Source organism: Vogesella sp. AC12 (genome assembly GCF_024437575.1).
Lineage (GTDB): Bacteria > Pseudomonadota > Gammaproteobacteria > Burkholderiales > Chromobacteriaceae > Vogesella > Vogesella indigofera.
In genome coordinates this window covers 605095-661796 of record NZ_JANFNU010000001.1, presented here as the reverse complement: position 1 = coordinate 661796, position 56702 = coordinate 605095, and the positions used below count along the sequence as shown (strand labels likewise).

Below are 56702 nucleotides of genomic sequence, written 5' to 3'. Positions count from 1 at the left end.
AGCCGCATGCCGTTGTAGCGCAGCACGGTTTCGTCGTAGATGAACTGCCGCAGCTTGAGCATGTCTTGCTGGCTGCTGCTGGCGAGGGCGAAAGCCGTGCGATAGGCGCTATAGGCCAGCTCGGCATTGGCGCGCATCGTGATGTGTTCGCTCGCGGGGAGCGTGGCAGCCATGATCTCCAGACGGTTCTGGAAGGCTTGTTCGGACAGGGTGGATGTCGGCAGCGCCGGCAGACCCGGCGGCAGGCTGACTGTCTGTGATGGGCGACGCGTCCACTGCTGCAAGGCTTTCAGCACCGCGGCCCGACTTTGATCGGCTGCGTATTGACTACGCTGCCACTGCTGCATGGCGCTCACCTTCAACAGCTGCTCCCTGGCATCCTGCAGCTTGCTCCAGTTGCCGGTCCGCGCCATGCGGGCACCCAGCTCCGCCGCCGCCTCTGCCGCCTGTAGCGCTTGCTGCTGGTAGGGCAGTGCCTGCTCAAGCGCCATCGCGGCCAACAGCGTTTTGCGGGTGCCATGCGCGACTTCGATGAGCTCTGCGGCGTCTTCGATCCTGCGCAGCTTGACGGCGGACAAGGCCTGCCACTGGCCGCTGGCCAGCAAGCCAGCCTCCTCCGCGCCCAGTTGGGCCAGGGGCTTGGCCAGCTCCGGATGGGCTTGCCAGGCCAGCTGCACACCGTCGGCAAGCGTACTCAGCACCAGCGTGGCAGGTTTGGCAGAATCGGGAGTGGCGGCGGCGAGATGCGCCTGCTCCCACTTCAATACATCAGCGTGGCCGCGCGGAAACTCGGCGACCTGCCGGTTGGCCTGCCGCCATTCGCTCTCTGGGGGCTGCTGTGCCTGTGCCACACCGACCAGCAGTGGCAAGGCGGCAAGCAGCATTCTTGGTTTGTTCATGCTCCGGTCTCCTTCCCGGCCAACACGCGGTAAATCTGGCAGCATGGCGGGAATACAGGTTCTGACTTTGGTGCAAGCAGTGTGGCGGGCTTAGTCCAACAGCAAACTGACGAGCAGATTACAAATCTGTCATCTGGCGCATCGATGGGCTGACAGTGGCAAACTGTCAGGACTGCTACAGGAAAATGGCGATGAAGATTCTGATTGTCGAAGACGAGATCAAGACCGGCGAGTACCTGCGCCAGGGCTTGCGGGAGGCGGGCTTTACCGTGGATCTGGCGCATGACGGCCAGGAAGGGCTGCATCTGGCGCTGGAAGGGGAGCACGATCTGCTGATTCTGGACGTGATGTTGCCGGGCATGAACGGCTGGCAGGTGCTTACCCAACTGCGGCTGCGACACAAGACCATGCCGGTGCTGTTCCTGACCGCCCGCGACCAGGTGGAAGACCGGGTCAAGGGGCTGGAGCTGGGCGCGGACGACTACTTGGTAAAGCCGTTTTCCTTTGCCGAGCTGCTGGCGCGGGTGCGCACCATCCTGCGCCGTGGCCGTGGCACGGTAGAGGCCACCACCCTGCAGATCGCCGGCCTGGAGCTGGACCTGCTGCGCCGCCGCGTCAGCCGCGATGGTAAGCGCATCACCCTCACCGCCAAGGAATTCGGCCTGCTGGAGCTACTGATGCGCCGCCATGGCGAGGTATTGCCGCGCAGCCTGATTGCCTCGCAGGTGTGGGACATGAATTTCGACAGCGATACCAATGTGATCGACGTAGCTGTGCGCCGGCTGCGGGCAAAAGTGGATGACGGCTTCGAGCCGCGGCTGATCCACACCGTGCGCGGCATGGGCTACGTGCTGGAAGTACCGGAGCCGGACGCATGAGGCAGCGCCTTTCCCTGACGGCACGACTGACCCTGCTCTACGCGCTGGTTTCCGTGCTACTGCTGACCGGGCTGGGCGTGCTGGTCGGCGTGATGATGGACCGCCACTTTGCCGAGCAGGATGCCGACGACCTGCGCGACAAGCTGGGGCTGATCCGCGAGGTGATGAGCACTTCGCCCGATATCGCCACGCTGGCCGACCGGCTGGACGACGTGGTACACAACCACCGCGACCTGTACGTGCAATTGCAGCGGCTGGGCTACCCGGTGTATGCCTCCCAATCCCCGGCGGCGTTCCACTTCCCCGCCGTCGATGCGGCCGCGAACCGGCAGATGGTGAGCTGGCAGTACGGCAACGCCAACTATCATGGCATGTGTAGTAGCGGCAGACTGGCCGACGGTGGTCGCACCGAGCTGACCATCTGTGCAGCGATCGACACCGGACGGCATGAGCATTTCATGCAGATGATAGGCCGGTCACTGGCGGTCTACATCCTGCTGTCGGCACTGCTGGGCGGCGTGCTGGCCTGGTGGGTGGCGCACAACGGTCTGGCGCCGCTGCGCGCCATGAAGGCCAGGGCGCAAGCCATTACCGGACAGCAACTGGATACCCAGATGCCGGTGGCGTCGGTACCGCCGGAAATGGCCGACCTGGCCGAATCGCTGAACGCCATGCTGCGCAGGCTGCAGGAGGATTTTCGCAAGCTGTCGGAGTTTTCCTCCGACCTCGCACATGAGTTGCGCACCCCGATCAGCAACCTGCTCACCGAGACCCAGGTCGCCATTGCCCAGCCGCGCAGCGCCGACGAATACCGCGACATTCTGGCCTCCAATGCCGAGGAGTTTCAGCGACTGGCGCGCACGGTGTCGGATATGCTGTTCCTGGCCAAGGCCGAGCACGGACTGGTGCTACCCAGCCGGGAGCGGATTGCCATCGAGGACGAAGTAGCTGCGCTGCTGGAGTTCTACGATGCGCTGGCGGAAGAAAAAGCCATCCGTCTGCAGCAAAGCGGCAGCGGCCAGTTGCTGGGAGATCGGCTGATGCTGCGCCGTGCGCTGAGCAACCTGCTCTCCAATGCGCTGCGTCATGCCCCGGCCGGCAGCGTGGTGACCATCGACATCGCGCAGCAGGATGATGGCAGCACGGTACGGGTGTGCAATGCCGGCAGCGGCATACCACCGGAGCAACTGCCACGGCTGTTCGACCGCTTCTTCCGCGCCGATCCTGCCCGCGTGGCCGGTGAATCCGATGGCGCCGGGCTGGGGCTGGCCATCACCCGCTCGATTGCAGAAGTGCACGGTGGCCGCGTCAGCGTTACCTCGACCGACAACAGCACCTGCTTCACGCTGTGGTTTCCCGCTCAGTCGCCGGTTGCGGGGTGAGCCGTATCCGCATGGTGAGCACACTGCCCGCCATGCCCCTCGGCCAGCCCCTGCAGGATGGGGCAATCCGGCCGACTGTCGCCGGAGCAGGCATCGGCCAAGGTCTGCAGGGTATTGCGCATGTCGCTGAGCGCCCGGATGCGTTCATCCAGCTCGGTAATATGGCTTGCGGCCAACCTTTTGACATCGCCGCTGGCGCGGCCGGTGTCCTGCCATAGCGACAGCAGCACGCGTATCTGCTCCAGCGGAAAGCCCAGGTTGCGTGCCTGGCGGATGAAACGCAGCAGGTGCACCTCGCGCTCGCTGTACTGGCGGTAACCGGACTGGGTACGCTGCCCCGGCGCAATCAGGCCGATGCTTTCGTAGTGGCGGACCATCTTGGCGGAAACGCCGCTGGCAGCAGCGGCCTGGCCGATATTCATGCTTCGCTCCTCTTTTTTATGACCAAGGGTATGACACAGGCGGGCCATGCGGCCCGCCTTGGTTTAATGCTGCTTGGCCGGCCGCCAGCGACGCAGTAGCAGCGCATTGGATACCACGCTGACGCTGGACAGCGCCATGGCGGCCCCGGCGACGATGGGGCTGAGCATGCCCAGCGCCGCCAGCGGAATGCCTACTAGGTTAAAGATAAATGCCCAGAACAGGTTCTGCCGGATCTTGCCGTAGGTCAGACGGGAGATGGCAACCGCCTGCGCCACCAGCGTGGGGTCGCCACGCATCAGCGTTACCCCCGCCGCCTGCATGGCCACATCGGTACCGGTGCCCATGGCCATGCCGACATCGGCCGCCGCCAGCGCCGGCGCATCGTTGACTCCGTCGCCCACCATGGCGACGCGACTGCCATCCTGGCGCAGGCGGGCGATATGGCCGGCCTTGTCGCCCGGCAATACCTCGGCAATCACCTCGTCGATGCTCAATGCGTCCGCCACCTGGCGGGCTGCCGCCCGGTTGTCGCCGGAGATCATCACGCTGCGGATACCCAGTGCGCGCAACTGGCTGATGGCGGCGGCGGCTGCCGGCTTGATGCTGTCGCCAAACGACAGCATGCCCAGCAGCTTGCCGTCGCCGGCACGGGCCAGCCAGGACACGGTACGGCCCAGCAGCTCCTCCTCCTGCTGGAAGCTGTGCATCGACGACAGGCTGATGCCGTGCTCCTGCATCAGCCGCTGATTGCCGAGCAGATATTCCACGCCATCTACCTGCCCGCGCAGTCCGCGCCCCGGCAGCGCCTGCAACTGCGCCACCTTGCTGGCGGGTGCCTCCGGCAGTGCCTGCAGCACGGCCTTGGCCAGCGGGTGCTCGCTGCCTTGCTGCAGGCTGGCAGCCAGCTGCAGCAGGCACTGTTTGTCACCGCTGGCCGCAACGGTATGCATCAGCTTGGGCTTGCCCTCGGTCAGGGTGCCGGTCTTGTCGAAGGCGACGACCTGTACGCTATGTGCCAGCTCCAGCGCCTCGGCGTCCTTGATCAGGATGCCGTGCCGGGCGGCCACGCCAGTACCGGCCATGATGGCTGTCGGCGTGGCCAGACCCAGCGCACAGGGACAGGCAATCACCAGCACGGCAACGGCATTGAGAATCGCCTGCTCGATATCGCCGCTGAACCACCACCAGCCGACCAGCGTCAGCACGGCGATCAGCAGCACCACCGGCACGAACACCGCGCTCACCCGGTCCACCAGCCGCTGCACCGGCGCCTTGCCGGCCTGGGCATCCTCCACCATGCGGATGATGCGGGCCAGGGTGCTGTCCTCACCCAGCGCACGGGTTTCCACCAGCAGCAGGCCGTCGTGGTTGATGGCACCGCCGGTCACGCTATCGCCGGCCTGCTTGCTGACCGGCAGGCTCTCGCCGGTGAGCATGGATTCATCCAGCTGGCTGCGCCCCTCGACGATCACGCCATCCACCGCCACCCGCTCACCCGGACGTACCACCACCAGGTCGCCCAGCAGCACCTGCGCCAGCGGCAGGTCCAGGTCCACGCCATGCCGGCGCACCCGGGCCGTGGCCGGACGCAGTGCCTGCAATGCACGAATCGCCGCCGTGGTTTGCTGCTTGGCGCGCGCTTCCAGCCATTTTCCCAGCAGCACCAGGGTGATGACCACCGCCGACGCCTCGAAATACAGATGCCCGCCGCCATGGTCGGCATGCAGCCACCACTGGTACAGCGACAGTCCGTAGGCCGCGCTGGTGCCGATGGCTACCAGCAAGTCCATATTGCCGCTGCGCGCCTGCAGCGCCTTCCAGCCGGCGCGATAGAAGCGCGCGCCCAGCCAGAATTGCACCGGGGTCGCCAGCACAAACTGCAGCCAGGCCGGCAGCATCCAGTGCTCGCCGAACAGCTCGCCCAGCATCGGCAGCACCAGCGGCAGAGACAACAGGGCCGCTACCGCCACCGGCCACCATGGTGTCGCATGGTGAGCTGGCGCGGAGGCGGCATTCTCGCTGATGGTTGCCTGGTAGCCGGCTTTGGCTACCGCCGCCAGCAGCAGCGCCTTGTCGCCACCTGCCGGCCAGCTGACGCGGGCGGTTTCCGTGGCGAGGTTGACACTGGCGGCAGTGACGCCGGGAACGGCCAGCAGGGCTTTTTCCACCCGGCTGACGCAGCTGGCGCAGGTCATGCCGCGGATTTCCAGCTGCACCGTGTCACTGCCAGCCTGATAGCCGGCGCGCGCGATGGCGGCATGGGCCGCCGCCAGCTCGAAATGTGGCTCGGTATGCAGGGTAACGGACTCGGTGGCAAGGTTGACGCTGGCCGCCTGAATGCCCGGCACTTGGTGCAGGGCATTCTCCACGCGGGAAACGCAGCTGGCGCAAGTCATGCCCAGCACGGGAAAGCGCAGGGTCTGGCTGGCAGCGACAGAAGTAGGATGGGACATGATACTGACTCCTTTATCGGGGTTGTGAATTCAGCATCGGCCTTCCCATCATGGGAAGGTCAAGTCCTATTTTTGGAAAATCGAATCAATGGCGGCAGCGCTCAAAAAGCAACATGCCCCTGTGGAGGCAGGGGCATGCGGGGGCGGGAGCGCTTACGCCGGCCGGGCCGGATAGCCCATCTCGGTCAGCAGCTCGCAGACGGTCTGCAGCGCTTCGTCGGTACGGATACTGGCGCGGCCACTGGTGCGGTCGATATCCACCGATGCCTGGTTATCCAGATCCTTCAGCGCCTGGTTGATCTTGGCGACACAGCTGCCGCAACCGATATTGTCTACTTGCAGGGTATACATGGCATGTCCTTCGCAATGATGCGGCCAACCTTGGCCGTACATGCAGTCTGGAGCTTGCCACGATGGCAAGGTCAATAGGCCATGTCCGGATTTGTTGCTGACACAAACGGGGGCTACATGCGTGACTGGTTGATTGAACTGAACTGCCCGGGAGCCGGGGCCGGCTATCAGTCTTTTCTGATGTGTTGCGCTAGGTAGTCGATCAGCAGGCGCACCGCCGGCAGCTGCCCGCGTCGTGACGGGAACACGGCATGAATGATGCCGCCGCTGGGCGCCCAGCCCGGCATGATGTCCACCAGCGTGCCCTGCCGCAGATCCTCTTCCACTACCATGCAGGGCAGCTGCACCATACCGACACCGGATAGCGCTGCCTGTCGCAGGGCGGTCATGTCGTCAGTGATGTAGCGCGGCTGGTGCCTGATCCGGGCCTCCTGCCCCTCGGGCCCCTGCAAGTGCCAGACATGATCGCGCGGCGGCCCCCAGTCCAGGCTGGGCAGCCCGGCAAGGTCGGCGGGATGCTTCGGTAGCTCTCGTTCCAGGAGAAAGCCAGGGCAGGCCACCAGCCGCTGCGGGCTTTCCGCCAGTACCCGCATCACCAGGTCGCTGTTATCCAGTGGCGGGAAGCGCACCCTCAGCGCGATGTCCAGTCTTTCGCCCAGCAGATCCACGCGGCGGTTACTTGCTTCCAGGTGAATCTGCACTTTGGGGTGTGCCGCCATGAAGCGGCAGACCAGCTCGCTTATGCGATATTCCAGCAGAGCGGTCGGACAGCTCATGCGCACAATGCCCTGCGGTTCAGCGTGCTGGCGCAGCATGACTTCGCGTGCTGCCTCCGCCTCTACCAGCACCGCTACACAATGCTGGTAAAACTCCTTCCCCGTTTCCGTTACCGAGAAGTGCCGAGTAGAGCGCTGCAGCAGCCTTACGCCGTATTTCTCCTCCAGCGCCGAGATGCGCCGGCTCAGCTTGGATTTCGGCATCTGCAAGGCACGCCCTGCAGGGGAGAAGCCGCCGTGCTCTACCACTTTCACAAAGTAATAGAGGTCGTTCAGGTCATCCATAGTCGTTCCTTTGGTAGAACAATGTCGGCATTTTACGGCTCTACCGGACTGTTTGTTGTGCCGATAAGCTGAAAAAAACAGTCAGGAGGTAGGGCATGAAACCCGTACTTGGTATCTACAGTGCACCGCAGACCCACTGGGTGGGTGATGGCTTCCCGGTGCGTACCCTGTTTTCCTATCAATCACTGGGGCAGCACCTCAGCCCGTTCTTGTTGCTCGACCTGGCCGGACCGGCAGTGTTTTCGCCATCCGAACGACGCCGGGGCGTGGGGCAGCATCCGCACCGCGGCTTCGAGACGGTGACCATCGTCTACCAGGGTGAACTGGAGCATCGCGACTCCGTCGGCGGTGGCGGCTTGATCGGGCCGGGTGATGTGCAGTGGATGACGGCAGGGGCTGGCATCCTGCATGAGGAGTTCCACTCGGCGGCCTTCACGCAGGGTGGTGGCACGCTGGAAATGGTGCAGCTGTGGGTGAATCTGCCCGCCCGCCACAAGATGGTACCCCCGGCTTACCAGACTATCCTGAATCAGGACATTCCAACGCTACCCCTACCGCAGGAGGCTGGCAGCGTGCGACTGATCGCCGGCGGGTTCGCTGGTCATGCCGGGCCGGCACGCACTTTCAGCGCGGTGGATGTATGGGATGTGAGCCTGCGCAAGAACAGGCAGGCCAGCTTGCCGCTGCACAACGGCCGCAGCGCCGCCATTGTCGTGCTGCGAGGTGCGGTGCGCTTGGGCGGCAGTGTCGTCGGAGACGGGCAATGGGCGCTGCTCGGACCGAATGGCGACGATGTGCAGATCGAGGCAGATGCTGACAGCAGCCTGCTGCTGCTGAGTGGCGAACCGTTGAATGAACCGATTGCCGGCAACGGTCCCTTCGTGATGAACAGCGATGAAGAAATCCGGCAGGCCTTCCTGGACTTGCACCTAGGCGTGTTCGGCCAGATTGCTGGACCAAGCTGAAACTGTTGCCTAGCGTGTTTACCCCGTGTGCTGGCAGCAGCCGGTGCATTTTGTTAGCTAAAGGAGCATGTGATGACTACCCCCTATACCCGTCTTGATAAGAACAATGCTGCCGTACTGCTGGTGGATCACCAAGCCGGCCTGTTGTCGCTTGTGCGCGATATCGATCCGGACAAGTTCAAGAACAATGTGCTGGCACTGGGCGATCTGGCCAAGTACTTCAATCTACCCACCATCCTGACTACCAGTTTCGAAAGCGGACCGAACGGCCCGTTGGTGCCGGAGCTGAAAGAGCAGTTCCCGGAGGCCCCCTACATCGCCCGCCCAGGACAGATCAATGCTTGGGACAACGAGGATTTCGTGAAGGCGGTGAAGGCTACTGGCAAGAAGCAGCTCATCATCGCCGGTGTGGTTACTGAGGTGTGCGTGGCATTCCCGGCGTTGTCGGCGCTGGCCGAGGGCTTCGAGGTATTTATCGTCACTGATGCCTCCGGGACCTTCAACGAAATCACCCGCCATGCTGCCTGGGAGCGTATGGCGGGTGCCGGTGCCCAGTTGATGACCTGGTTTGGCGTGGCGTGCGAGCTGCATCGCGATTGGCGCAATGATGTGGAAGGCCTGGGTGCGCTGTTTTCCAACCACATTCCGGATTACCGCAATCTGATTACCAGCTACACCACGCTGACCGCGGCCAGATAAGGCGAGGCTGGTAGCAACCCGTGGCCGGGGCTAGAACGTATTCTCACGCTAGCCCTAGTTTGGTTGCGCCTTACACTTACTGGAGCGCGTTGATCTGATTGTGCTGTACGAATCTGGGCAGTCCAGACGCCTTAAGTTAGTGATCACAGGGAACAGACCAGACTGCCGCTTGGGAAAGTTGAGCAACCGATTGCAGACGGTCACAGTTGGCTGATGGTTTCTGGGCGTGGTCGATACACTGAGCAATCGTAGTCAGGATTTTGCGAGTCGTATCACGCATAGAGCTTCCCATGGACAGAGGAAGACAGATGAACGAACTTCGGATAACGGCGTACGCGGCACGATTAGGCAAGGTACTCGACTATATCGAGGCACACCTGGGCGAAGCGCTGACCGTGGAACGACTTAGCCGGGTCGCCAACTTCTCCAAGTTCCATTTTCACCGGCAATTCGCCGACTACATCGGCACCAGCGTAGCTCGATACGTCCTGCTGCTTCACAACAGCTCGCCTTCGACCGTGGCGCCAAGATCATCCACATCGCCCTGGAAGCCGGTTTCGAGAACCCGGAATCGTTTAGCCGCGCTTTCAGGTACACCTTCAGCCAGTCGCTCTCCCAATTCAGGAGGCAACCGGACTGGGAGTCTTGGCACGAGCGCTACCGGTTCCGAGTACAAGAAAGGAATTAATCCGTGCAGGTCGAGATCGTCAATTTCGAAACTACCCGTGTCGCCGCGCTAGAACATCGCGGTTCCACCCAGAGGGTCAACGACTCTGTTGCCCAATTCATTGCTTGGCGCAAGGAAATCGGCCTTTCACCCAGACAGAGCCGCCGTAGCTTCGGCATCGCCTACGACAACCCGGATACCACCGAGCCCGCACAATTCCGCTTCGACATCTGTGGCGAGGTGACAGCCGAGGTCCCGTCCAACCCCCAGGGGGTGGTGTTGAAGACCATACCCGGCGGTCGTTGCGCCCGGGTGCGGCATCACGGCTCCCACACCCGGATTGGCGAGAGCATCTACCCGCTCTATCGGAATTGGCTGCCCGAAAGCGGCGAAGAATTGCGCGACTTTCCGCTCTATTTCCATTACCTGAACTTGATGCCGGAAACGCCGGAGAATGAGCTGGTAACGGATATCTACTTGCCATTGAAATAACGGATAAAACGTTTTCCGAAGCTATGATGGAATCGGACAACAGGGCTGCCATGGCTAAGATGTCCTGTTGAAAGTCTCTGAGCGACCCGTATGAATACTTTCAGAAAGGTCGCTCAGTACGACTCACTGGCCACGGACCGCTAAGCGATACATTACTGACTGAAATGCCTCACTGATCGAACGGCGGCAAAGGCCGATCCGCAGCTTCCTCCTCGCCGTATTGCGTAGCCACCAATAATCAGACTCCTTTCCACTGAAAAGGAGTCTGTCATGGACACAACACCAAAACGTGAGGCATGGAACAAAGGCAAGCTGATTGGCCAAAAGCCACCGCTAAAGCCCAAAGACATCTGGGCGATCCGGATCCACCTCCAGAATAAGCACGCGGTACGAGACCTGGCCATGTTCAATTTGGCAATCGACAGCAAACTACGTGGTTGTGACTTGGTCTGCTTACGAGTGCGTGATGTTACCCATGGAAGCCAGATTCTACCCCGTGCCATTGTTGTCCAACGCAAGACACAGCGCCCGGTACAGTTTGAGCTGACAGAGCCGACCAGATTGGCAGTTGCAGCGTGGCTAGAGAAAGCACATTTGCGCAGTGATCAATATCTCTTCCCTAGCCGGCTGGAGGCTTCTCCACATTTATCGACACGTCAATATGCACGGATTGTGCACATGTGGGTCGAAACCGCCGGGCTGGACTCATCAATCTACGGTACTCACTCGTTGCGGCGTACCAAAGCAACATTGATCTACAAGAAGACAAAGAACCTGCGTGCGGTGCAAATCTTGCTTGGTCATACCAAGTTAGAAAGCACGGTGCGGTATCTCGGGATCGAAGTCGATGATGCTTTGGAAATTTCAGAGCAGATCGAAATTTAGGCAGCCGTTACGACGACACTTTTCAACCAGGGTGGCGGCTATCCAGTACCGCCACCGAGCTTTTCGGCCATAGCAGTCCTGCATGCCAGATAAAAGATGGCTGCTTTCAAGTTGGAAGCAGCCATAAAAGTATCTATTAATCGCGCTACGATTCAGTTTATTCCAGACAAACTTCACGAACTATCGAACGTAGCCACTTATGTGCTGGGTCGGCGTCGAGTCTAGGATGCCACAGCATGGATAGGGTGATTTCCGCTATGGCTACCGGCAATGGAAAAGTGACCATATCGCTGCGTAAATAGCGTGTATGGCACTCCGGAACGGTCGCCACCAGCTCGGTATTGCGGGCCAATGCCAGTGCTGAGGCAAAGCCAGCCACCGAAGTCACAATATGGCGCTGCATACCCAATGCGTTCAATGCAACGTCTACGGGGTCATTGCCAATGCCGTGCCGCGAGTCGGCCACATGCCCGCAGTTGGCATAGCGCGCTAGCGTGATGTCGCCCTCCAGCAGCGGGTGTCCCTGGCGAACCACGCCCACGAAATGATCACGGAACAGTGCGCGGGTGTGCAGCTCCTGCGCCGTGCCTTTACCTATCACGCCCGTTTCCAGATCGGCGGTGCCATCCCGTAGGTAGCTACCGTCACGCCTGACCTTGGACAGGAAGCTCAGGCGAATGCCAGGTGCCTCTCTGCCGACTTTCGTCAGCAGGCTCGGCCCGAAGTTTTCTACAAAGCCGTCACTACACAGCAGGGTAAAGGTGCGGTTCACCTTGCTTGGGTCAAGCGAGGGACTGGGGCTCAGCACCTGCAGCACTTGCTGCACCAACTCGCCCACCTGCTCGCGCAATTCCACCGCGCGTGGTGTCGGCACCATGCCGCGGCCCGAGCGCACCAGCAGCGGATCGCCGGTACTGTCACGCAGTCGCTGCAAAGCACGGCTCATCGCCGACGGACTCAGGCCCAGGCGACGGGCTGCCAGGGCAACACTGCCCTCGCTGAGCAAAACGTCTAGCGTAAGCAGCAGATTCAAATCCGGTGTGTTCATGTGGCTTCCCTGAAACGGCATCAATCATTGCGTTTCATGCATGTATTAAGTGCAAATCGTGCGTCTTCCGCCATGCTATCACTGGGCATAAGCTACTGAATACCTACTTCAGGAGCCAACGATATGAACACCCGACATGACAGCCAAGTACCGGACAGCCCGCAGCGCATTATCACGCCTAGTGAACCCTGGCGCATGCAGGCGGAAGACTGGAATCAGCGCTATGCCACCGATGAATTCATCTGGAGCGTCAACCCCAACTGTTTTCTGCAGCAACATGCCGAGGAACTGACGCCGGGCCGAGCACTCGACATGGCGGCGGGCGAGTGCCGCAATGCCGTCTGGTTAGCCAGCCAGGGGTGGTCCGTAGAGGCTGTCGATTTTGCTCAGCAGGCACTGCAGAAGGGCTGGCGTCTGGCGCAATCGAACGGGGTGGCAGAGCGTATCCGTTTGCTAGCTGCGGATCTCAATGACTTCATCCCCACTGAACAGGGTTTTGATCTGGTCACCCTGATCTACCTGCAACTGCCGTGGGATGAGCTGGCCCCCATCATCCAGCGCGCAGCACGAGCCGTGGCGCCGGGAGGCACCCTGCTGCTGATTGCCCACCACACGCTGAACCTGACACATGGTTACGGCGGGCCACGACATGCCGAAGTGCTCTATAGCGCGGAGCAGGTCGTCACCCTACTGGCGCCTGAACTGCTGATCGAGCGGGCCGAACAACTGCAGCGCCCGGTGATCACCGTCGATGGCACACGGCACGCCATCGACTGCCTCGTACGTGCCAAGCGCATCTAAGTTGGTCAGGCACCAGTTTGCGGCCAACGTTGGCCGCAAACCGGCACCTACCATTACACCTGATCCAAAGGAGCCATCATGCACACCTCTGACCAATCCGTGCCGGCGGCCATCCCCGGCGAGCGCCAAGCGCTGCTGAGCCTGTCACTGACCATGCTGCTATCGTCGTTGGGCACCAGCATCGCCAATGTGGCATTGCCAACCCTGATGGACGTGTTTTCGGCCTCGTTCCAGCAGGTGCAATGGGTCGTACTGTCCTACTTGCTGGCCATTACCACTCTGATCGTCAGCGCCGGCAGACTGGGAGACATGTTCGGCCGCCGCCCGCTGCTGCTAGGCGGGGTCGCGTTGTTCACGCTTGCGTCGCTGCTGAGCACCTATCCCTCGCTGCCCGTGTTGATCGCTACCCGTGCGCTACAGGGTCTCGGTGCAGCGCTGATGATGGCATTAAGCATGGCCTATGTCGCTGATATCGTACCCAAGGAAAGAACCGGCCGCGCAATGGGCCTGCTCGGTACCGCCTCCGCCATTGGCACCGCCATGGGGCCATCGCTGGGTGGACTGCTTATCGGTAGCTTGTGCTGGCAAGCGGTATTTGCGGCCAATGTACCGCTTGGCATCGCGGCTCTGTTGCTGTTGCAACGCAATCTTCCCGCTGTTACCAAACCAAGGCCGACAGCACGCCCCAGCTACGACTATACCGGCACCATGTTGCTGGGCATCACCCTGGCCGCCTACGCGTTGGCCATGACTCTCGGGCGTGGCAATTGGGGACTGCTCAATAGTGCCTTGCTGGGACTGACCCTGCTTACCGCCGCATTGTTCGTCATCAGTCAGAAACGGGCGAGCGCACCACTGATCAAATTGTCGCTGCTGGAGCGGCCAGTCTTGGGCGCTGGCCTGGTGATGAGCGCACTGGTGACCTCGGTGGTGATGGCTAGCCTGGTGGTAGGCCCGTTCTATCTGACGTATGCACTGGGGCTTTCCACTGCCCAGTTGGGGCTGGTGATGACGGCTGGCCCACTGGTAGCTGCCTTCAGCGGCGTACCAGCTGGTCACCTGGTTGATCGCTATGGCCCACGCTCCATGACATTGCTGGGTTTGATGCTGATGCTGGCCGGCAGCACCGGGCTGGCGCTGCAGCCCGTCACCGCAGGCGTACCGGGCTACGTACTGGCCATCAGTATCACCACCGCTGGCTATGCATTATTCCAGGCCGCCAACAATACCCAGGTAATGACCGGGATGCCCCCCGAACAGCGAGGCCTCGTATCCGGACTGCTCAATCTGGCGCGCAACCTGGGTTTGATTACCGGCACCGCCGTCATGGGTGCCGTATTCGTCGCGGCAAGCAAGGCAGCAACGTTAGCAGCGGGTAATACACAGGCTACTGCCAGCGGCATGCACATCACCTTTGCCGTGGCAGCCGTCCTGATCGTACTGGCCCTGCTGGTGGGGGTGCGCAGCCGCGCCCCGCAGATACAAACCGTGTCGCCATCCTAAAAGCGGCCTCTCGCTTATTCCGCCAGTTCACTGGCACATCCGCCCTGAAAGGAATCGCAATGCAAGCTCGTCTTAACTTTTTCAAAGCCAACCCCAAGGCCATGAACGCACTGGTTGGTCTGGAACCGCAAATCTCCGGCAGCGGGCTGGAGAAAAGCCTGATCGAACTGGTGCGCCTACGCGCCTCGCAACTCAATGGTTGTGCCTACTGCATCGATGTACACACCGCTGACGCCAGAAAAGCAGGAGAAACCGATCGTCGCCTGGCACTGCTACCGGTATGGCGTGAAGCGGATGTCTACAGCGACAGGGAGCAGGCTGCCTTTGCCTGGACCGAGGCCCTCACCTTGGTTGCAGACAGCCATGTACCGGATGAACTCTGGGAGAAAACAAGACAACAGTTCGAAGAAGCTGAACTGGTAGACCTGACACTATTGGTCACCACCATCAACACCTGGAATCGCTTTGCGATTGCATTCCGTAAACTACCGACCTAGTTGCCCGCTCATGACTCCGATCTTGGTTAGCAGGTAATTGCTGTGTAATGGCCGGGGTCAAGATGGCTGCTTCAAAATGAGAGGCACCCATCTCCTGCTCTAGTGAATCGCCACTAGTTTTTTAGATGCTTTAGCGGCTGTTTCTAATGCAAAAGCAGTCACCGTTTCTCCTGCTTGCGAAGGACCACTTTGGCCGACAACCTGTTATTAACGATAGATTGGGCTCTAAAGCTAGGTGCTGCTCAAGATGGGGTGGACGTCGCCGGAACACCTACTTCGGTGGAGACTCACACGGCTACACTGACTACTTGGCGCTGAGTCAGGCACTGCCCGCCTAAGCGATTGCCGAGGAGCAAATATGGAAAACCTGAATCATCAAAGCACCGAGGTCCTGGATTTTTGGTTCAGGGAGCTAACCCCGCGCCAATGGTTTCGCGGCGGGGCCGAACTTGATGAGCTCGTCACCCACCGCTTTGCTCCGCTTCTTGGTACGGCCATTCGGAATGGGTGCGATGAGTGGGCGGCAACGCCCCGTGGTCGCCTCGCGCTGATCATCCTGCTTGACCAGTTCTCCCGGCATGTTTTTCGGGATACGGCTCAGTCCTTCGCGCAGGACGTCAAAGCTCAGCAACTGTGCATCGAAGGGATTGAAAGCGGGATGGATGCCGCCCTGACTTCAGCGGAGCGGCATTTTTTCTACATGCCGTTGATGCACGCCGAGGACAGGAAGCTTCAGGCACTCAGTATCGAGAAATTTACGGCACTGAGAAATGAGGCGGAGGCCATTCTCGGCTTTGCGAAGGGCCATGCCTTGATGGTCGAGCGCTTTGGGCGTTTCCCGCATCGCAATGAATCGTTGCAGCGAGTTTCTACGCCTGAGGAAGAGCAATTTCTCGGGTCTGGTGAAAATATCTTCGGGAAGAAATAGCACCCAGCCACCTGCGTAGAATGGAGCGTGCCGGCGTCACACTGACCAGCACCAACCAGTTGATTGCAGAACTTGCAGGAAGTTGGGGCACGCCAGAAGGTGGTCAGTTGATTCAGGTATTGATGCCATCCCTGAAGGCTTGACCTTTTCCGACCCCTCTTAGCTCCACTTAAGAGGGCCACTAATTTTCCCTTGTAAATCGTTCATAGATTTCCAGGCTCCTGAATGGCTGCTCACTGAGAAGTGAGCAGCCATTTTTCATCAGAAATTTAATAGCAGTTTTACCCAATGATCTGCCCGTAGTTCGGCCAAAGCCGCCGTAGGTTTGGCAGCTACTTCTTTGTCATGCTTTATCCCTGGCGTTGTGCTCAAACCTTGTGCGTGGATAACAGGATGCTAGTTTCGGTGGCGGCAATGCCGGGTATCAGCCGGATGCGGCCCAGCACGCGATCGAACTGCTCCAGCGTGTCGGCGCGCAGCTCGGTGACGATGTCCCAGCGGCCGTTGGTTGAGTGCAGCGCGTAGACATGCGGCTCGCCACGCAGCGCCTGCAGCACTACCTGCGCCTTGTTGCCCTCCACCGCGATATTCATCCACGCGCGGATGCGATGTCCCTCCGCCTCCGGCTTCAGCCGCACGGTGTAGCCGATGATCACCCCAGACTGTTCCAGCTTGTCGATACGGTTCTGCACCGTGGCGCGCGATACCCGCAGCCGCTGCGCCAGATCGGTCACTGACATACGCGCATTGTCGCGCAACAGCGCGATCAGCTGGCGATCTGTATCACTAATTGACATAACGCTACCCAAATCTATCAATTTGAAAAAAATTCACCGAAAAAGTGACAGATTGTCAACTTCTTATTGGCAAATACAAAGTAGAAAATAACGGCAAATCAGAAATAAACCGCACCAGACAAATTACCAGAAAGGTAACGCCCATGACCCGCTACATCGACACCCAGGATATCCGCAAACTCGTTCAGGAAATCGGCACCGCCGATTTTATTGCCGAATTGGCCAGATATATTGAATCAGATTATAGCCGCTGGGAAGAGTTCGAGAAATGCGCCCGCGTTGCCAATCATTCGGAAGAAGGCGTCATCGAATTAATGCCGACCTCGGATGCGCAATATTATGGTTTCAAATATGTCAACGGTCATCCGAAAAACACCAAGGACAATATGCTGACGGTGATGGCGTTCGGCGCACTGGCCGAAGTCGGCACCGGTTATCCGCTGCTGCTCAGCGAGCTTACCATCACCACCGCGCTGCGCACCGCCGCCACCTCGGCGCTGTTCGCCAGCAAGCTGGCGCGCAAGGACGCCCGTAGCATGGCGGTGATCGGCAACGGCGCGCAGAGCGAATTCCAGATCCTCGCCTTCCACAAGGTGCTGAACCTGCGCGACTTCTACGTCTACGACATCGATGCCGCCGCCACCCGCAAGCTGCAAGACAACCTCGCCGGCTACCCCGGCATCCGCATCCTGCCGGCAGTGTCGGCCGCCGACGCCTGCCGCGACGCGGACATCATCACCACCGTCACCGCCGACAAGAACTACGCCACCATCCTGACCCCGGACATGGTGCGCCCCGGCGTGCACCTCAACGCCGTCGGTGGCGACTGCCCCGGCAAAACCGAGCTCCATGCCGGCATTCTGGAAATGGCCAAGGTATTCGTCGAATTCGAACCGCAGACGCGCATCGAGGGCGATATTCAGCAAATGGCAGCCGATTTCCCGGTCACCGAATTCTGGCAGGTATTAAACGGCGATAAACCAGGCCGCGAACAGGATAGCGATATTACGGTATTTGATTCGGTCGGTTTTGCACTAGAAGATTTTTCGGCACTGCGTTATGTGCTGGATAAAGCCACCATTCTTAATATTGGCAAGACCATTAATCTGATTCCGGCGCCGATTAATCCGAAAAATCTTTATTCCCTTATTGCCTGATTACGACTGCGAGTAGCGAGATGAAACAGACCACTCACAACATTGTCATGGTGCGCCCCGCCAACTTCTTTTCCAATCCGGAAACCAGCGAGTCGAACCGCTTCCAAAAGCCGGGCCAGGACGACGCGGCGGCACAGGACAGCGCGCGGGCGGAGTTTGACGGCTATGTAGCGGCATTGCGCGCCGCCGGTGTCAACGTGCTGGTGATCGACGACGAACAGCAGGGCAACACCCCAGACTCCATCTTCCCCAACAACTGGATCAGCATGCACCCCGACGGCCGCGTGTTCCTGTATCCGATGGAGGCGCCCAACCGCCGCCGCGAACGCCGCGACAGCGTGATCGAGCGCATCCGCGCGCAGTACCAGGTCGGCACGCTGAGCGACCTCAGCACGTTCGAGGTAGAGGGCAAATTTCTGGAGGGCACCGGTTCGATGGTGTTCGACCACGCCAATCGCCTCGCCTATGTCTGCCTGTCCTCGCGCAGCCACCCCGAGGTGCTGACCGCGTTGCTGATGCAGCTGGACTACCAGGCTCTGGTGTTCGACGCCGTCGACCGTGGCGGCGCCGCCATCTACCACACCAACGTGATGATGGCGGTCGGCAGCAAGCTGGCGGTGGTGTGTCTGGAATCGATCCAGCCGGCCAGCGCCCGCCAGCGGGTGAACGATCAGCTGCAGCGCCACGGCAAGCAGATCATCGAGATCGACTACACGCAGATGGAAAACTTCTGCGGCAACGTGATCGAGCTGGCCGACGGCGCCGGCAACGCGGTGTTCGCGATGTCGTCGCGCGCCTGGCAGGCATTCACCCCACAGCAACAGGCAACGTTGGCCGCAAACGGCACGGTGGCGCATGCGCCGCTGGACACCATCGAGAACCTCGGCGGCGGCGGCGCGCGCTGCATGGTGGCCGAGAACTTCCTTCCGCAAAAGCAATAAGCCGGCCACTTCAGGCCAGCCTGTCCCAGGAGAAAAGAGAAATGAAAAAAGCACTGTTTGCCCTCGCCGTGGCCTGCGCCGCCGGCAGCGTCGTGGCCAAGCCCGGTGACGTGATCCGCTTCGGCACCAGCCCCGCCTACGCGCCGTTCGAGTACAAGACCGCCACCGGCATCGCCGGCTTCGACATCGACCTCGGCAACGAGATCTGCCGCCGGCTGCAGGCGAAGTGCGTGTGGGTGGAGAACGACTTCGACGGCCTGATCCCGGCGCTGAAGGCACGCAAGTTCGACGCCATCCTCGCCTCGATGAACATCACCGAGGCGCGCAAGAAACAGATCGCGTTCAGCGACAAGATCTACAACTCACCGACGCGGATGGTGGCGCGCAAGGGCAGCAAGCTGCAGCCGACCGCCGCGGCGCTGAAGGGGCTGCGCGTCGGCGTGCAGCAGGGCACGGTGCAGGAGAGCTACGCCAAGAAACGCTGGGAGGCGGCCGGCGTCAACGTCGTCGCCTACCAGAACCAGGAACAGGTGTACCAGGACCTGACCTCCGGCCGCATCCAGGCCAGCCTGCAGGACGCGGTGGAGGCGGAATACGGCCTGCTGAAGAGCAGCAAGGGCGCCAATTTCGAATTCGCCGGCGCCACGCTGAAGGACCCGGAGATCTTCGGTATCGGCGCCGGCATCGGCCTGCGCCAGGAGGATGAGGCGCTGCGCAAGGACATCAACCGCGCACTGGCGGAGATGCTGAAGGACGGTGGCTACCAGAAGATCGCCGGCAAGTACTTCTCCTTCGACATTTACAACAACTGACACCCGTTTACTCCCAGGCAACAAGGTTAGTTGCAGTTTCCGCCATTGGTTTCTCTGTTGCCAATGGCGGTTTTTTTGAAAGGAGCTCCCATGCTGTTCCATGGCTATGAGACGCAGATCCTCGACGGCACCTGGATGTCGATCAAGCTGTCGCTGCTGTCGCTGGCGCTGGCGATCGCCTTCGGCCTGCTCGGCGCGCTGTGCAAGCTGTCGCGCAATCCGCTGCTGTACCGCAGCGCGCAGTGCTACTCCACGCTGATCCGCAGCGTGCCCGACCTGGTGATGATGCTGCTGATGTTCTACAGCCTGCAGATCGGCCTCAACCACGTGACCGACCGGCTGGCGCTGCCGCAGATCGACATCGACCCGTTCAGCGCCGGGGTGGTCACCATCGGGTTCATCTACGGCGCCTACTTTACCGAGACCTTCCGCGGCGCCTTTCTGGCGGTGCCGCGCGGCCAGATCGAGGCCGGCACCGCCTACGGCATGAGCCGGCTGCTGGTGTTCCGCCGCATCCTGTTCCCGCAGATGATGCGCTTCGCGCTGCCCGGCCTTGGCAACAACTGGCAGGTGCTGGTCAAAGCCTCGGCGCTGGTGTCCATCATCGGCCTCGCCGACATCATCAAGGTCACCCAGGATGCCGGACGCAGCACCATGCAGCTGTTTTACTTCAGCTGGCTGGCGGCGTTCATATTCCTGGCGATTACTACGGTATCCAGTTTGGTGCTGCATCGACTGGAGCGTCGCTACAACACCGGCGTGAAGGAGAGCAGATTGTGATCGAAATCATCCAAGAATACTGGCTGGCCTACCTGTGGAGCGACGGCCAGCGCCTGTCCGGCCTGGCGATGACCATGGTGCTGCTGCTGGCCACCATCGGCATCGGCCTGCCGCTGTCCATTCTGCTGGCCATCGCCCGCGTGTCGCGCCAGCGCGCGCTGCGCTTGCCGGTGTACCTGTACACCTATTTCTTTCGCGGCACGCCGCTGTACATCCAGCTGCTGATCATCTACTCCGGCGTCTACAGCCTAGAGCTGGTGCAGCAACAGCCCAGTCTAAACCAGTTCTTCCAGGACGGTTTCAACTGCGCGCTGCTGGCCTTCGTGCTCAACACCAGTGCCTACACCGTGGAGATCCTCGCCGGCGCCATCCGCGCCATTCCGCACGGCGAGATCGAGGCCGCCGAGGCCTACGGCATGTCGCGCTGGACCATGTATCGCCAGATCATCATCCCATCGGCGCTGCGCCGCGCACTGCCCAACTACAGCAACGAGGTGATCCTGATCTTGCATGCCACGCCGATCGCCTTCACCGCCACCGTGCCGGAGCTGCTGAAGGTAGCGCGCGACGTCAATGCCGCCACCTACGCCTCGTTCGAGGCTTTCGGCACCGCAGCGCTGATCTACGCCGTCGTATCGTTCCTGATCGTCGGCCTGTTCCGGCAGCTGGAAAAGAAATGGCTGGCGTTCCAGGCGCCGGAAAGCCACGCCTGACACGGCGGCCACACAACAAGAGGAGAACAGCATGTACACACTGATCGTGGACGACATCCACAAGAAATTCGGCGCACACGAGGTACTGAAGGGCATCTCTCTGCGGGCCAGAAAGGGCGACGTGATCAGCATCATCGGCTCGTCCGGCTCCGGCAAAAGCACCTTCCTGCGCTGCATCAACTTCCTGGAAATGCCCTGTGCCGGCAGCGTCACCCTCGGCGAGCACGTGCTGCAGGCACCGCCGCCGGGGCAGCGCATCGCCAACCCGCGCGAGCTGACCGCGGCACGTACTCGGCTGGCGATGGTGTTCCAGCACTTCAACCTGTGGTCGCACATGACGGTGCTGGAAAACATCATCCAGGCGCCGGTCGCGGTGCTCGGCATCAGCCGCGACGAGGCACTGGCGCGCGCGCGCAAGTATCTGGCCAAGGTCGGCCTGCCGCCGGCGGTGGAAGACAAGTACCCGGCGCACCTGTCCGGCGGCCAGCAGCAGCGCGTCGCCATTGCCCGCGCACTGGCGATGGAACCGGAGGTGATGCTATTTGATGAACCGACCTCAGCGCTGGACCCGGAGCTGGTCGGCGAGGTGCTGAAGGTGATGCAGACGCTGGCCGAGGAAGGGCGCACCATGATCGTGGTTACCCACGAAATGGGCTTCGCGCGTGAGGTGTCCAGCCACGTGGTGTTTCTGCACCAAGGCCGCATCGAGGAACAGGGGCCACCGCAGCGACTATTCGGGCAACCATCCAGTGAGCGCCTGCAGCAGTTTCTACGCGGGAGCCTAAAGTAAGTGGGCAGGCGTGGCAGGCAAGCCTGCCACGCTACCGTCGGCCAGCTTGGTGTCTACCAAGTTTTCGACTCAGCCCCGCCACTCTCTGGCTACGAATTGCATACACTTGCACTACAATTGCCGCGACTTGCCACCTAGTCCGCTTGCCCTAAGCGCTCCCGCTTTTCCAGCCACTGGTTGAGGCTGACCAAGAACAGCGTTTCGGCCTGACTGTACTTGCGCTCGCGGCTCCACAGCAGATGGATGTCGACATCGGCGACACCCTCGCCCGGCGGTAGCCGTTGCAGCCGCTGCTGTGCCACATCCGGCTGCGCCACATGCTCTGGCAGGCAGCCGATGCCGAAGCCGGCGAAGATCAGCCGCCGCACCTCGTGCACGCTGGACGAGGACGCGACCACCCGGCCCTTGAAGCCCTTCTCGTCGCGGAAGATGGTCAGCGGCGACAGGTTGTCGCCAATCTGGTCACCAGTAAACGAGACAAAGTTCTCGCTCAGCAAGTCCTCTGTCGTCAGCGCTGGCTGCCCGAACAGGCGGTGGTGGCGGCCACAGAAGATGGCGTAGCGCTGGCGCATGAACAGTCGCCGCTCCAGCTTCTTCACCGGCACCCGGCTCGGGCTCAGCCCCGCTGTTGCCGTCTTCTGTAGCAGGGTGCTAATCACCTCGGAGCTGCGCATCACTTCCACTTGCAGGTCGATGCGCGGATTGGCGCGGTGAAAGCCTGCCAGGAAATCATCGTATGGCTGTAGGTAGACGCCGCTGACACTAAGCAGCCGCACCGAGCCGGACACGCTATCACCCAGTTCGCCTAGCTCGCTGCTCAGCCGGGAAATATTGCCGTAAATCTCCTCCGCAATCCGTCTCACCTCTTCGCCAGCCCTAGTGATCTCAAAGCGCGGCCCACGCCGTTCGATCAGCCGTTGTCCGAGCGACTCCTCCAGTCGCCGCAGCGACTGGCTGATTGCCGGCTGCGTCAGGTGCAGCCGTTCGGCTGCGCGGCTGATGCTGTGTTCCTCGACGATAGCAAGAAAGGTGCGCAGCAGGTTCCAGTCCAGCCTGTCGTTGAGGAATGAGCCCTTGGTTTCGATCTGCATCCGGCCTCCCTGGCGGCATCAATTATTATTTGAAATTATAATTGAAATAATAATTAGAAATTTGACTGATATTAGGCGCGGCGCGATAAATGACACACCGCCATACGGATGGCGATGTCTTGACTGCCCGGTCTGTGGCCAACCCGGGGACGGTCATGATCCTTGATCACAGGGGTATCCCAGAGGAGAAACACGATGAAGCTAGCGCAATTTGTAGCAGTGGCGGTTGCCGGGGTGATGTCGGTATCGGTTCAGGCCAAGGAATGGAAAACCATCCGTTTCGGCGTCGCTCCGGCCTATGCTCCGTTCGAGTACCTGGCACCTAACGGCAAGGTGCAGGGTTTTGACATCGATCTTGGCAACGCACTGTGTGCCCAGCTGAAGGCCAAGTGCGTGTGGGTGGAAAACGACTTCGACGGCATGATCCCGGCGCTTACCGCGCGTAAGTTCGACGCCATCAACTCGGCGATGAACATCACCGCCAAGCGCAAGGAAAAGGTGTCCTTCACCGAGCCGCTGTACCAGGTGCCGATCATGCTGGTGGCCAAGGCCGGCAGCGGCCTGCTGCCGACCGCGGCGGCGCTGAAGGGCAAGAGCATCGGCACCCAGCAGGGTACTACCCAGGAAGCCTATGCCAACAAGCACCTGGCGCCGGCGGGGGTGAGGGTGGTGTCCTACCAGACACAGGAGCTGGTCTATGCCGACATGGTCTCCGGCCGCCTCGATGGCACCCTGCTCGATGGCCCGGTTGCCAGCGAGAGCTTCCTCAAACGGCCACAGGGCAAGGGCTTCGCCTTTGCCGGTGGCCCGCTGCGTGACGTGGAGGTGCTGGGGGTCGGCTCCGGTATCGCGGTACGCAAAGAGGACAACGAGCTACGCGAGGCGCTGAACAGCGCCTTCAAGGCGCTGAAAGCCAACGGCACCTTCGATCGGCTAGTGAAGAAGTACTTCGAAATGGACATTGCGGCCAACTAGGTCGCCCCACTCTCTCTCCTCGGCCTTGCCACACGGGTCAGCATCTGCTCGCGCGTGTGGCTTTTTTGCGGGCACCCGCTGCCTGCCACTTGATAAGGAAACCACTCCATGCACCACGAAGTCGCCGTGTTTGATGCCGCGCGGGTTGCCGGCCTGATTGGCCAGATTGATGTCCAGGCCGTGTTGCGCCGCATGTTCTTGGCGCTAGCACAGGGTAGCGCGGTGCAGCCGCCGCAACTGCGCAACCTGTTCCCCGACGCGCAGGGCAACTTTATCAGTTATCTCGGCATCCACGGCAGCGAGCGCCTGTTCGGCGCCAAGCTGTCGCCGTATATCCCACGGCCGCAGGGTGCGCTGGTTACCGCCTGGACGCTGCTGCTGTCGATGGACGACGGCCAGCCGCGGCTGCTGTGCGACGCAGGCCAGCTTACGGTGGAGCGCACTGCCGGTGCCACGGCACTGGCGGTGGATTTGCTGGCACCAGCCGGTGTCAGCAAGCTGGCGGTGATCGGCAGCGGCAGGCTTGGGCTGGCACACCTGCGCCATGTGCTGCCGCTGCGTGACTGGCAAGAGATCCGCCTCCACTCCCTCGGCATCGCCGAGTTGCCGGCGGTGCAACGGCAAGCGCTGCTAGACATTGACCCGCACGTTGGCATCCATGCGCAGCTGGCCAGCGCCGTCGCTGATGCCGACGTGATCATGCTGTGCACCTCGGCCGGGGTGTCGGTGCTGGATCCGGCGCTGCTGACGAAGCCGGCGCTGATCACCTCGATTTGCACCAACGCCCAGTTTGCGCATGAAGTGCCGCCGGCATCGCTGCCGCAGATGGAGGTGTATTGCGACTACCGCGCCACCACGCCGGATAGCGCCGGCGAGATGCGGCTGGCGCGCGAGCAACATCACTGGTCGCCGGCCAGCATCCGCGGCGACCTGCCGGAGCTGGTGGTCGGCAGTGCTCCGCTCCCGGCCTATGACCGCCACGTGTTCTTCCGCTCCATCGGCTTGGGGCTGGAAGACGTTGCTATTGCCGGCGAGCTGTACCGCTTGCACCGGCAGCAGTCGTGACACAGGGGAAACCGCCATGCATGTGATCGTACTGGGAAGCGGCGTGGTGGGAACCGCCACCGCCTATTATCTGGCCAGACAGGGCGCCAGCGTCACGGTACTGGAGCGGCAGCCCGGCGCCGGGCTGGAAACCAGCTTTGCCAATGCCGGCGAAATTTCACCCACCTTTTCCAGCCCGTGGGCCGACCCCTCGGTGCCGGGACAGGCGCTGCAGTGGCTGCTGGATCGCAACGGCCCGCTGCGGGTGTATCCGCAGCTGGACTGGTACCAGTGGCGCTGGCTGTGGCAGATGCTGAAAAATTGCCGGCAGGATGCCTACGACCGTAACAAGCGCCGCATGCTGACGCTAGCGATGTACAGCCGCGAGCAGTTCGTCGCCTTCCGTGCGCAGGGCATCACGCTGGACTACGACGGGCAGCAGCGCGGCACGCTGCTGCCGTTCCTGCAACCGCAGGACGCGGCCAAGGCGCAACGCGATGCCGACGTGCTGGCGCAGTATCAGCTACCGTTCCGCATGCTGCAGCGCGACGAGGTGCTGGCCATCGAGCCGGGCCTGCAGCACAGCAGTAGCCCGTTGCTGGGCGGCATGCACCTGCCGCTGGATGAAACCGGCGACTGCTTCAAGTTCACCACCGAACTGGCCGCCATGGCCCGCACACTCGGCGTCGACTTCCGCTTCGGGGTGCAGATCCGGCGCCTGCTGAGTGATGGCAAGCAGATCACCGCCATCGACACCGACCAAGGCATGCTGCACGGCGATGCCTACGTGCTGGCGCTGGGCAGCTATTCGCCGCTGCTGACACGACCGTTGGGCATCGACCTGCCAGTATATCCGGTGAAGGGCTACTCGCTGACGGTGCCGGTGGCCGACGCCGCGGCGGCGCCGCAGTCGACGCTGCTGGACGGGCGCTATCGCACCGGTATTACCCGCCTCGGCAACCGCATCCGTGCCGCCGGCACCGCCGAGCTGTCCGGCTACAACCAGACGCTACGTCCGGGACGGCTGGCGACACTGCGACAGTCGGTACAGAGCCTGTTCCCGCACGGTGGCGATTACCGCGCCATCGAGTACTGGAGCGGCTTGCGGCCGATGACGCCGGACAGCACGCCGCTGGTCGGCCCGACACGCTATCCCAATCTGTGGCTTAACACCGGCCACGGCACGCTGGGTTGGACGATGTCACTGGGCACCGGCAAGCTGGTGGCCGACTGGGTGTGTGGCGGCACGCCGGAGATTGCCACCGACGGCCTGACCCTCGCCCGTTACACGCGCTAGCCGCTGTGGCTACCACTCCGGCTGCGGCCAACGTTGGCCGCAGCCGGCGTGGTGTTCGCCGTTACAGGAAGCTGGTCGCCGCGTCCAGGATGTAACCCTCGCCGCGCACGGTGCGGATCAGGCGGTACGTTTCCGGGGGTATCCGGCGGAAGTCCGGACAGAGAATGTACTAACTGCAAGTGGATTTTGCAGCGCCGTGACATTCGCCAGATCCTGATTCAGCGCGGATATCCGTCTGCAATTTGGTGTAAATCGGTCATTGCTCTATGTTGTACTGACTGGCCGCTAAGGCCGATGTCCTGCCAACCCTCCCACATGATTGACTGGAGGTCGGCCAAAGCAGACGGTTTGTTGCGTTATAACTATGGAATACAAGGGTCACGGCTAGAGCAGTGTTGTCACAGAGATGTTTTCTGCCGAGTCCAATCACGTACCGCCTGTGTAAATAGCCTGAGTGCCGCCGGTGGATGGCGATTGGCCGGGTAATAAAGACTCAGGCCAGGCAACGTGGGACTCCAGTCTGGCAAGAGGTGGATCAGCTGTCCTGATGCAACATACTCGGCAACCAGATATTCCGGCACCCAGGCAATCCCAATCCCTGCCAGCGCGGCTTCCAGCATCAGATTGCCGTTGTCCAAGGTCATTGGCCCTGCGGCATCTAGCGTCATACTGACCCCGCCGCGCATCAGATCCCAGTGATACAGCGCTCCGCTGCTAAAGCGGAAACGCAGGCAGCGATGGTGCTTTAGTTCTTCCGGCGTACGTGGCGGCTCATGCTGCGCCAGGTAAGCGGGAGATGCTACGGCGACAAATTTCCAGTCTGCTCCGAACTTGATGGCGACCATGTCACGTGGCACATCCTGCAAGACACGAATGCCAGCGTCGAAGCCATCGGCCACGATATCCACAAGGCGGGTATCGACGACGAATTCGACATGAATGTTCGGGTAGGTCGCCAGAAAAGCCGGCAGCACATTCCTGATCAAGATTCTCGCCCCCGCTTCTGCGGTGCTGATCCGAATCGAACCGGAAGGTCGATCGCGCGATGAAGCCATCTCATTGACCGCATCCTGAATATCACCGAGCGCAGGTGCAACACGACGCAGAAACAGCTCCCCTGCCTCAGTCAGCGCAACCGAGCGGGTGGTGCGGTTAAACAGCCGCGTGTTGAGACTCGCTTCAAGGTTTTTCACTGTGTGACTGAGTGCCGACGGCGATACGCCCAGTATCCGCGCTGCGGCGCGAAAACTGCGCTGCTCGGCGATGGTAATGAAGGCGGTCAGTTCGGAGAGGCCAGTGCGCAGCATAGTTGAAAATTATTGAACAGATCGTGAAACATTACATCCATTGTTCGTCAGCTTGCAACACCCTAGGATTAACGGATACCGCAGCATTTCCCTGCTCCGAACGTTTTTGGGGCATTGCCGGAAGCAAGGCGCGCCTGTGCATTTCTGCCGGCTTGGCCTCTACTCAGCGGTGCTGCATTTGATGAAAACCGTGTAACGAAGGAGTGGAAATGAGCAATGCTGAACTTGATGTTAATCGCCGGAAGTTCATTGGTAGCTCGATGGCGCTCGTCTCCAGTGCCGCCATTACCGGTGCAGGGCTTGTAGGGTGCGCACAGGCGCAGACCCGCAGCACACTTGTGTCACCCGCTCAGCCAGGGGCGCGACGCAAGCTTGGTCAGCTGGAAGTGTCCAGCGTCGGCCTTGGCGTCCAGAACATGGCCCGCACCTATCAAACGACAGTCCCCGCCCGCCCCGAGATGATCGACATCATCCGTGCGGCCCATGACCACGGCGTCACTTTTTTTGATACCGCCGAGGCCTATGGCCCGCATGAATGCGAGCGCATCCTCGGCGAAGCCATCGCCCCGTTCCGCAACAAGGTCGTGATCACCAGCAAATTCGGCTGGAACATCGACCCGCAGACCGGCGAGCGCCGCCCGGGGCTGATCAGCCGTCCAGACCACGTCAAACAGGCGGTGGAAGGCATGCTCAAGCGTCTGCGCACCGACCGGATCGATCTGCTCTATCAACACCGGGTCGATCCGCAGGTACCGATCGAAGACGTTGCCGGCGCCATCAAGGACTTGATGGCCCAGGGCAAGGTGCTGCACTGGGGCTTGTCCGAAATGGGGCTGCAAACCTTGCGCCGCGCCCATGCCGAGTTACCTGTTACTGCAGTACAGAGTGAGTACTCGATGTTCTGGCGTGGCCCGGAGAAGGAAGTCCTGCCCCTGTGCCAGGAGCTGGGCATCGGTTTTGTACCCTGGAGTCCGCTCGGGGTGGGCTTCCTGACCGGCGCCATTGACCAGAGGACTAGCTTTGCCGACGGCGATTTCCGCAAGAGCGAAACCCGCTTCTCACCCGAAAACCGGGAACACAATCTGGCGCTGGTCAGCCTTGTGAAAAGCTGGGCGCTGCGCAAGAAAACGACACCCGCGAGGATTGCGTTGGCCTGGTTGCTGGCACAGAAGCCCTGGATTGTGCCCATCCCCGGTACGACCCAGATGGGCCACCTGCTCGACAACATCGGTGCCCGCGAAGTTGCCTTCGACACCGATGAGCTTCAGGCGCTGAATGCGTCGCTGGCGGCCATCACGATCCAGGGGGAGCGGCTACCGCCGGCAGTGCTTGCCTACAGCGAGGTCGAGGCGCCTTTGAAGTGATATGTGCTAGCGTTTGCCAGCCTCGTGTGCATATCAATGCCTGGATGGCAAACAGCAGGTGTAAAAGCGACAGCGCCAATAACGCCGCACACTGATTGCAAAAAATATCTCGCTAGGGGAGTAATAGTGAAATACCGCACGCTCGGTAACAAACTTGAAGTCTCGGCCATGGGCCTGGGATGCATGTCGATGACCGGTGCCATATATGGTGCACCGGCGGATAAACGGGAAATGGTCCAGCTTCTGCGCTCCGCGCATGAACAGGGCGTAACGCTGTTCGACACCGCCGAAGCCTATGGCCCTTTCAGTAACGAAGAATTGCTCGGAGAAGGCCTTGCGCCGATCCGCGATCAGGTAGTCATTGCCACCAAGTTCGGTTTTGACATTGATCCGGTCACCGGTCAGCGTGGCCCGGGCACCAATAGCCGACCAGCGCATATCAAGGCGGCGGTCGACGCCAGCCTGAAACGCCTGCGTACCGACTACATCGACTTGCTCTTTCAGCACCGGGTCGACCCTGCCGTCCCGATCGAGGACGTCGCAGGCACCGTCAAGGAGCTGGTGGCCGCCGGCAAGGTACGCCATTTTGGCCTTTCGGAGGCCGGAGTGGCCACGATCCGTCGCGCCCATGCGGTGCTACCGCTCACCGCCGTACAGAGCGAGTACTCGATGTTCTGGCGCGGTCCGGAAATGGAGCTGCTGGCCACCCTTGAAGAACTCGGTATCGGGTTTGTCCCCTTCAGCCCGCTCGGTGCCGGCTTTCTCACTGGCAAGATCGATGAGAGTACACAGTTCGACCCGACGGACTTCCGTAACGTCGTTCCGCGCTTCTCGGCAGAGGCCCGCAAAGCCAATCTGGCGCTGGTGGAGGTACTCAAGTCCATCGCCGCCAGCAAGGGGGCAACGCCGGCACAGATTGCCCTGGCCTGGCTGCTTGCACAGAAACCATGGATCGTGCCGATTCCGGGCACCACCAAGCTGCACCGCCTTGAGGAGAACCTGGGGGCGGTCACTATCGAACTCGGAGCCAATGATCTCGCACGCATCCAATCCTTGCTGGCGGGAATCGAGATTCAGGGTGAACGTCTGCCGGAAGCAGTTCTAAAGATGACTGGTCTTTGATTCACCGGCCCCTACTCAATGGTCCGAGTGGCGCTCACGCTCTACCTGCGCCGCTCCAAGCGCCCAGCAATCCCGACCCGGCACGCGTTTCCATCGTTGAAGGAGACGTACTGGATCAAACCATGCTGGAGGCGGCAATGCGCGGGCAGGACGTGGTCTATGCCAAATGGCGGCACAGGCCGGCACGATCATCGCCGCGATGAAGGCAGTCGGCCTCAAACGGTTGATCTTCATCAGTTCGATGGGTATCTACAGCGAAGTGCCGAGCGAGCGTTATCGCAGCGTGCTGGATCCCTATCGCGATGCTACGGCGCTCATCGAAGCCTCGTCCCTCGACTACACTATTCTGCGCCCAGGCTGGTTCATCCGTGACAAAACGGTGAGTTACCAGCTCACACAGAAGGGTGAAGCCTTCCGTGGCCATGACGTGTCGCTGAATAGCCTATCTGACCTCATTGTGAAGCTCGCCTTGGTCCCGCACTTGGAAGTCCGCCGCAGTCTTGGAGTCAGCACGAAATGAACGCAATACGCCCCCAAGCCAGGCCCCGCCATCGTATGGTGCTTGCCATCATCATGGCGAGCTACCTGATGCTCGTGATCGACATCTCCATCGTGCTCACCGGCCTGCCACGTATCCAGGCCGATCTTGGCTTCACACCGGCTGGGCTGTCGTGGATTCAGAATGCCTATACGCTCGCTTTTGGCGGCTTCCTGCTGCTCGGTGCGCGGGCGGGCGATATTCTCGGTCGGCGACGCATGTTCATCACCGGACTTTCTATCTTCACACTGGCCTCACTGGCTATCGGTGCTGCGCAATCGCCAGCCTGGATGATCGCCTCCCGCGCCGTACAGGGTTTCGGTGCCGCCGTGCTGGCCCCCTCGACGCTGGCACTGATCACGACACATTTCGAGGAGGGGCATGCACGCAATCGCGCACTCGCCTGGTATGCGGCGGCGGCGGGTATTGGTGCCACGCTGGGCTTGGTGCTTGGCGGCCTGCTGGCCGACCTGATTTCCTGGCGTGCCGGTTTCCTGATCAACCTGCCGATCGGCGCGGCACTCATCGTTGGTGCCTTGCGCCATATCCACGAGACCGAGCGCCACACCGGACGTTTCGACATCGCCGGCGCACTCAGCTCCACCTTGGGCATGTGCGCGCTGGTATTCGGTATTGTCGAGGCCGCCGATGCGGGTTGGGGTGCCGCGTTGACGCAGGCAAGCATTGCTGTGGGAGTGGTGGTACTGGCCGCTTTTCTATGGATCGAACGTCACGCCAGTCAGCCGCTGCTTCCGCTAGCCATGCTGACCAGTGCGCAGCGCAATGGCGCCTATGCCGCTCGACTGCTCTTTCTCTCTGGCATGGCGGGATTCTGGTTCTTCACCGCGCAATACCTGCAAGGTGCACTGGGTTTTTCCCCGATGCAGGCCGGCCTGGCTTTCATTCCGGTAACGGTGCCGCAGTTTCTGGCATCGGTGAGCGTGCCACATGTTGCCCATCGCATCGGGCAGCGACGCCTGCTGCTAGCGGGGCTGGCGTTGTGCGTGTTGGGACTGGCATGGCTCAGTATCACTGCCGCGCAGATGTCCTACCTTGGTGGCGTGGTGTTACCGATGCTGCTGACCGGATTCGGCCAAGGTTGGGTGCTTGCGCCGCTCACGGTAGCCGGTGTTGCCGGCGTGGAGGGACGCAATGCTGGCGCTGCTTCCGGACTAGTCAACGTCGCCCACCAACTCGGTGCCTCACTCGGCTTGGCCGTCCTGGTTGTGGTATATGCAGGCGGGCATTCCTCGGTATTTGATGCGGCCGGTATGGCGCAACACACCGGAGTCACGATGGGGGTGGCAGCGTTGCTGCTGCTGGCCGCACTCTCTGTGTCTGCTCGCTACATTAACTTTGACACTGACCGATCGAACTGAATCACTGAATCGAGCGGAAGATTCATTAATATGGCCCCTGGAATCAGCTCACATTAGGACACCAATCGTGTAACGGACTTCTCTCTACTTTTGATTGGTATGAGCTGAGGGGTGCAGATCCATCGGACTCCTCTTGCAAACTAATGAGCGCAGGCAAGCTCGACACAGCGCCGGGCCAGGATCTCGGTCGGATCGATCAGTGCTACCGTATGGTCACCCAATCTGAAACTCTCACACTGTGGGAGCAATAGCGGTAACTCTGTGCAGCCGAGGATCAGTACCTGGGCACCGGAGTCAGCAAGGTGTTCAGCCGCTGCCAGTAAGTCTTCCTTGCAACGTCCTGTGGTATAGCCAGCCTTGACTCCCTGCTCGCCGTAAATGGCGCCCATCACCAAGTTCTGATGGAGAGAATCAGGAACAATCAGCGTAAGGCCGGCAGCTTCTGCAATGGTGTGGTAGACCCTGCTTTGCACCGTACCGGAAGTCGCCAGCAGTCCTACAGGCCCGTTGGTGCCGTAGTGCTTACGGATATGCTCGATCGTCTCTTTCAACATGTGAACCACGGGCACGCTCAAGTAAGGCTGGATACTTGGAACAAACGCGTGAGCGGTATTGCATGGGATAGCGATGGCATGGGCGCCGTCTGCCTCCAAGCGCTTGCAGGTGGATAGCATGGCCACGGTCGGGTCAGTCTCTCCGTGAAGCAGATTGGCGGTGCGATCGGGAATTTGGGGATTCTGCTCCACCACCATCTTAATGTGATCCTGATCACGGTTGGCCGGTGTGTTACGGATAACCTTATTCATGAAGTCGACCGTTGCCGCCGGACCCACCCCGCCAACGATCCCCAGCTTGAATGGCGCCGATGCAACCTCTTTTTGATGGAGCAAGGCATATTCAGCATAGATTTCATTAATATCTGCTAAAGCAATGCCAAGCCTCTGCAATTCGGCTGCCACCATGGCCAGCTCAGTAAACCCGGGCAGTAGCAGGTCGGCCTGCTGTTCCTGCAACTGATGGCAGGCTCGCCCTACTAAATCAATTGCAAATCGATCCTCCCCTCCGACCTGTAAGCCACGAGCGCCGTACACGGCCTCCATGAGCCCCTCTTGCTCATGAGGAGAGGGATAGAGTAGTTGGTAATGTTCGCCAAAATAGCGCTCGAACAGCCCCGCATGGCGTACGTAGTCTGATGTCAGCACACCAAGCCGGAGACCCGGTGCCAACCGAGCCACCACATACCGGAAAAGCGCATCCATCATATCCAGCACGGGCACCTCGAGTTCGGTTTGAATCTCATCGCGAAACACGTGACTGGCAAAGCATGGAAGTAAGATGGTATCCACACCACGTTGAATCAGGGTACGGCCGGTTTCGAACACATAGAGTTTACGTGCGATAACGTTACTGTCTTGCTCCAGCGAAGTACCGGCCCCACGGAATGGGTGCTGTTCAAGCAGAAAATGTAGTTCCGTTTCCGCATGACGAGCTGCATGCGCTTTCAGAAGCTTCCCGAATAGGTCGGCGCCAGCCAGCGCTCCCAGCCCACCGATGATGCCCAAGGTTCTTTTGTTCATGATCGTAACGACTCAGCGAAGGAAGGCGGCCACATCAAGCGGCCGCACAGGGTTAAATATCAGGTGCGGGCTTCCGCAGGTTGAATAGTCTCTTGGGTGCTCTGCTCACCTTCCAACTTAGCAACCACGGCGGTGGCTAGGCTATTGCCCAGTACATTGGTCGCAGTGCGTCCCATGTCAAAGAACTGGTCGATACCCATGATCAGCAGCAGCCCGGCCTCCGGCAGGTTGAACATCGGCAGGGTTGCGGCGACCACCACCAGTGAGGCGCGCGCCACACCGGCCATGCCCTTGCTCGTCACCATCAGTACCAGCAGCAGAATCAACTGCTGGGCTAGACTCATCTCGATACCATAAGCCTGTGCGATGAACAGCACGGCAAATGCCTGATACATCATCGAACCATCCAGATTGAACGAGTAGCCAAGCGGCAGCACAAAGCTGGAAATGCGTTTGGAGACACCGAATTTTTCCAAAGATTCGATAGTTTTCGGGTAGGCCGACTCGCTGCTGGCCGTCGAGAATGCAAGCATGATCGGTTCACGGATCAGCCGCAGAAGGCCACCGACTGACTTCCCCAAGAACAGATAGCCGACAGCCAGCAGAATCCCCCACAACAATGCCAATCCCAGGTAGAACTCGCCGATCAGTTTGCCGTAGCTCAGCAGCACGCCGAGCCCTTGTACCGTTATCACTGCTGCCATGGCGGCAAACACACCAATCGGTGCTAGACGCATCACATAATCGGTAATGCGGAACATGATGTGCACCAGTTCATCAAGGCACTTGTCGAGCATGGTATAGCCCTTGCCTTTCACAAAGCCAAGCGCGGCGCCGAAGAACAAGGAGAACACCAGAATCTGCAGAATCTCGTTGCCGGCCATGGCTTCCGCAATGCTTCTCGGAAACACGTGGGTAATGAAGCCCTTGAGGGTCAAATCAGCGGTTTTCAGGCCAGAACTCTCAGCAATACTCGGTAGTACCAGCTGCATGTGAACACCCGGTTCAAACAGGTTCACGAGTGCCATGCCAAGCAGCAAGGAAACAATGGACGCGCTAACAAACCACAGCATGGCCTTGAGGCCGATGCGGCCAACTGCACTGGCATCGCCCATGCTGGCGATACCAGTAACCAGTGTGGCAAACACCAATGGCGCGATGATCATCTTGATCATGCGCAGGAAGATATCCGTTACCAAACTGAAGTAGCTGGCAATATCCTTGGCAGCCTGAGTATCCGGAGCAAAGCTGTGGAAAATGTAGCCCACCAGAATGCCCAGCAGCATCGCTATGCCGATCTGGCGTGTCAGTTTTTGGGTATTCATGGCTGCGCTCCCGTCGGTACTTGGTGACAAGCAAATCGAGAGACCTGGAGGCCGGTCTCGGCAGGTAAAAATTTTCTTAGAATATTCATGACAGACTCCTATGTAGGCACACGCGGTGAGTGCGCCATTGAAGTCTAGAGTCGGATCCAAAACCCCTTGATGAGGATGGCTCATACCGCTATGCGGATTCGGAATAGCTTTTTTTTTGCACTAAGCCGATGATTCATCAGGGCTGTGATATCGGTTAGCCAAGCTGTGGCGTGTTACGGGGAGGTAAAGATGTATATCAGATGGATAGACGACCTCCTCGCGTTGGCCGAAACCAAGAATTTTTCCCGAGCGGCGGAGAGTCGCCACATCACCCAGTCAGCGTTATCGCGGCGGATACGCTCACTGGAGGAATGGGTTGGTGCCGACTTGGTGGACAGAGGCACTTATCCGCTGGAATTGACACTGGCTGGCAAGCTGTTTTGCGAACAAGGACGGGAAGCGCTGCAGTTGCTGCTGGCCGCCAGAGCGGAAATTCGCCAGGAAACCCGCATGCCAGGCAAAGCCATCCAGATCCGGGCCGGGCACACCCTCTCGATGACCTTCCTGCCCAAGTGGATGAAGCAATTCCAATCTCGTCATGACCAATTCAATACCCGAGTCGTGGCTGAGAACGTGCTGGACGCTGTCACTGCCTTATCTGAAGGTAGCTGTGATCTGATGTTCTGTTACCACCACCCACTGGCACCCATCCTGTTGGACCCGGAGAAGTTCGAATACCTGTCATTAGGACATGAGGGCTTCATCCCGGTCACGGCGGTATTATCTTCAGGGCGTCCCGCATTCGGTCTACCGGGGAAGAAAACTGCACCTACCCCCTATTTGGCCTACACCTCTACTACCTTCTTGGGCCGAGTTGTTGAGGTGATTCTCAAACAGGTGCAAGTTGAACCCTTCCTGGAGCGATGCAACGAAGCTGATATGGCCATGCTGCTGCTGAACATGGCCTGTGAGGGTTATGGAGTCGCATGGGTGCCAGAGAGTGCGGCGACTGAGGCCTTACAAAATGGAAAGCTCGCTCACGCAGGACCAGACGAGTGGAATACCAAGCTTGAAATCCGAGTCTATCGTGCCATCAATAATTCCAATGCCGCATTGCAGGAGTTGTGGCAGTCCTTACGCTGAGAATAACGGCATTGCTTCACGTTTATAGCATTGTAAATCCTGATATTAGTGACACTCCCAATTTACCACGGCACCATTCTCTCCCTCTGAATCGCCCCTCCTTTCCTAGATACCTCGTGAGCCTCACACTTGGCCCTACAAGGAGGTGTCATGAGCAGGCAGCGTTTCCCCGAAGAATTCAAGATTGAAGCCGTCAAACAGGTATGCGCTGCAAGCCATGCCTAAGCCGGAGTGAGTTTCTTAGGAAGGCCGCCGCATACTTTGCCAAGGAGTCCGGGTAAGGTATGCCTTCATCCGGACTCATGAGCAGCAGTTGCTGAACGCTGGTTGATCTTGCTGCGTGAGCAACTTGGCCGAGCTAAAAAGCAGGAGTTGTCAGAACTGGTGGATCGCCTGGTGCTGGCTGTAGGGGTCAGTAAAGAAAACACGGTTGGTGAGTGACAGAAGCCCCCGAGAGTGATCTCTGACGATATCCTTAATCGTTTTGCTATTATTTCTCTCCTGCTCTCTATTAACGGCAGGACAGACCACGTAGCCCAAGGCTAAAACGGCTGCCCTAAATTCAAAGGCAGCCGTAATAGAGAAGCACTTTCTGAAATCACATTTTTTTCCGGTGGGCTTCCGCCTGCAAAGCTCGCCTAAGCAAAAGATACTTGTCGCCGGTAAAGAGCTCTTTCTCGACATTGGCCAACAGGCATCGATCCCCCGTCGTCCCCTGGTCCCGCTTCGCCAAGATGATGATCTCGGTGACACTCGGATAGTCCTGAAACAAAGCCATGGCTTGCTCCCGCAAAGCAACCGGCAAAGCTTTATTGCGGCTCAGTTCGCACAGATAAACGCTAATTTCTAGCAATGCCAACGTATGTTGCTGCGCCCTCTCCTCGCTAAACCTTCTCATGGACATCTCCTTGCTGAATGTGCGCCGTTTTCAGCAATTGCTCGAATGCAGAACCATCTTTACGTGTCAGGTTCGGCACAAAACGGGAATACACTTTGAACAGCATCTCAGTATTGGCATGCCCCATCTGTCTTGCAATCCATTCCGGCGCCTCACCGGCAGCGAGCCAGAGGGTTGCTGCCGTATGCCGAGTTTGATAAGGCCGGCGACGCTCCAGACCAAGTGAGGCCAACAGGGGGTACCACACTCGCTTGGTCACATTGTTGTGCTCAATGGGCATTCCCTGCAGGTTGCAAAATACGTACTCGGACATAGCACCCGTTGCCTTGTACTGATTCACCAGTGCCTCATACACTGGCTGGCTCATTGCAATATCGCGCTGTGATGCATCGGTCTTAGTGTAGTCATCCTCCCCATACACGATTGTTTCCCGGATCAGAATTTGTCGACGGTCAAAGTCGACATACTTCCATTTCAGCCCGTCTATTTCACCGGTACGCATACCGGTGAAAAAACGAACGATGTAGTAATTGCGAAAATCGGGCCGAACCGAATCGACGATCAGCTTCACCTCTTGCAGCGTGAGTGGCTGGACATCAGACTTCGGCACCTTCAACGGTTTGATGCGCACGTAGGGCGTGGTAAAGTCATAACGGTCGGCGGCTTCCTCAAATACCCTGCGCAACGGATCCATGATCTTGTTGATGCGGTTGGCAGATAGTGTTGTGTTCCCATTCCGGCCGGATACTTTGGCGAGTGATGACCGGAATTTGAGCAGATCAGCCCGAGTGACAGCCCCGACCCTGACACTTCCAAATGCGGGCAGATAGTATTTATCGATATTCCCGCGGATGGTTACCTGGTACGAACGTCGCCAACCGATCTGGTTTTCGCTGAGCCATTCCTTAATGAAGTCGGCAAAGAGTGGCGTCTTCAGGACCGCCTCATCCATCACGATCTCCTCCCTCGCAGGAGAAAAGACAGAGACGGGAGCAAGTGTCACTTCCACGCCCTTCCGGCTATCAGGAAAGAAGGTAGCGTAACTAAAGCGACCAAGTTGAATCTCGGACTCAATTTGCGCCAGCATCTTCTCAAGCTTCCTGCGGTTGGCAGCGGTATCACGAAGCTCAGTTTGTTCACGGCAACGCTTCCCGTCCCAACGAAAATCCAGAAACAGCAATCCTGTTTCCTTCCTGGCTCTGACTACACCCATGGCTATCTCCTTGTTACTCGGCTACTGGCATTGCAATGCCATCGACATTAGCGCGCAGGAGATCTGCCTCAATGGCCTCCCAAATGAACAGATACTTCCTTCTACCAAAGGGTCGAACATAGTGCTTGCCTTCAATTAGGCAGCTGTCGACCAGATTGTTGCGGATTGTCCGTGCGTCATAGTGAATACGCGAGGCCAGCTCTTCTGTTGTGATATAGGTGGTATTCATGGTCTTACTCCTGGTAGAAATGTAGAATCAGGAGAACACAATCGCCCTATAGCGTTAATTTTGATCTCCTGAAGATCATATTACACACAAAAATACCTATTGCAAGGCTTTTTGATCTACAGGAGGTTTTTTTGATCGAGGAACATAAATGATTAAATGCCACCTCTCTCGCATCATGGGAGAAAAACGTCTGAAGATTAGTGACCTCGCCCGTGATACTGGCCTCAACAGGGGAACACTGACGCGTCTCTATCATGAGACGGCTGAGCGTATTGAACTGGATGTACTGGATGCGCTGTGCCGCTACTTCAACTGCCAACTTGGTGATCTGCTTGAGTACGTTCCCAAACCTGTGCCCAGCACAGAAAAAATCGACCCGGCAGAATAAAACATCCAACAGAGAACGCGATACAAGCCGCTCCTTGGGCCAGCACAAGTTGCTACTTGACTAAAAAACACCTTTTTTTTTCAGTCAGATACAAAGCTAGGGGTGTAGCTTATGGGAACAAAAACGCGATTAATGTGATATGACGACCGTGCCCATGATGTGCCCATTGGGCACGATCAAGACAAATCACCCAAAGGTCGTGCCAGATCTGAGCCCAGAAAATGACCAAAGGTCAAAATTGCCAGGCTTTTATCTCAACTGGGCACACGCCGGGCACAAAAATGGGCACAGAAGAGCTCCTGTGCCCAACTCACGGGTATAAAAGCACAAAACCCCTGATCCAATTTTTCAATTGAATCAGGGGCTTATATGTGGTTGCGGGAGCAGGATTTGAACCTACGACCTTCGGGTTATGAGCCCGACGAGCTACCAGACTGCTCCATCCCGCGACTGAATACTGCAAGTATAGATTGTGCCATGAAAAACAAATGGCAAACTGCCATTTATATTTCTCAATGCAAAACAGTTTAGTCGCCAAACTGTTTTATGAATTCTGGTTGCGGGAGCAGGATTTGAACCTACGACCTTCGGGTTATGAGCCCGACGAGCTACCAGACTGCTCCATCCCGCGACTGAGAAAGAGATAATACCGCGTACATTGCGGCGCGTCAAGCAAAAAGACAAAAGCCCTGCAAGGCAGGGCTTTGATTGTGGCACCACGCAATATCAGGCGGCGGTCTGTACGTAGGCGTTGCCCGGGTAGACCACGCTTTCCAGACCGGCGGAAGTGCGCATCGTCACCTCGTAGCGTCGGCCCAGCGGCTTGACATTGATGACTTCGAAACGGATTTCTTCACCGCTGTCAGTTGTTTCCAGGATGCTATGGCCTGGCTCAAGTTGGTTGATTCTCATGATTTTTCCTTTTTGTCATTCTTTTTCTGACGATTATCCGGCTTACTGAAACAACATAAGCTCACGCTACGATAACGTGTTTATGTTGCTATTGACTATAGGTAGTTTCACGGAGTTCCCGTAGCACTGATCGCAGCTTAAGCAGCAATTATGAAAATCTGATGAATCGGCGCCATGAAAAATGCCCCGTCGGCGACGGGGCATTGGCAGCACTGGCAAACAGGCAAGGCGATCAGCCGATGCGCATACCCGGTTCGGCGCCGTCGTCGGCATCCAGCAGGAACAGGCCGGAGTTGTCCTCCGGACCGGAGGCGCACACGATCATGCCCTGCGACACGCCGAAGCGCATCTTGCGCTCGGCCAGGTTGGCGACCACGATCACCTTGCGGCCAACCAGCGCTTCCGGCTGCTGATAGGCGCTGCGGATGCCGGAGAAGATGTTGCGCTGTTCGAAGCCGAGGTCGACGGTGAATTGCAACAGCTTGTCGGAGCCGTCGACAAAGTTGCAAGCCAGCACCTTGCCTACGCGCAGGTCCAGCTTGGCGAAGTCGTCGATCTTGATGGTGTCGACCAATGGCTCGTAGTTGGCCGCAGCGGCCGGTGCTTGTGCTTCCATGCTTTGCTTGTTCGCCTCGATGAGTTTTTCCACCAGCAGCGGGTCGATACGCTGCATCAGGTGCTGGTACGGTTTGATGGTGTGGCCCAGCAGCAGCTGGTCGGCATCCGCCCACTGCAGCGGCGCCACGTCGAGGAAGGCTTCCACGCCTTCGGCCAGCTTCGGCAGCACCGGCTTCAGGTAGATGGTCAGCAGGCGGAAGGCGTTGATCAGCACGCTGCACACTTCGTGCAGGCGCGCGTCCTGCCCTTCCTGCTTGGCCAGTTCCCACGGCTTGTTGGCGTCGACGTAGCCGTTGACGATGTCGGCAATCGCCATCACCTCGCGCAGCGCCTTGGCGTACTCGCGGGCCTCATAGGCAGCGGCGATGTTCTCCGCTTCACCGGCGATGTTGCCGAGCAGACGGGTTTCGTCTTCGAGCTTGGCCGCCAGCTGGCCACCGAAGCGCTTGCTGATGAAGCCGGCGGCGCGACTGGCGATGTTGACGAACTTGCCGACCACGTCCGAGTTGACGCGCGCGACGAAGTCATTGAGGTTGAGGTCGATGTCCTCGATGCGGCCGTTGAGCTTGCCGGCGATGTAGTAGCGCATCCATTCCGGATTCAGGCCGCAGTCGAGGTAGGACTTGGCGGTGATGAAGGTGCCGCGCGACTTGGACATCTTGTGGCCGTCCACGGTCAGGAAGCCATGCGCAAACACACCGCTCGGCGCGCGGTAGCCGGCGTATTTCAGCATCGCCGGCCAGAACAGCGCGTGGAAGTAGAGGATGTCCTTGCCGATGAAGTGGTACATCTCGGTCTTGCTGTCCGGCTTGAACCACGCGTCGAAATCGATGCCGGTGCGGTCGCACAGGTTCTTGAAGCTGGCCATGTAGCCGATCGGCGCGTCCAGCCATACGTAGAAGTACTTGCCCGGCGCGCCGGGGATCTCGAAACCGAAGTACGGCGCATCGCGGCTGATGTCCCAGTCCTGCAGGCCGCCTTCGATCCACTCGTTCATCTTGTTCAGCGATTCGGCCTGCAGGTGGGCCTGGCTCGCGCCGTCACCGCGCAGGCTGCTGCCGGCGGTCCAGTCCTGCAGGAAGCCGGTGCACTCGCCGAGGCGGAAGAAGTAGTGCTCGGAGGTCTTCAGCACCGGCTTGGCGCCGGAAACCGCGGAGTACGGGTTTTTCAGCTCGGTCGGGCTGTAGGTGGCGCCGCACTTCTCGCAGTTGTCGCCGTACTGGTCGGCCGCGCCGCACTTCGGGCATTCGCCCTTCACGAAGCGGTCCGGCAGGAACATGTTCTTTTCCGGGTCGTACAGCTGCTCGATGGTGCGGCTGGCGATCTTGTCGTTGGCCTTCAGCGCGAGGTAGACCTGCTCGGAGAACGCCTTGTTTTCCGGGCTGTTGGTGCTGTAGTAGTTGTCGTAGCCGATGTGGAAGCCGCTGAAATCGGCCAGATGCTCGGTGTTCACGCGCTCGATCAGCTGCTCCGGAGTGATGCCCTGCTTTTCCGCGGCCAGCATGATCGGGGTGCCGTGGGTGTCGTCGGCACAAACGTAGTAGCACTCGTGGCCACGCATCTTCTGGAAACGCACCCAGACATCGGTCTGGATGTGCTCAACCATGTGCCCCAAGTGGATGGCGCCGTTGGCGTACGGCAGTGCGCTGGTAACCAGAATCTGGCGTTTAGTCATGAAATGCATCCCGATAAGCAATACGAAACCGTCGATTATAACGACAAAGGTTGGCCGCAACAGCGTTGCGGCCAACCTTTATAAACAGTGCGCCCGAAACATCAGGCTGCCTGCGCCACCGGCACCGCGCGCAGCTTCATCGCGTGGCGGACCCGCGGCCGCGCCACCAGCACGAACAGCAGCGAGGTCAGCAACGACATCAGCGCGAAGCCGATCATGCCGCCGACGATATAGGCGTGGCGGAACAGCTCGATGCCGAGCGCGTAGCCGGCCATCGACAGCATGCTCATCGCCGCCGACACCGTGCCCTTGCTCACCGTGCTGGCCATCAGCGCGAAGCGGTACAGCACCGCAAACGACAGCCCCTCGCCGAACGCCATCAGGCTCATGCCGGCCACCATATAGATGTGCGGCACGCTGCTGAACTGGATGCCGCCCAGCATCAGCGCCAGGCCGCCGACAATCGGCCACATGCCCAGCAGCACCGAGCGTCCCAGCGCCAGGCGCTCGGTGAGCAGCACCAGCGCGAAATTGCCGGCGATCAGGCCGCCAAACACCGGCAGCTGCCACAGGCCGTATTCGACGGTGCTCATGCCGAGGTCTTCCACCAGCAGCACCGGCGACAGCGCGATCCAGCCCATCAGCGGCATCGCCAGCAGCGGGATGCACAGCAGCGACAGCACGAAGCGGCGGTCGGCGAGCAGCGCCAGGTAATCCGCGCCCATGCGGCGCAAGGGTGCGCGCGTGCGGCCAACGTTGACCGTTTCCGGCATCTTCCACCACAGCCCGACCAGCGCCAGCAGCGACACGCCGGCGATGAACAGGAAGCAGCTGCGCCACGGCGCGAACTCGATCAACGCGGCGCCGGCCAGCGGGCCGACCATCGGCGCGATCAGCGCCACGTTGGCCATCAGCGCGGTGACCTTGACCGCGGTCTTCTCCTCGAACGCCTCCTGCACCGCGGCGTAGCCGACGGCATTGATGAAGCACAGGCCGACGCCCTGCAGCACGCGCAGCGCCATGAACGCCTCGATCGAGGTCACCAGATAGGTGGCGAGGCAGGCGACGATGAAATAGACCACCCCGCCCAGCAGCACCGGACGGCGACCGATGCGGTCGGACAGCGGCCCGGTCAGCCACGGCATCAGCGCGCCGCCGAGCAGGAAAGCGGTCATCGCCATCGGCACCCACTCGATGCCTACGCCGAACTCCTGCACCACGCGCAGCATCGCCGGCTGCGCCATGTCGTTGGCGATGTAGACCGCAAATTCAAACAGCACCAGCGCCAGCGGGAACAGCATCCGCGCCGGGGTCAAACGGGAAATCTTGGTAAATTCAGACAAAACGTAACCTCGGGAAAACCACAGCGGAGCAGTCTGCCACCCCGTGCCGGTTCAGAAAAAAGGCGTCGATTCTACGCCAAATCAGCTACTTACACCAGCAAATCCGTCCACACCATCACCATGACAAAAAAGTAAGCCCCCCGCTGCGGCCAAGGTTGGCCGCAGCCACGCCGACAGCGGCATGCACGACGCCGGCGCAGCGCTTATCATGACGGCTGCGGCCAAAACGGCGGGCAAGCCTGTTCGCCTGCGGCAAACCCGATTAAAATAGTCGGCTATTCATCCCGCTCAAGATCACCCATCATGCTTTCCCGACTCGGCAAACTGTTTGGCGTCCATGGCGACGCCGCTTCCCGGACTACTGACATGGCCCTGACCGACACCGACATTCTCGATGCCATCGCCGACCTGATCGACGAAGACACCCACAAGCCCTACCGCAAAGGCGTCAGCGTGCAGCAAAACGATGCCGCCCACCTCAATGTGCGCGTGGCCCTGCCCTACCCGGCCAAAAGCCGCTTCGCCGCCATCGCCGAGCTGTTCCGCGAACGGCTGGCGCCGCTGGCCGGCGAGCGCAAGCTGAGCATCGACGTGGTCAGCGAGATCACCAGCCACTCGGTACAGCGCGGCGTGCCGCTGCTGCCGGGGGTGAAGAACATCATCGCGGTGTCCTCCGGCAAGGGCGGCGTCGGCAAGTCCACCACTGCGGCCAACCTGGCGCTGGCGCTGGCGGCAGAAGGCGCGTCGGTCGGCATTCTGGATGCCGACATCTACGGCCCGTCGCAGCCGCTGATGATGGGCCTGCAGGGCCAGAAGCCGGAGGTGATCGACGGCAAGCTGGTGCCGCTGCCGGCGCACGGCGTGCAGACGATGTCGATCGGCTACCTGGTGGACGAGGACCAGGCGATGGTGTGGCGCGGCCCGATGGTGAGCCAGGCGCTGCAGCAGCTGCTCAACGACACGCTGTGGAACGAGCTGGACTACCTGGTGATCGACATGCCGCCGGGCACCGGCGACATCCAGCTGACACTGTCGCAGAAGGTGCCGGTCACCGGCGCCATCATCGTCACCACGCCGCAGGACATCGCGCTCTTGGATGCGAAAAAGGGGCTGAAGATGTTTGAGAAGGTGGGCGTGCCCATCCTCGGCATCGTCGAGAACATGGCGATGCACGTGTGCAGCAACTGCGGCCACGAAGAACACATCTTCGGCCACGGCGGCGCCGACAAGATGAGCGCCCAGTACGGCGTCGACGTGCTCGGTTCGCTGCCGCTGGATCTGGGCATCCGCCTGGCCACCGACGACGGCTGCCCGACGGTGGCGGCGGCGCCGGACAGCGCGCTGGCGGCACGCTACCAGCAGATCGCGCGCAAGGTGGCGGTCAAGGTCGGTGACAAGGCACGCGACTTCTCTGGTAAATTCCCGAAAATCGTCATCCAGAACAGTTAATCCCTCATGATCGGCATGTTTGATTCCGGCCTAGGCGGCCTTTCGGTGTGGCGCGAGCTCACCGCCCAGCTTCCCGACGAACCGGTGATCTACCTGGCCGATCAGGGCTACTGTCCTTACGGCGGGCGCAGCGACGACGAGCTGATCGCCCGCGCCGAGCTGATCGCCGACTACCTGCTGGCACAGGGCGCCACCCTGCTGCTGATCGCCTGCAACACCGCCACCAGCGCCGCGGCGCGCCACCTGCGCCAGCGCCACCCGGCACTGCCGATTGTCGGCATGGAGCCGGCGATCAAGCCGGCGGCGCTGTCGACGCAAAGCGGCAAGGTCGGCGTGCTGGCAACGCAGGCCACGCTGCGCGGCGAGAAATTCCGCCAGCTGGCGGCGCAGCTGCACGACCACGCCGAGATCTACAGCCAGGCCGGCACCGGCTTTGTCGAGCTGGTGGAAAGCGGCGAGCTGGACAGCGACACGGCCCGGCGCACCGTCGCCGCGGCGCTGGCGCCGTTGCTGGCGCACAACGTCGACCACGTGGTACTCGGCTGCACCCACTACCCGTTCCTGGCGCCGCTGATCCGCGAGCAGCTGCCGCCGCACATCGACATCATCGATCCCACCGACGCCGTGGTGCGCCAGACGCTGCGCCTGCTGCAGCAACACCACTGCCGCAGCGGCCCGCAGACGCCGCCGCACTACCGCTTCGTCACCACCGGCGACGATCACAGCATGCAACAATTCCTGCAGCAGATCCTGCAGCGCGACGACCGCGTCGAGGCACTGCAGCCGGCCTGAGAGCGTGTTCACGATCTCCGCGAGGCAAGACGAAAACGGCTGCGGAAGCGGCGTTTATCCAGATATAAACAAGCATGCCGAAGCCACCGCCAGCACCGCATCGCCCCATCGAGATCAAGCCGCAGCGGAGCGTGAACAGGTTCTGAGGCTGCGGCCAACGTTGGCCGCAGCGCAGTACGCACCAATAGCGCACATCAATCCGCACCAAATCAAGGCAAGCACCCTCCTCCGCACCAGCAGCCGGCGCAAGGCATCGTCATGACGCCTTGATGCACAAGGCTGGCGCCCGCTGGCACCATTTTTGCAAGAAAGCGCCCCAATCACAGGCATTCGTATCCGCAGCCCGCCGTGCTGCACCACGGATACGCACCATTGGAGCGCAAGCATGACGGAAACAAGTGCAAACGACGTATTGTTCTTACTGATCGGGGCCATTCTGGTGCTGGCGATGCACGCCGGCTTCGCCTTTCTGGAGCTGGGCACCGTGCGCAAGAAAAACCAGGTCAACGCGCTGGTCAAGATCCTCACCGACTTCGCCATCTCGGCGCTGGCCTACTTCTTTGTCGGCTACGGCGTCGCCTACGGCGTGCACTTCTTCAGCGACGTCAGCCACATTAGCCAGGCCAACGGCTATGAGCTGGTGAAGTTCTTCTTCCTGCTGACCTTTGCCGCCGCCATTCCCGCCATCGTCTCCGGCGGTATCGCCGAGCGCGCGCGCCTGCACCCGCAATCGGCGGCCACCTTCCTGCTGGTCGGACTGGTGTACCCGTTTTTTGAAGGCATCGTGTGGAACGGCCACTTCGGCATCCAGGACTGGCTTGCGGCCAACTTCGGCGCGCCCTTCCACGATTTTGCCGGCTCGGTGGTGGTGCACGCGGTCGGCGGCTGGATCGCGCTGGCGGCGGTGCTGCTGCTCGGCGCCCGCCGCGGCCGCTACACCAGGGAAGGCCGCGTCAGCGCCCACCCGCCGTCGTCGATCCCCTTCCTGGCGCTGGGCGCCTGGATCCTGATCGTCGGCTGGTTCGGCTTCAACGTGATGAGTGCGCAGAAGGTCGGCGGCATCTCAGGGCTGGTGGCGGTCAACTCGCTGATGGCGATGGTCGGCGGCACGCTGACCGCGATGTGGGCCGGCCGCGACGACCCCGGCTTCATCCATAACGGCCCGCTGGCCGGGCTAGTGGCGGTGTGCGCCGGCTCCGACGTGATGCACCCGCTGGGCGCGCTGGTCACCGGCGGCGTCGCCGGCGCCATGTTCGTGTACCTGTTCACCCTCACGCAAAACCGCTGGAAGATCGACGACGTACTCGGCGTGTGGCCGCTGCACGGCCTGTGCGGTGCCTGGGGCGGCATCGCCGCCGGCCTGTTCGGCCAGCACTGGCTGGGCGGCGCCGGCGGCGTCAGCCTGGCCTCGCAGCTGATCGGCACCGTGGCCGGCATCGGCATCGGTTTTGGCGGCGGCTATCTGGTCTACGGCGTGCTGAAAAAAGTGGTCGGCATCCGCTTAAGCGACGAGGAAGAATTCAACGGCGCCGACCTGTCCATCCACAACATCACCGCGACCCCGGAGCGGGAGAGCAACTGGTAATACGTGATCCGGAAAAATCAGGTCCGCCGGGACGGCTTAACGAGCCGGCACTTGGACTCGACGCAAAGAGAGGCTCCGAAAGGGGTCTCTTTCCATTCTGTGTCCGTGCGGGTGCTGGCGCGCGACAGGGGCGAGTCGCCCAGGCCGGTCTAGGCCAGGTCGATGTCCGTAATCGGCAACTTGTTCGTCACCTTCATTTCCCGCAACGAGATATTGCTACGAATGCTCAACACACCCGGCAATTTTCTCAGCACTTTCTCGACAAAACGGCTGTAGTCATCGAGATCCCTGGCGACGACCTGCAACAGGAAGTCGGCCTCGCCGGTCGTGTTGTGACAGGCGAGCACATTGGGGCTGGCCTGAATGATCCGCTCGAATGCGGCCGTGACCTCCTCGCTGTGCTGCGTACAAACGATCTGCACAAAGGCCATCACGCCGATCCCGAGCTTGCGCCGGTTCAGTACCGCTTTATAGCCTTCGATCACGCCCATCTCTTCCAGCCGTTTCTGGCGCCGCCAGCAGGAGGCCTCGCTCAGGGCCAGCTGCTCGGCAAGCCTGGCATTGGACAGCCGGCCATCCTGTTGCAACCGGTCGGCAATGGCAATGTCCACTTTGTCTAGTGCGGCCATGGCGAAACAACCTTTCAATCCGTTTTCACTGGCGAAATACTATTTCATATTCGCCATTATTCCCATCGAAAACAGAAAGGTAAATTCACGGCAATACTTCACAATGAAGGAACACTTCAACACAGGAGCCGCTCATGAAAGCCGTTGTCTACGAATCCTTTGCTGCCCCGCCGCAACTGACGACCGTCCCCGACCCGACGCCGGAATCCGGCGGCGTGGTCATCAAGGTCATGGCGACCGGCGTTTGCCGCAGCGACTGGCATGGCTGGGTCGGTCATGATCCGGACATTCAGCTTCCCCATGTTCCGGGGCACGAGTTCTCCGGCATCGTGGAGGCGGTCGGCAAGCAGGTGACGAAGTGGCGGGTGGGCGACCGGGTGACGGTTCCGTTTGTGGCCGGGTGCGGCCATTGCCCAGAGTGCCACTCCGGTAACCACCAGGTCTGCGACCATCAGTTCCAGCCCGGCTTCACCCACTGGGGATCGTTTGCCGAGTACGTGTCCATCCATCAGGCAGATATCAATCTGGTGTCCTTGCCGGAAACGCTGGACTTCACCACCGCGGCCAGCCTGGGCTGCCGCTTCGTCACCTCGTTCCGCGCGGTGGTGGATCAGGGCAAGACCTCGGCCGGCCAGTGGGTGGCGGTGCATGGCTGCGGCGGTGTCGGCCTGTCGGCCATCATGATCGCCAATGCCATTGGCGCGAATGTCATCGCCATTGATATTTCGGAAGAAAAGCTCGATCTCGCCCGTGCGCTCGGTGCGGTGGCCACGGTCAATGCCGCCAAAGTGGCCAACGTGGTCGAAGCCGTGCTGGAAATCACCCGCGGCGGCGCGCACGTGTCGCTGGACGCACTCGGGCACCCTGTCACCTGCTTCAACTCGGTCAGCAACCTGCGCAAACGCGGCAAGCATGTGCAGGTCGGCCTGATGCTGGGCGAGCACAGCGCCCCGGCCATTCCGATGAGCAAGGTCATCGCGCACGAGCTTGAAATCCTGGGCAGTCATGGCATGCAGGCGCACCGCTATGACGCGATGTTCGCGATGATGAAGTCGGGCAAGCTGGCGCCGGAAAAGCTCATCGGCCGGACGATCAACCTTGAACAGGCTATCGATGTGCTGATGAATATGGACAAATTCGAAGTGGCCGGCGTCACCGTCGTCACGGAGTTCTGAGATGGGAGTGAGGCTTCGACGCGAAGCGTGCTCGTGCTACAAGCCCAATTTCGAGGTCCCGACGCGCGCCCGCTCAAGTGGCCACACGGAGTCCCTTGTGCTGATGGTGGCCATTATTGAGTACTAGGAATTCATCTGAAGTTCGGCCAAGGCAGCCAATGAGTAGCCAGACTCACAATGGCCGGTTTGCACAGGAGCCCTGTCCCGCTCCTGTTGCTACTTGATTGCCAGCACCTCGGATTCGTGAGGCTGCCAACCACCACCCAGCGCCTTGAAGGCCGCGACGGCTGCGCGTGCCGATTCTGTTTGCGCCTGTGCATGCGCGTCGGAGGCACGGAGCAAGCTTTCATCGGCTTGCAGCACCTCGATCAGGCTGACGACACCCTTTTGATAGGCGGCAAACGAGGCCGACCGGGCGCGTCCGAGCGAGTCCACACCTTTGGCAAGGACAGCCGCCTGTTCTTCGCGTTTGACCAGGGCCGAGAAGGCGTTTTCCACATCCTCGGTCGTCCGAAGCACGGCAAGCCGATACGCGGCCAACCTTTCTGCCTCCTGACCCTTGGCCTGGTCGATCTGCGCGTTGATGCGCGCAAAATCGAACAGGCGCCAGCGCAGCCCCAGCACGCCGGCGGCCTGGCTGGCGCCACCGCTGAACAGATTGCCGGCGGACACCGCGGTTGCGCTGCCGATCAGTCCGCTCAGCGTGAGCTTGGGGTAATACTCGGCAAGGGCGACGCCAATACGTGCATTCGATGCCGCCAGACGACGCTCGGCCACGATCAGGTCTGGCCGGCGGCGGAGCAACTCGCCGGGTGACCCGGTGGCGGCAAGGCGTGGGGCGGCAGGGATGGCACCAACCTCGGCCAGCTCGGCGCGATGCGTGCCGGGTGGCGAGCCCAGCATCACATCCAGTGCATTCATGGCCGCGTCCAGCCCCGTTTCGAGCACGGGCACGGCGGCCTGGACCTGGGCCAGCGCCCCTTCGGCCTGGTTCACCTGCAGTTCGGCCGCCAAGCCCTTGCCATACAGCAGCTGGATGATCTTGAGCAGTTCCTGCTGTTTCTGCACCTGCCGACGGGCAACATCCAGGCGGGTTTGCAATCCGCGGATGCTGATATAGATGTCGGCGGTCTGCGCTGCCACCGCCAGCCGCGTGGCCGTGGCACCGGCTTCCGAAGCCTGATACTCGGACAGCGCCGCTTCTTGCCCGCGCCGCAAGCCACCGAACAGGTCCAGTTCCCAGCTGGCAGCAAGATCGGCCTCGTAGGCATTGCCGTAACGGTCAAAACCTGGTGTCGGACTCAAGACTTGACCCATGGGCGTTTCAACGGATTGGTAGGCCCTGGCGGCTTGGCCGCTGACATTGCCGGCAGGCAGCAACGCGGCATGGGCCGCCCCCAGACCCGCCCGCGCTTGCATGACGCGAGCGGATGCCTGCGCGAGATCGAGATTCTGTTCCAGCGCCAGCATCACGTATCGACTCAGTTGCGGATCACCGAAACCCTCCCACCATGCCGCCAGGTCGGCACGGGTGGACGCATGGCGCTGTTCCACCGTGGCCGCGCCCAGATACTGTTCAGGCATCGGCATATCGGGCCGGACATAGTCGGGACCGACGGCACAGCCGGTCAACAGACTGGCGGCGATGAGCAAGGCAAGTGGGTGTTTAGCTAGCACGGACAGGCTCCGGATTTGAATGAACTATAGTGACCATAATACATATTAGTCACTCATTGTCAATTTTTGAGCAGATCTGTAAGCTACAACCCATGAAGAATACACACGCCTCCCCCGTTGCGGCCCGCGGCCCGGCCGACCACGACGTACGCGATCAAATCGTTGCCGCCGCCACCGAGCACTTCAGCCGCTATGGCTACGAGAAAACCACAGTATCGGATCTCGCCAAGGCCATTGGTTTTTCCAAGGCCTATATCTACAAGTTCTTCGAGTCCAAGCAGGCCATCGGCGAGATGATCTGTGCCAACTGCCTGCGCGAGATCGAGAACGATGTCAGAACCGCGGTAGACGCCGCGGAACGACCGCCAGAGAAACTGCGGCGAATGTTCAGAACCATTGTGGAATCCAGCCTGCGGCTGTTTTTCCAGGACCGTAAGCTCTATGAGATCGCTGCCTCGGCCGCCGGTGAACGCTGGCAGGCGACGGTCGCCTACGAGGAGCGCATTCAGGGTTTGCTGCAGGAAATCGTGCAGCAGGGGCGACTGAGCGGGGATTTTGAGCGCAAGACGCCGCTTGATGAAACCACCAAAGCGATTTATCTGGTGATGCGCCCTTATCTGCACCCGCTGCTATTGCAGTACAACTTCGACAACACCGAGGAGGCACCCGCGCAACTTTCCAGCCTGGTGCTGCGCAGCCTGTCGCCATGATGATGTGACCCGTTAGTGACTATTGACTAAATTGGTCACAAGAACAATACTGAAAGTCCCGATCACTTCGTCAAAGGGACTTTCATGCTTCGGCATCGCCTTGCTATCTCCACCGTCATTTGTGCCTTGCCGTTTGCTCTGGTCGCTTGCGGCGAAAAAGTACAGACAGACCCCCGCACCAGTACACCGCTGGTGCGTGCCGCCATCGTCCAGGGATTCAGCCCTGAGTCACGTGCCTTCACTGGCACCATAGCCGCCCGGGTACAGAGCGATCTCGGCTTCCGCGTCTCCGGCAAGGTACTGGAGCGTCTGGTGGACGCCGGGCAAACCGTTAAACGCGGCCAACCGCTACTGCGGATAGACCCGGCCGATCTCAAGTTGGCCGCACAGGCGCAGCTGGAGGCGGTTGCCGCGGCACGCGCGCGGGCGCAGCAGGCTGCGCAGGATGAAGCCCGCTACCGTGACCTGCGTGGCACCGGTGCAATTTCTGCTTCAGCCTACGACCAGGTCAAGGCGGCGGCGGATGCCGCCAAAGCCCAGCTCAGTGCGGCCGAGGCGCAGGCCGACGTGGCCCGCAATGCAAGCCGCTATGCGGAGCTGCTGGCGGATGGCGATGGCGTGGTGATGGAAACGCTGGCCGAGCCCGGCCAAGTCGTGGGCGCAGGACAGATCGTGGTGCGGCTGGCCCACGCCGGGCGCCGCGAGGCGGTGATCCAGTTGCCGGAAACCCTGCGCCCTGCGGTCGGCTCCAGCGGGCAAGCCACGCTGTTCGGCAGGGAAGACGTCAGCGTTCCGGCCAGACTTCGCCAGCTTTCCGATGCCGCAGACCGACTCACCCGCACCTTCGAAGCACGCTACGTGCTGGAGGGCGAATTGGCCGACGCCCCGTTGGGTGGCACGGTGACCATCCGGATCCCGGATGGCCATGCCGCAGTGAACGACGGCATGCAGGTGCCAATCGGCGCGCTGTTCGACGCGGGCAAGGGGCCGGGGGTATGGCTGATCGATGGCAAGCCGGCCAAGGTTTCCTGGCGGCCGGTCACCGTCCTGCATCTGGGGGACGATGTCGCGCGCATCGCTGGCCAGATCAAGCAAGGCGACCGGATCGTCGCGCTCGGTGCGCATCTGCTGCGCGAAGGCGGGCAGGTTCGCGTGGCTGACCAAGCCGTCGCCATGGCAAGCGAAGGAGTCCAGCCGTGAGCGAAGGCCGTTTCAACCTGTCGGCGCTCGCGGTACGCGAACGCGCCATCACGCTGTTCCTGATCATCCTGATCTCGCTGGGCGGGGTGATGTCCTTCTTCAAGCTGGGGCGGGCCGAGGACCCCTCCTTCACGATCAAGGTGATGACCATCGTCACCGCCTGGCCCGGTGCTAGCGCGCAGGAGATGCAAGACCAGGTGGCGGAGAAGATCGAGAAGCGCCTGCAGGAGCTGCGCTGGTATGACCGTAGCGAGACCTACACCCGCCCGGGACTGGCTTTCACCACGCTGACCTTGCTGGACAGCACCCCGCCGTCGGAGGTGAAAGACGAGTTCTATCAAGCCCGCAAAAAGGTCGGCGACGAAGTACGCAATCTGCCGCCCGGCGTAGTCGGCCCGTTTCTCAACGACGAGTACGCCGATGTGACCTTCGCCTTGTATGCACTCAAGGCCAGGGGCGTGCCGCAGCGCGAGCTCGTTCGCGACGCGGAAACACTGCGCCAACGTCTGCTGCACGTGCCTGGCGTGAAGAAGGTCAACATCGTTGGCGAGCAGGCAGAGCGCATCTACGTCGAGTTTTCGCATGAGCGTCTGGCCACGCTGGGCGTCAGCCCGCAGGAGGTGTTCGCCGCCCTCAATAGCCAAAATGCACTGACGCCGGCCGGCTCGGTGGAAACCAGGGGGCCGGAGGTGTTCATCCGCCTGGACGGTGCCTTCGACCAATTACAGAAAATCCGCGACACACCGGTGGTGGCGCAAGGCCGCACGCTGAAGTTGTCGGACATTGCCACGGTCAAGCGCGGCTACGAAGACCCGGCGACGTTCATGATCCGTAACGGCGGCCAACCTGCGCTGTTGCTGGGCGTCATCATGCGCGACGGCTGGAACGGGCTGGACCTGGGCAAGGCGCTGGATAGCGAAGTCGGCGCGATCAACGCCGAGCAAGCGCTGGGCATGAGCCTGAGCAAAGTGACCGACCAGGCCGTCAACATCAGCTCGGCAGTCGATGAGTTCATGGTCAAGTTCTTCGCCGCGGTGCTGGTGGTGATGCTGGTCAGCTTCGTGAGCATGGGCTGGCGTGTCGGGGTCGTGGTTGCCGCCGCAGTGCCGTTGACGCTGGCCGTCGTCTTTGCGGTGATGCTGGCGACCGGCAAGAACTTCGACCGCATCACGCTGGGGTCGCTGATCCTGGCGCTGGGCCTGCTGGTGGACGACGCCATCATCGCCATCGAGATGATGGTGGTGAAAATGGAAGAAGGCTACAGCCGCGTCAAAGCTTCCGCCTACGCCTGGAGTCATACCGCGGCGCCCATGCTGTCGGGCACGCTGGTGACGGCAGTCGGTTTCATGCCCAATGGCTTCGCCCGATCCTCGGCGGGTGAGTACACCAGCAATATGTTCTGGATCGTTGGCATCGCGCTGATCGCGTCGTGGGTGGTCGCCGTGGTGTTCACGCCGTATCTCGGGGTCAAGCTGTTGCCCGACTTCAAGAAGGCGGCAGGCGGCCACAATGCGATCTACGACACGCCACGCTACAACCGCTTTCGCCAGCTGCTGGGGCGCGTCATTGCCCGCAAGTGGATCGTCGCCGGCTCGGTGATCGGCCTTTTCGTGATGTCGGTGCTCGGCATGGCGGTGGTCAAGAAACAGTTCTTCCCGATCTCCGACCGACCTGAAGTGCTGGTCGAGGTGCAGATGCCCTATGGCACGTCGATCACGCAAACCAGTACAGCCACTGCGAAGGTGGAGGCCTGGCTCACCAGGCAGAAGGAAGCCAGAATCGTCACCGCCTACGTCGGCCAGGGGGCGCCACGCTTTTTCTTCTCGATGGGACCGGAATTGCCTGATCCATCGTTTGCCAAGATCGTGGTGCGCACGGACAACCAGGACGAGCGCGAGGCGTTGAAACACCGGTTGCGGCAGGCCATCGCCAATGGTCTGGCCCCCGAGGCACGCTTGCGTGTCACCCAACTCGTGTTTGGCCCCTATTCGCCCTTCCCGGTGGCCTACCGGGTCAGCGGTCCGAACCCTGCGGTATTGCGCAAAGTGGCGACCGAGGTGCAGCAGGTCATGGACGCCAGCCCGATGATGCGCACCGTCAATACGGATTGGGGCGTGCGCGTACCTTCGCTACACTTCACCTTGCAACAAGACCGTTTGCAGGCCCTTGGACTGAGCTCCAGCGCCGTGGCGCAACAACTGCAATTCCTGCTGACTGGAGTGCCCGTCACCGCGGTGCGCGAGGACATTCGCACGGTGCAGGTCGTCGCCCGTTCGGCCGGGAATGTCCGGCTCGACCCGGCCAGGATCGGCGATTTCACCCTGGCCGGCGCCAACGGGCAGCGCATCCCGCTGTCGCAGGTGGGCAAGGTCGAGGTGCGCATGGAAGAACCAATCATGCGCCGACGCGACCGCATGCCGACCATCACAGTGCGGGGCGACATCGCCGAAGGCTTGCAGCCGCCGGACGTGTCCACTGCCATTACCAAGCAACTGCAGCCGGTCATGGCAAAGCTGCCCAGTGGCTATCACATCGTAGAAGCGGGCTCCATCGAGGAGTCGGGCAAGGCCACAGTGGCCATGCTGCCGATCTTCCCGATCATGCTGGCCATCACCCTGCTCATCATCATCCTGCAGGTGCGCTCCATCGCTGGCATGGTGATGGTGTTCCTCACCAGCCCACTGGGTCTGATCGGCGTGGTGCCGACGTTGCTGCTGTTCCAGCAGCCCTTCGGCATCAATGCACTGGTCGGCCTGATTGCGCTGTCGGGCATCCTGATGCGCAACACGCTGATATTGATCGGGCAGATTCGTGAAAACGAGCAGGCCGGGCTGGACCCATACCGCGCGCTGGTCGAAGCGACCGTGCAGCGTGCGCGTCCGGTGATCCTGACCGCGCTGGCGGCGATCCTGGCGTTCATTCCGCTGACTCATTCGGTGTTCTGGGGAACGCTGGCCTACACGCTGATTGGCGGCACCTTTGCCGGGACGATCCTGACCCTGGTGTTCCTGCCGGCCATGTACTCCATCTGGTTCAGGATCCGGCCGGTCGCCGTCAAGCAATCTTTGGCAGAAGCACCCGTGTGACGGTGGGCCGCCAAGGCGGTCTGTCCCGATTCACACAATGCCTGTCTCTCTCTGTCGAAAAGTAAATTCCATGAAAAATCAGACAGTTGTTGTTATCACCGGCGTGTCTTCCGGTATCGGTCGTGCCACCGCAGAACAGTTCTCCCAGCGTGGCTGCCGCGTATTCGGCACGGTGCGCAATACGGCCAAAGCGCAAGCCATACCCGGCGTTGCCCTCATCGAGATGGATATCCGTGACGACGCATCAATTCAACGGGGCATCCAGATCGTCATCGATCAAGCCAAACGCATCGATGTGCTGGTCAACAGTGCGGGTGTGACCCTGCTCGGTGCGATGGAAGAAACGTCGATTGTCGAAGCCCAAACGCTGTTCGACACTAATCTATTTGGCCTCTTGCGTACGACCAAGGCCGTGCTGCCGTATATGCGCGCGCAGCGTTCCGGCCGCATCGTTAACGTCAGCTCGGTGCTGGGGTTCCTGCCTGCGCCATATATGGCACTCTATTCGGCGTCCAAGCATGCTGTTGAAGGGCTGTCCGAGACTCTGGATCACGAGGTACGCCAGTTCGGCATTCGCGTAGCGCTGGTCGAGCCCTCCTTTACCAAAACCAATCTCGACCTCAACGCGCCGCAGACCGCGTCCAGGATCCCCGACTACGACGCTGAACTCGGCGTCGTGACCCAGGCGATCCAGAACAATGTCCAGAAAGCGCCCGATCCCGACGGCGTCGCCGCCACGATTGTCGATGCTGCCTTGGGCACCTGGAAGATGCGCCATACCCCGAAAGGCGAGGCTTCTCTTCTGGCCAGGTTGCGCCGCTTCATGCCCGCAGGTCCGGTCGAGAAGGGTCTGAGGAAAACGTTTGGATTGGTTTGAATCGATTCTTACCTTCTCGCAATGGCAAGTACCTCAACGAGCTTGGTTCTGAGGGGGCGAATGCACCAAATGACCGGACGAGCCTCACGACAGACCATGACAGTAAAGCCACGATGTGATTTGTCCCTCTTC

Annotated in this window: 53 protein-coding genes, 2 tRNA genes and 1 pseudogene (1 of these 56 running past the window's edge); 34 read left to right on the top strand and 22 right to left on the bottom strand. The window is 60.6% G+C overall.

Translation table 11 applies throughout. The annotated features are described in order from the left end of the window. On the bottom strand, positions 1–884 hold the 5' portion of the coding sequence (locus tag NOM55_RS03320; protein ID WP_255907480.1) for a hypothetical protein. It extends 187 nt beyond the left edge of the window; 884 of the gene's 1071 nt are visible here — the first part of the coding sequence; the start codon lies at positions 882–884; its stop codon lies beyond the left edge, outside the window. A gap of 206 nt (positions 885–1090) precedes the next feature. Here NOM55_RS03320 and NOM55_RS03315 point away from each other — a divergent pair, with 206 nt between their 5' ends. Next, complete coding sequence (locus NOM55_RS03315) at positions 1091–1777, top strand: heavy metal response regulator transcription factor (protein WP_255907478.1); 687 nt, start codon at positions 1091–1093, stop codon at positions 1775–1777. After that, positions 1774–3159 carry a heavy metal sensor histidine kinase gene (locus tag NOM55_RS03310; protein WP_255907476.1) on the top strand — a complete coding sequence of 462 codons (1386 nt, stop codon included), beginning with the start codon at positions 1774–1776 and terminating at the stop codon, positions 3157–3159. The genes NOM55_RS03315 and NOM55_RS03310 overlap by 4 nt, the downstream gene beginning before the upstream one ends. Here the strand turns inward: NOM55_RS03310 and cueR are convergent. The 4 genes from cueR to NOM55_RS03290 all read right to left on the bottom strand — a co-directional run bounded on the left by cueR (position 3138) and on the right by NOM55_RS03290 (position 7447). Further along, the gene (cueR, locus tag NOM55_RS03305) at positions 3138–3581 is read right to left on the bottom strand and encodes a Cu(I)-responsive transcriptional regulator (RefSeq protein ID WP_255907475.1); all 444 of its coding nucleotides are present in this window, start codon (positions 3579–3581) and stop codon (positions 3138–3140) included. The two genes, NOM55_RS03310 and cueR, sit on opposite strands and share 22 nt — an antisense overlap. Positions 3582–3644: 63 nt before the next feature. Then, on the bottom strand, positions 3645–6035 hold the full coding sequence (locus tag NOM55_RS03300; protein WP_255907474.1) for a heavy metal translocating P-type ATPase: 2391 nt from the start codon (positions 6033–6035) through the stop codon (positions 3645–3647). 153 nt (positions 6036–6188) lie between these two features. Continuing rightward, positions 6189–6386 (bottom strand): heavy-metal-associated domain-containing protein, encoded by a 198-nt coding sequence (locus NOM55_RS03295; protein WP_255907473.1) that lies wholly within the window; start codon positions 6384–6386, stop codon positions 6189–6191. A gap of 167 nt (positions 6387–6553) precedes the next feature. Then, positions 6554–7447 carry a LysR substrate-binding domain-containing protein gene (locus NOM55_RS03290; RefSeq protein WP_255907472.1) on the bottom strand — a complete coding sequence of 298 codons (894 nt, stop codon included), beginning with the start codon at positions 7445–7447 and terminating at the stop codon, positions 6554–6556. 95 nt (positions 7448–7542) lie between these two features. On the opposite strand from NOM55_RS03290, the gene NOM55_RS03285 reads away from it, so the two are divergent. After that, positions 7543–8412, top strand: a complete 870-nt coding sequence (locus tag NOM55_RS03285) for a pirin family protein (protein WP_255907471.1) — start codon at positions 7543–7545, stop codon at positions 8410–8412. A 72-nt stretch (positions 8413–8484) separates the two neighbouring features. Further along, positions 8485–9111, top strand: coding sequence for an isochorismate family cysteine hydrolase YcaC (gene ycaC / locus NOM55_RS03280; RefSeq protein ID WP_047967504.1), 627 nt, complete (start codon positions 8485–8487; stop codon positions 9109–9111). 344 nt (positions 9112–9455) lie between these two features. On the opposite strand, the gene NOM55_RS03275 is transcribed toward ycaC, so the two are convergent. Continuing rightward, positions 9456–9611, bottom strand: coding sequence for a hypothetical protein (locus NOM55_RS03275; RefSeq protein WP_255907470.1), 156 nt, complete (start codon positions 9609–9611; stop codon positions 9456–9458). Between NOM55_RS03275 and NOM55_RS17415 the strand changes: the two genes are divergently transcribed. From NOM55_RS17415 to NOM55_RS03265, 3 genes are all read left to right on the top strand, one after another. Then, positions 9560–9799: a helix-turn-helix domain-containing protein gene (locus NOM55_RS17415; protein WP_370687858.1), complete on the top strand. Its 240-nt coding sequence runs from the start codon at positions 9560–9562 to the stop codon at positions 9797–9799. The genes NOM55_RS03275 and NOM55_RS17415 overlap by 52 nt on opposite strands. A gap of 3 nt (positions 9800–9802) precedes the next feature. Further along, positions 9803–10270 (top strand): GyrI-like domain-containing protein, encoded by a 468-nt coding sequence (locus NOM55_RS03270; protein ID WP_255907469.1) that lies wholly within the window; start codon positions 9803–9805, stop codon positions 10268–10270. Positions 10271–10540: 270 nt separating this feature from the next. After that, a complete protein-coding gene (locus tag NOM55_RS03265; protein WP_255907468.1) occupies positions 10541–11155 on the top strand; it encodes a tyrosine-type recombinase/integrase in 615 nt (204 codons plus the stop codon). Positions 11156–11312: 157 nt separating this feature from the next. Here the strand turns inward: NOM55_RS03265 and NOM55_RS03260 are convergent, their stop codons facing one another. After that, entirely contained in the window at positions 11313–12203 is an 891-nt protein-coding gene (locus NOM55_RS03260; RefSeq protein WP_255907467.1) for a LysR family transcriptional regulator, read from the bottom strand. 123 nt (positions 12204–12326) lie between these two features. Between NOM55_RS03260 and NOM55_RS03255 the strand changes: the two genes are divergently transcribed. The 4 genes from NOM55_RS03255 to NOM55_RS03240 all read left to right on the top strand — a co-directional run bounded on the left by NOM55_RS03255 (position 12327) and on the right by NOM55_RS03240 (position 15932). After that, the gene (locus NOM55_RS03255; RefSeq protein WP_255907466.1) at positions 12327–13004 is read left to right on the top strand and encodes a bifunctional 2-polyprenyl-6-hydroxyphenol methylase/3-demethylubiquinol 3-O-methyltransferase UbiG; all 678 of its coding nucleotides are present in this window, start codon (positions 12327–12329) and stop codon (positions 13002–13004) included. 78 nt (positions 13005–13082) lie between these two features. Then, on the top strand, positions 13083–14507 hold the full coding sequence (locus NOM55_RS03250) for an MFS transporter (RefSeq protein ID WP_255907465.1): 1425 nt from the start codon (positions 13083–13085) through the stop codon (positions 14505–14507). Between the two features lie 59 nt (positions 14508–14566). Further along, positions 14567–15004, top strand: a complete 438-nt coding sequence (locus tag NOM55_RS03245; protein WP_255907464.1) for a carboxymuconolactone decarboxylase family protein — start codon at positions 14567–14569, stop codon at positions 15002–15004. Between the two features lie 358 nt (positions 15005–15362). Beyond that, on the top strand, positions 15363–15932 hold the full coding sequence (locus NOM55_RS03240) for a DUF924 family protein (protein WP_255907463.1): 570 nt from the start codon (positions 15363–15365) through the stop codon (positions 15930–15932). A gap of 368 nt (positions 15933–16300) precedes the next feature. Here NOM55_RS03240 and NOM55_RS03235 read toward each other — a convergent pair whose 3' ends face one another. Continuing rightward, positions 16301–16729, bottom strand: a complete 429-nt coding sequence (locus NOM55_RS03235) for an Lrp/AsnC family transcriptional regulator (protein WP_255907462.1) — start codon at positions 16727–16729, stop codon at positions 16301–16303. A gap of 143 nt (positions 16730–16872) precedes the next feature. On the opposite strand from NOM55_RS03235, the gene NOM55_RS03230 reads away from it, so the two are divergent. From NOM55_RS03230 to NOM55_RS03205, 6 genes are all read left to right on the top strand, one after another. Further along, positions 16873–17886 (top strand): ornithine cyclodeaminase, encoded by a 1014-nt coding sequence (locus tag NOM55_RS03230; RefSeq protein WP_255907461.1) that lies wholly within the window; start codon positions 16873–16875, stop codon positions 17884–17886. 20 nt (positions 17887–17906) lie between these two features. Further along, on the top strand, positions 17907–18827 hold the full coding sequence (ctlX, locus tag NOM55_RS03225; protein WP_255907460.1) for a citrulline utilization hydrolase CtlX: 921 nt from the start codon (positions 17907–17909) through the stop codon (positions 18825–18827). A gap of 41 nt (positions 18828–18868) precedes the next feature. Further along, a complete protein-coding gene (locus tag NOM55_RS03220) occupies positions 18869–19639 on the top strand; it encodes an ABC transporter substrate-binding protein (RefSeq protein WP_255907459.1) in 771 nt (256 codons plus the stop codon). A 90-nt stretch (positions 19640–19729) separates the two neighbouring features. Further along, on the top strand, positions 19730–20419 hold the full coding sequence (locus NOM55_RS03215) for an ABC transporter permease (RefSeq protein WP_272802935.1): 690 nt from the start codon (positions 19730–19732) through the stop codon (positions 20417–20419). Continuing rightward, positions 20416–21132 (top strand): ABC transporter permease, encoded by a 717-nt coding sequence (locus NOM55_RS03210; protein ID WP_255907458.1) that lies wholly within the window; start codon positions 20416–20418, stop codon positions 21130–21132. Before NOM55_RS03215 ends, NOM55_RS03210 begins: the two co-directional genes overlap by 4 nt. Before the next feature lie 31 nt (positions 21133–21163). After that, positions 21164–21922, top strand: coding sequence for an ABC transporter ATP-binding protein (locus tag NOM55_RS03205; protein ID WP_255907457.1), 759 nt, complete (start codon positions 21164–21166; stop codon positions 21920–21922). 134 nt (positions 21923–22056) lie between these two features. On the opposite strand, the gene NOM55_RS03200 is transcribed toward NOM55_RS03205, so the two are convergent. Beyond that, on the bottom strand, positions 22057–23013 hold the full coding sequence (locus tag NOM55_RS03200; RefSeq protein WP_255907456.1) for a LysR family transcriptional regulator: 957 nt from the start codon (positions 23011–23013) through the stop codon (positions 22057–22059). A gap of 195 nt (positions 23014–23208) precedes the next feature. Between NOM55_RS03200 and NOM55_RS03195 the strand changes: the two genes are divergently transcribed. The 3 genes from NOM55_RS03195 to NOM55_RS03185 all read left to right on the top strand — a co-directional run bounded on the left by NOM55_RS03195 (position 23209) and on the right by NOM55_RS03185 (position 26329). Beyond that, the gene (locus NOM55_RS03195) at positions 23209–23988 is read left to right on the top strand and encodes an ABC transporter substrate-binding protein (RefSeq protein WP_255907454.1); all 780 of its coding nucleotides are present in this window, start codon (positions 23209–23211) and stop codon (positions 23986–23988) included. 108 nt (positions 23989–24096) lie between these two features. Continuing rightward, complete coding sequence (locus tag NOM55_RS03190; RefSeq protein ID WP_255907453.1) at positions 24097–25053, top strand: ornithine cyclodeaminase family protein; 957 nt, start codon at positions 24097–24099, stop codon at positions 25051–25053. A 16-nt stretch (positions 25054–25069) separates the two neighbouring features. Further along, entirely contained in the window at positions 25070–26329 is a 1260-nt protein-coding gene (locus NOM55_RS03185; protein ID WP_255907452.1) for a D-amino acid dehydrogenase, read from the top strand. Between the two features lie 398 nt (positions 26330–26727). Here NOM55_RS03185 and NOM55_RS03180 read toward each other — a convergent pair whose 3' ends face one another. Further along, positions 26728–27636: a LysR family transcriptional regulator gene (locus tag NOM55_RS03180; protein ID WP_255907451.1), complete on the bottom strand. Its 909-nt coding sequence runs from the start codon at positions 27634–27636 to the stop codon at positions 26728–26730. Between the two features lie 209 nt (positions 27637–27845). On the opposite strand from NOM55_RS03180, the gene NOM55_RS03175 reads away from it, so the two are divergent. The 4 genes and pseudogenes from NOM55_RS03175 to NOM55_RS03160 all read left to right on the top strand — a co-directional run bounded on the left by NOM55_RS03175 (position 27846) and on the right by NOM55_RS03160 (position 32039). Continuing rightward, positions 27846–29000: an aldo/keto reductase gene (locus tag NOM55_RS03175; RefSeq protein ID WP_255907450.1), complete on the top strand. Its 1155-nt coding sequence runs from the start codon at positions 27846–27848 to the stop codon at positions 28998–29000. A gap of 126 nt (positions 29001–29126) precedes the next feature. Then, positions 29127–30122 carry an aldo/keto reductase gene (locus NOM55_RS03170; RefSeq protein WP_255907449.1) on the top strand — a complete coding sequence of 332 codons (996 nt, stop codon included), beginning with the start codon at positions 29127–29129 and terminating at the stop codon, positions 30120–30122. A gap of 154 nt (positions 30123–30276) precedes the next feature. Continuing rightward, positions 30277–30642, top strand: a pseudogene (locus tag NOM55_RS03165) (NAD(P)H-binding protein); the annotation flags it as partial. 35 nt (positions 30643–30677) lie between these two features. Then, positions 30678–32039 (top strand): MFS transporter, encoded by a 1362-nt coding sequence (locus NOM55_RS03160; protein ID WP_255907448.1) that lies wholly within the window; start codon positions 30678–30680, stop codon positions 32037–32039. 140 nt (positions 32040–32179) lie between these two features. On the opposite strand, the gene NOM55_RS03155 is transcribed toward NOM55_RS03160, so the two are convergent. Together NOM55_RS03155 and NOM55_RS03150 are read right to left on the bottom strand one after the other, a co-directional pair. After that, on the bottom strand, positions 32180–33616 hold the full coding sequence (locus NOM55_RS03155) for an amino acid racemase (protein ID WP_255907447.1): 1437 nt from the start codon (positions 33614–33616) through the stop codon (positions 32180–32182). A gap of 59 nt (positions 33617–33675) precedes the next feature. Next, positions 33676–34941, bottom strand: coding sequence for a dicarboxylate/amino acid:cation symporter (locus NOM55_RS03150; protein WP_255907446.1), 1266 nt, complete (start codon positions 34939–34941; stop codon positions 33676–33678). 279 nt (positions 34942–35220) lie between these two features. On the opposite strand from NOM55_RS03150, the gene NOM55_RS03145 reads away from it, so the two are divergent. After that, positions 35221–36114, top strand: a complete 894-nt coding sequence (locus NOM55_RS03145) for a LysR substrate-binding domain-containing protein (protein ID WP_255907445.1) — start codon at positions 35221–35223, stop codon at positions 36112–36114. Positions 36115–36712: 598 nt separating this feature from the next. On the opposite strand, the gene NOM55_RS03140 is transcribed toward NOM55_RS03145, so the two are convergent. Genes NOM55_RS03140 through NOM55_RS03130 form a run of 3 tightly spaced genes read right to left on the bottom strand, consistent with a single transcriptional unit; the run spans position 36713 to position 38454 of the window. Beyond that, the gene (locus NOM55_RS03140) at positions 36713–37012 is read right to left on the bottom strand and encodes a hypothetical protein (protein WP_255907444.1); all 300 of its coding nucleotides are present in this window, start codon (positions 37010–37012) and stop codon (positions 36713–36715) included. Continuing rightward, positions 36999–38225 carry an Arm DNA-binding domain-containing protein gene (locus NOM55_RS03135; RefSeq protein WP_255907443.1) on the bottom strand — a complete coding sequence of 409 codons (1227 nt, stop codon included), beginning with the start codon at positions 38223–38225 and terminating at the stop codon, positions 36999–37001. Before NOM55_RS03135 ends, NOM55_RS03140 begins: the two co-directional genes overlap by 14 nt. 13 nt (positions 38226–38238) lie before the next feature. Further along, positions 38239–38454 carry a hypothetical protein gene (locus NOM55_RS03130; RefSeq protein WP_255907442.1) on the bottom strand — a complete coding sequence of 72 codons (216 nt, stop codon included), beginning with the start codon at positions 38452–38454 and terminating at the stop codon, positions 38239–38241. A gap of 148 nt (positions 38455–38602) precedes the next feature. Here NOM55_RS03130 and NOM55_RS03125 point away from each other — a divergent pair, with 148 nt between their 5' ends. Further along, entirely contained in the window at positions 38603–38842 is a 240-nt protein-coding gene (locus NOM55_RS03125) for a helix-turn-helix transcriptional regulator (RefSeq protein ID WP_255907441.1), read from the top strand. Between the two features lie 372 nt (positions 38843–39214). Here NOM55_RS03125 and NOM55_RS03120 read toward each other — a convergent pair. From NOM55_RS03120 to NOM55_RS03100, 5 genes are all read right to left on the bottom strand, one after another. Continuing rightward, positions 39215–39291 (bottom strand) — tRNA-Met (locus NOM55_RS03120). A 105-nt stretch (positions 39292–39396) separates the two neighbouring features. Next, positions 39397–39473, bottom strand: a tRNA-Met gene (locus NOM55_RS03115). A 95-nt stretch (positions 39474–39568) separates the two neighbouring features. Continuing rightward, the gene (locus NOM55_RS03110) at positions 39569–39754 is read right to left on the bottom strand and encodes a hypothetical protein (protein WP_047967572.1); all 186 of its coding nucleotides are present in this window, start codon (positions 39752–39754) and stop codon (positions 39569–39571) included. A gap of 232 nt (positions 39755–39986) precedes the next feature. Further along, a complete protein-coding gene (metG, locus tag NOM55_RS03105) occupies positions 39987–42047 on the bottom strand; it encodes a methionine--tRNA ligase (RefSeq protein ID WP_255907440.1) in 2061 nt (686 codons plus the stop codon). 101 nt (positions 42048–42148) lie between these two features. Beyond that, positions 42149–43390: an MFS transporter gene (locus NOM55_RS03100; protein WP_255907439.1), complete on the bottom strand. Its 1242-nt coding sequence runs from the start codon at positions 43388–43390 to the stop codon at positions 42149–42151. A 366-nt stretch (positions 43391–43756) separates the two neighbouring features. On the opposite strand from NOM55_RS03100, the gene apbC reads away from it, so the two are divergent. The 3 genes from apbC (at position 43757) to NOM55_RS03085 (ending at position 47216) form a co-directional block, all read left to right on the top strand. After that, positions 43757–44839: an iron-sulfur cluster carrier protein ApbC gene (apbC, locus tag NOM55_RS03095; protein ID WP_255907438.1), complete on the top strand. Its 1083-nt coding sequence runs from the start codon at positions 43757–43759 to the stop codon at positions 44837–44839. Between the two features lie 6 nt (positions 44840–44845). Beyond that, on the top strand, positions 44846–45631 hold the full coding sequence (gene murI / locus NOM55_RS03090; protein ID WP_255907437.1) for a glutamate racemase: 786 nt from the start codon (positions 44846–44848) through the stop codon (positions 45629–45631). A gap of 385 nt (positions 45632–46016) precedes the next feature. After that, positions 46017–47216, top strand: a complete 1200-nt coding sequence (locus NOM55_RS03085) for an ammonium transporter (protein ID WP_255907436.1) — start codon at positions 46017–46019, stop codon at positions 47214–47216. Between the two features lie 149 nt (positions 47217–47365). Here NOM55_RS03085 and NOM55_RS03080 read toward each other — a convergent pair whose 3' ends face one another. Next, positions 47366–47845 (bottom strand): Lrp/AsnC family transcriptional regulator, encoded by a 480-nt coding sequence (locus tag NOM55_RS03080; RefSeq protein ID WP_255907435.1) that lies wholly within the window; start codon positions 47843–47845, stop codon positions 47366–47368. Between the two features lie 134 nt (positions 47846–47979). Between NOM55_RS03080 and NOM55_RS03075 the strand changes: the two genes are divergently transcribed. Continuing rightward, positions 47980–49020: a zinc-dependent alcohol dehydrogenase family protein gene (locus tag NOM55_RS03075; RefSeq protein WP_255907434.1), complete on the top strand. Its 1041-nt coding sequence runs from the start codon at positions 47980–47982 to the stop codon at positions 49018–49020. A 216-nt stretch (positions 49021–49236) separates the two neighbouring features. Here NOM55_RS03075 and NOM55_RS03070 read toward each other — a convergent pair whose 3' ends face one another. Then, positions 49237–50697: an efflux transporter outer membrane subunit gene (locus NOM55_RS03070; RefSeq protein WP_255907433.1), complete on the bottom strand. Its 1461-nt coding sequence runs from the start codon at positions 50695–50697 to the stop codon at positions 49237–49239. Positions 50698–50789: 92 nt separating this feature from the next. Between NOM55_RS03070 and NOM55_RS03065 the strand changes: the two genes are divergently transcribed. From NOM55_RS03065 to NOM55_RS03050, 4 genes are all read left to right on the top strand, one after another. Continuing rightward, positions 50790–51407 (top strand): TetR/AcrR family transcriptional regulator, encoded by a 618-nt coding sequence (locus tag NOM55_RS03065; RefSeq protein WP_255907432.1) that lies wholly within the window; start codon positions 50790–50792, stop codon positions 51405–51407. Between the two features lie 84 nt (positions 51408–51491). Further along, positions 51492–52607 (top strand): efflux RND transporter periplasmic adaptor subunit, encoded by a 1116-nt coding sequence (locus tag NOM55_RS03060; protein WP_255907431.1) that lies wholly within the window; start codon positions 51492–51494, stop codon positions 52605–52607. Then, positions 52604–55693 carry an efflux RND transporter permease subunit gene (locus NOM55_RS03055; protein WP_255907430.1) on the top strand — a complete coding sequence of 1030 codons (3090 nt, stop codon included), beginning with the start codon at positions 52604–52606 and terminating at the stop codon, positions 55691–55693. Before NOM55_RS03060 ends, NOM55_RS03055 begins: the two co-directional genes overlap by 4 nt. A 70-nt stretch (positions 55694–55763) precedes the next feature. Further along, positions 55764–56570: an oxidoreductase gene (locus NOM55_RS03050; RefSeq protein ID WP_255907429.1), complete on the top strand. Its 807-nt coding sequence runs from the start codon at positions 55764–55766 to the stop codon at positions 56568–56570. Positions 56571–56702 lie beyond the last annotated feature (132 nt).

Coding starts and splice junctions, on each gene's coding strand:
- NOM55_RS03110 (WP_047967572.1), bottom strand. CDS start 39,754: ATGAGAATCAACCAACTTGAGCCAGGCCATAGCATCCTGGAAACAACT.
- NOM55_RS03250 (WP_255907465.1), top strand. CDS start 13,083: ATGCACACCTCTGACCAATCCGTGCCGGCGGCCATCCCCGGCGAGCGC.
- NOM55_RS03180 (WP_255907451.1), bottom strand. CDS start 27,636: ATGCTGCGCACTGGCCTCTCCGAACTGACCGCCTTCATTACCATCGCC.
- NOM55_RS03245 (WP_255907464.1), top strand. CDS start 14,567: ATGCAAGCTCGTCTTAACTTTTTCAAAGCCAACCCCAAGGCCATGAAC.
- NOM55_RS03130 (WP_255907442.1), bottom strand. CDS start 38,454: ATGAATACCACCTATATCACAACAGAAGAGCTGGCCTCGCGTATTCAC.
- NOM55_RS03050 (WP_255907429.1), top strand. CDS start 55,764: ATGAAAAATCAGACAGTTGTTGTTATCACCGGCGTGTCTTCCGGTATC.
- NOM55_RS03235 (WP_255907462.1), bottom strand. CDS start 16,729: ATGTCAATTAGTGATACAGATCGCCAGCTGATCGCGCTGTTGCGCGAC.
- NOM55_RS03125 (WP_255907441.1), top strand. CDS start 38,603: ATGATTAAATGCCACCTCTCTCGCATCATGGGAGAAAAACGTCTGAAG.
- NOM55_RS03230 (WP_255907461.1), top strand. CDS start 16,873: ATGACCCGCTACATCGACACCCAGGATATCCGCAAACTCGTTCAGGAA.
- cueR (WP_255907475.1), bottom strand. CDS start 3,581: ATGAATATCGGCCAGGCCGCTGCTGCCAGCGGCGTTTCCGCCAAGATG.
- NOM55_RS03205 (WP_255907457.1), top strand. CDS start 21,164: ATGTACACACTGATCGTGGACGACATCCACAAGAAATTCGGCGCACAC.
- ycaC (WP_047967504.1), top strand. CDS start 8,485: ATGACTACCCCCTATACCCGTCTTGATAAGAACAATGCTGCCGTACTG.
- ctlX (WP_255907460.1), top strand. CDS start 17,907: ATGAAACAGACCACTCACAACATTGTCATGGTGCGCCCCGCCAACTTC.
- metG (WP_255907440.1), bottom strand. CDS start 42,047: ATGACTAAACGCCAGATTCTGGTTACCAGCGCACTGCCGTACGCCAAC.
- NOM55_RS03135 (WP_255907443.1), bottom strand. CDS start 38,225: ATGGGTGTAGTCAGAGCCAGGAAGGAAACAGGATTGCTGTTTCTGGAT.
- NOM55_RS03175 (WP_255907450.1), top strand. CDS start 27,846: ATGAGCAATGCTGAACTTGATGTTAATCGCCGGAAGTTCATTGGTAGC.
- NOM55_RS03315 (WP_255907478.1), top strand. CDS start 1,091: ATGAAGATTCTGATTGTCGAAGACGAGATCAAGACCGGCGAGTACCTG.
- NOM55_RS03065 (WP_255907432.1), top strand. CDS start 50,790: ATGAAGAATACACACGCCTCCCCCGTTGCGGCCCGCGGCCCGGCCGAC.
- NOM55_RS03150 (WP_255907446.1), bottom strand. CDS start 34,941: ATGAATACCCAAAAACTGACACGCCAGATCGGCATAGCGATGCTGCTG.
- NOM55_RS03300 (WP_255907474.1), bottom strand. CDS start 6,035: ATGTCCCATCCTACTTCTGTCGCTGCCAGCCAGACCCTGCGCTTTCCC.
- NOM55_RS03195 (WP_255907454.1), top strand. CDS start 23,209: ATGAAGCTAGCGCAATTTGTAGCAGTGGCGGTTGCCGGGGTGATGTCG.
- NOM55_RS03060 (WP_255907431.1), top strand. CDS start 51,492: ATGCTTCGGCATCGCCTTGCTATCTCCACCGTCATTTGTGCCTTGCCG.
- NOM55_RS03145 (WP_255907445.1), top strand. CDS start 35,221: ATGTATATCAGATGGATAGACGACCTCCTCGCGTTGGCCGAAACCAAG.
- NOM55_RS03200 (WP_255907456.1), bottom strand. CDS start 23,013: ATGCAGATCGAAACCAAGGGCTCATTCCTCAACGACAGGCTGGACTGG.
- NOM55_RS03155 (WP_255907447.1), bottom strand. CDS start 33,616: ATGAACAAAAGAACCTTGGGCATCATCGGTGGGCTGGGAGCGCTGGCT.
- NOM55_RS03260 (WP_255907467.1), bottom strand. CDS start 12,203: ATGAACACACCGGATTTGAATCTGCTGCTTACGCTAGACGTTTTGCTC.
- NOM55_RS03290 (WP_255907472.1), bottom strand. CDS start 7,447: ATGGATGACCTGAACGACCTCTATTACTTTGTGAAAGTGGTAGAGCAC.
- NOM55_RS03295 (WP_255907473.1), bottom strand. CDS start 6,386: ATGTATACCCTGCAAGTAGACAATATCGGTTGCGGCAGCTGTGTCGCC.
- NOM55_RS03220 (WP_255907459.1), top strand. CDS start 18,869: ATGAAAAAAGCACTGTTTGCCCTCGCCGTGGCCTGCGCCGCCGGCAGC.
- NOM55_RS03255 (WP_255907466.1), top strand. CDS start 12,327: ATGAACACCCGACATGACAGCCAAGTACCGGACAGCCCGCAGCGCATT.
- NOM55_RS03190 (WP_255907453.1), top strand. CDS start 24,097: ATGCACCACGAAGTCGCCGTGTTTGATGCCGCGCGGGTTGCCGGCCTG.
- NOM55_RS03265 (WP_255907468.1), top strand. CDS start 10,541: ATGGACACAACACCAAAACGTGAGGCATGGAACAAAGGCAAGCTGATT.
- NOM55_RS03140 (WP_255907444.1), bottom strand. CDS start 37,012: ATGAGAAGGTTTAGCGAGGAGAGGGCGCAGCAACATACGTTGGCATTG.
- NOM55_RS03080 (WP_255907435.1), bottom strand. CDS start 47,845: ATGGCCGCACTAGACAAAGTGGACATTGCCATTGCCGACCGGTTGCAA.
- NOM55_RS03310 (WP_255907476.1), top strand. CDS start 1,774: ATGAGGCAGCGCCTTTCCCTGACGGCACGACTGACCCTGCTCTACGCG.
- apbC (WP_255907438.1), top strand. CDS start 43,757: ATGGCCCTGACCGACACCGACATTCTCGATGCCATCGCCGACCTGATC.
- NOM55_RS03240 (WP_255907463.1), top strand. CDS start 15,363: ATGGAAAACCTGAATCATCAAAGCACCGAGGTCCTGGATTTTTGGTTC.
- NOM55_RS03075 (WP_255907434.1), top strand. CDS start 47,980: ATGAAAGCCGTTGTCTACGAATCCTTTGCTGCCCCGCCGCAACTGACG.
- NOM55_RS03185 (WP_255907452.1), top strand. CDS start 25,070: ATGCATGTGATCGTACTGGGAAGCGGCGTGGTGGGAACCGCCACCGCC.
- NOM55_RS03215 (WP_272802935.1), top strand. CDS start 19,730: ATGCTGTTCCATGGCTATGAGACGCAGATCCTCGACGGCACCTGGATG.
- NOM55_RS03085 (WP_255907436.1), top strand. CDS start 46,017: ATGACGGAAACAAGTGCAAACGACGTATTGTTCTTACTGATCGGGGCC.
- NOM55_RS03160 (WP_255907448.1), top strand. CDS start 30,678: ATGGTGCTTGCCATCATCATGGCGAGCTACCTGATGCTCGTGATCGAC.
- murI (WP_255907437.1), top strand. CDS start 44,846: ATGATCGGCATGTTTGATTCCGGCCTAGGCGGCCTTTCGGTGTGGCGC.
- NOM55_RS03285 (WP_255907471.1), top strand. CDS start 7,543: ATGAAACCCGTACTTGGTATCTACAGTGCACCGCAGACCCACTGGGTG.